Consider the following 57,671-nt stretch of genomic DNA (forward strand, 5'->3'; position numbering starts at 1 on the left):
ACTATTATTAAAGAATTTATAAGTTTAGGGTTTAAAGCTATTACTGTAGCTGTAAATGCAAATTTGTTAGACAAGAGTTTTGTTGGTAGAATTGTTGACGAAAGTTTTATTAATGATTTACCACAAAATGTAGATGTTTGTGGTGAAAACGGTGAGTTCCATACCTTTGTTTTTGATGGTCCAATTTTTAAAAATCCAATACCTTTTAAAATAGGAGAGAAGGTGTTAAAAACATATCCTTCAGATAAATCAGCTACTTGGGATTCTAAATTTTGGTATTGTAATTTAATTTCTAAATAAAATGAATTTAACCCTCTAAAATTTAGTTATTTCTTTAACCTATTTTTAACGTTTATGGGTGATTTAGGTTACAATTGTTGTGGCTTTTATGTTTTAAATTTACGCTATAAAAAAATAATAAATATTTAAAACATACATAAATGGAAGAAGAAAAAGAATACACAGGAATGCCAAGAATTGGAGATAAAGCTCCAGAATTTAAAGCTGTAACTACACAAGGAGATATTAATTTTCCAAACGATTATAAAGGAGAATGGGTAATTTTATTTAGCCACCCTGCAGATTTTACACCAGTTTGTACTTCAGAATTTATAACGTTTGCTAGTTTAGAAGAAAAGTTTGCAAATGCTAATTGTAAACTAGTTGGGTTATCTATAGATGGTCTATACAGTCATATAGCTTGGTTGCGTTCAATTAAAGATAAAATTGAATACAAAGGAATGAAAAATGTTGAGGTTAAATTCCCTTTAATTGAAGACATTACTATGGAAGTTGCAAAAAAATATGGAATGGTACAGCCAAATGAAGCTGCAACGCAAGCTGTAAGGGCCGTATTTGTAATTGATCCTGAAGGTGTTATTAGAACAATTATTTACTATCCTTTAAGCTTAGGTAGAAACTTTGATGAATTGTATAGAGTTGTAGTTGCTTTACAAACAGCAGATGCATTTGGTGTTGCAACACCAGCAGATTGGAGACCAGGTGATGATGTAATTATTGGCCCTGCAGGTTCTTGTGGTGCTGCTGAAGATAGAATGCAAGGAAAAGAAGATATGGATTGTAAAGATTGGTACTTCTGTTCTAAAAAATTAGATAAAGATGTAGTGCTTAAAAAAGTACTAAAAAAATAAGTATAGCACTATTGTCTAATTGTTGACAATAATTATGCTGAAATCAATTACTCATTCTTTCTTATTTTAGAATAAGGAATCTATGAACGTTTGATTTCAGCATTTTTTTGGAAGTGATTCATTTTTTTGTTTAAGTTATAAAAAATTATACTTTAAATCTTTTATTGGTATTCGTTATGCTGAACTTGATTCTGCAGCTCACCTTGTTAAATATCCATTATTATGAGAACTTGAATCAAGTTCAGGTTGACGTGCATTTTTATTTTTTAGACAGTCACTAATAAATTTCACATTTAAAAATAATAGGCTGTAGTGCTGTAAATTTCCTTTAAAACAAAATAACTTTCCAAAACACCAATATTTTCAATTTTAGATAATTTTAAGCGTACAAACTCATGATATTCGTCTAAGTCGCCAAGATTTATTTTTAAGAAAAAATCTACTTTACCCGCCATATGATAACATTCTTGCACTTCTTTTAAAGCTTTAATTTGGCGTTCAAACTTTTCAATAAAACCCTCGTTATGGTATCTTAAAGAGACCATACATATAGCAGTAATTGGTTGGTTAACAAGTCTTTTATCTAAAATAGCTACGTATTTTTTTATATAGCCATTTTTTTCAAGCCTTCTAATCCTTTCATAAACAGGTGATGCGGATAGGTTTAAGAGTTCAGAAACTTCTTTGGTAGTTTTTTTTGAATCCTCTTGTAAAATTCTTAAAATCTTAAGATCTATATCGTCTAATCGTTCCATAAAAAGATAAAATTACTGGTTTGATATTATTTAAAAGTTGTTTTTAGATAAAATTTAATAAAATTTAGTATTTAAAAGATAAAATTACTTATTTTAATTGAATTATAAGTTTATTTAATTGATTATGTTTAAAAATTTGTAATTTTATTCTTATAAAAATACGTTTAAAATGAATCAAGATAAATTATTAATTACCGGAGCAAGTGGTCAATTAGGAACCGTTTTAACTAAAAAATTACAAGAAAAGTATGGTGTTACTAATGTAATAGCGTCAGACTTGAGATTAGATTCAAACTTTAAAGGAATTTTTGAAACATTAGATGCAACGGATTTTGATGCAATACAAGAAATTGTGTCTAAATATAAAATTACGCAAATTTATCATTTAGCAGCTATCTTGTCTGCAAATGGAGAAAAATATCCACTAAATACTTGGGATATTAATATGAAAACATTCTTTAATGTTTTAGAAGTTTCAAGACTTAATGCTATTGATAAGGTGTTTTTTCCGAGTTCTATTGCTGTTTTTGGCGCTAATATAGATAGAATAGATACTGCCCAATATTCTAATTTAACACCTTCAACCGTTTATGGAATGAGTAAAGTTACAGGTGAAAATTGGAGTAAATATTATTTTGAAAAATATGGTCTAGACATTCGTTCTATTCGTTATCCAGGTGTAATTGGATACCAATCGTTGCCAGGTGGAGGTACAACAGATTATGCCGTTGATATTTTTATAAAAGCCATTAAAAATGAAAATTATGAGTGCTTTTTAAATAGCACAACAACATTACCAATGATTTATATGGATGATGTAATTAGAGCTACTATAGAATTAATGGAAGCTCCAAAAGAAGCAATTACAGTTAGAACCTCTTATAATTTAGCGGGTATGAGTTTTGATCCTGCACAATTAACAAAAGCAATTCAGAAAATATATCCAGATTTTAAAGTGACTTACAATCCAGATTTTAGACAAAAAATTGCGGATACTTGGCCAATGAGTATAGATGATTCTTATGCTCGAAAAGATTGGAATTGGAAACCTAAATTTGATATAGATGCTATGACACGCGATATGGTTAAAAATTTGAAAATTAAGTTTTCAGATAAGAGCATGTCTTGTTAGCTGTTTTTAAATAGTTTTAAAGAACCAATTTTTCGCGTCATGCTGAATTCATTTACTCGCTATCCTTTTTTTATTACCTTTTAAAGAGTTTATGAATCTATAATTTTAGTTGCTCTTATTTATTATGACAAACTAAATTAATAGCGTACCGTCATGCTGAACTTGATTACTCACTATCACTTTTTATTACCTTTTTAAGTGTTCATGAATCTTTGATTTCAGCATCTGCATCTAAGGAAACCTTAACGTCATGATATTCCTATAAAAAAGTAGCATACAAATATGTTATATAGCAGGGATTGATAGTTTGTATTTACTGTTTATAACATAGATGATAACCCTCTAATTGAAATTTATTACTTTTGAAAAAACAAATTTTCCATGAGAGTTTTAACACTATTTTTTTTAGTTTTTTTTAGTCAATTTCTTACAGCTCAAAAAGAAATTGATTCATTGCTTCTTGTTTTAGATAAAACAATGGAAAATCGTAATGAATATGATTTACAAAAAGAACTTCACATTAATAATTTAGTAGATTTATTAAAAGATGAAAGTTTAACGCTAGAGCAAATTTATCATATCAATAATAATATTATTTATGAATACGAATCATATTCTTTTGATGAAACACTATCGTATATTGAGCAAAATATTTCGATAGCAAACAATTTAAAGAATCAACTTTTTATTGATGAATCACGATTAAATTTGGCAAAATTGTTGGCTTCTTCTGGTCGTGATAAAGAAGCTTATGACATTTTAAACGATATAGATAGAGTACACCTCGATGATAAATTACTTAACAGTTATTATAACAATTATAAAAAAGTATACTTAGACTTAAGTTTTTATTCTCTAGCGAATGAAAATAAAGAGAAATATTCAAATTATTACAAAGCATATACCGATTCATTATTTAATAGATTAGACCCAAGTACAGAAGAGTATTTGGCAATAGTTGAAACTAAGTTTAGAGACAATAGGCAGTTGTTAGAAAGTTTGAAAGTTAACTCCCGCAGATTGGCAATGACAAATATGGGAACCAGAACATATTCTCTTGTTACTTTTGAAAGATCTCTAAGTTATGAGCTTGAATTAAATACAGTTGAACAAAAAAAACAGTTGATTTTGTCAGCTATTTCTGATATTCAAGCAGCTGTTAAAGACAATGCTTCTTTAACAACATTGGCTTTGTTGCTTTTTGAAGAAAATGACATTGATAGGGCTCATAAATACATTAATTTCTCTTTTGAAGATGCTAATTTTTATAATTCAAGACTTCGCTTTATCATTATTTCAAACATATTACCGGTTATTACAAAGGCTTATCAAGAGCGAAGTGAAATTCAAAGAGCCAAACTTCAGAATTTATTAATAGCTATAAGTATACTTGGTGTTATATTATTATTAACCGTATTTTATATTTTTCAACAAGTAAAACGTTTGTCTAGAGCAAGAAACGAACTTTTACAAGTAAACGAACAACTTAATAAGTTGAATATAAAACTGAATAGCACGAATAAAAAATTAGAAAAATTGAATGAAGATCTTTCTGAATCAAGTTTAGTTAAGGAACATTATATAGGCACATTTTTAAGTATTCAATCTAATTATATTGATAAATTAGATGCCTATAGAAAAATGGTTAAAAGGCATATTACTACAAAAAAAGTAGCAGACCTATTTGAAAAAACAAAATCTAAACAATTAATAGATGATGAATTAAAACTTTTTTACAAAAATTTTGATGATACATTTTTACATATCTACCCTAATTTTGTTGAAAAGTTAAATGAATTATTAATTGATGAAGGTAAAATCACTCCTAAGAATAAAGGCTTTTTAAATACTGAACTCCGCATTTTTGCATTGGTAAGATTAGGAATAACTGATAGTTCTAAAATTGCAAAATTACTTCGTTACTCGGTAAATACAATTTACAATTACCGTGTTAAAGTTAAAAATAATGCAGCGGTTCCAAGAGACAATTTTGAAAATGAAGTAATGAAAATAGGAGCTTCTAAAAAGTAAAAAAAGTTTCACAATTAATTAATTTAACACATATTGCGGTTAAAATACATCCTATTTTAAGTTGTAACTTCCACTTTTTTTTAATCTAATATTTTAATTAAGTAGCTGTATTATAGTATTTTGCTATTTTAGAGCGCTCTTAATAGTCCACTTTTTTACTACATGTGATTGTAGACCTTCCTTATTTCCAATTTCTTTACAATATCAATTGAAATAACTTGTGTAAATAAGTTATGAAAATGATATAGACATTTAGATGGCTTTTAAAGCTAATCAAAAACAAACTCAATTAGTATCATTAAAAAAACCAAACATGAAATTTAATGAAAATTCAAATTTAAAAACAACGTTTAGATACGTAGTTTTAATGTTGTTAATTTCCTTTTCAACCTATGCTCAGCAAGGTTTAATAAAAGGGAATGTAACAGACAAAACAGGTCAACCTATTCCAGGAGCTTCAATTTTATTGAAAGGCACTGAAGTTGGGACTATCTCTGATTTTGATGGAAATTATCAATTATCCGTTGAGAATCCATCTACAGCAGTACTTATATTTAGTTATATAGGAATGAAAACTGTTGAGATTAATGTAATGGGAAAAACAGCAATCAACGCTGTGCTTGAAGAAAACGTAATGGCAATGAATGAAGTTGTTGTTGTTGGTTATGGTTCGCAACAAAAGAAAGACATTACAGGTTCTGTTTCCGTTGTAGGTGCAGATGATTTTGAATCGAGACCAAACACACAAGTTGCTTCCTTAATACAAGGGAAAGCAACAGGGGTTCAAGTACTTTCTAGTTCAGGTAAACCATCGCAAGGATTAAGTATTCGTATTAGAGGAACTAATTCAATCAATGCAGGAAGTGAACCTCTTTATTTAGTAGATGGGGTACCTACTACAGATACTAGATCTATCAATCCCTCTGATATTGAAAGTATTTCAATTCTTAAAGATGCCTCTTCTGCAGCAATTTATGGTTCGCAAGGAGCCAATGGTGTTGTAATTATTACCACTAAAAGAGGAACCTCTTCAAAACCAACAATAACATTTGATACGTACGTGGGTACTTCTCAAGTATGGAAAACATTACCCGTATTAAATGGAGAGCAGTATAGAGATTTAATGACTGAACTTGGTCAAAATACAGACTGGGATAATTACAATAATCATACCGATTGGCAGCAAGAAATTTTTCAATCTGGCTTGTCTCAAAACTATCAACTTTCAATGGGTGGTAAAAGCGAAAATACCAACTATTATCTATCAGGTGGCTACACTGCCCAAGTTGGAGCTGTAAGAAGTTCAGAAATGGATAGAGCAAATTTTAAAATAAATTTAGAGCAAAAAGTCAATGACTGGCTAAAAATTGGGACCCGTGTTGCTTACTCAAAATATTCAGATGTTGATATTAACGACAACTCAAGTGTAAATACAGGAGGTGTGTTGTTAGGAGCTTTAAATACACCAAGTATTATTGGTATTTATAATACCGATGGAACTTTTACGAGTAACCCGTTTCAAAATTGGGAAAACCCAATAGCTAGTACTGATGGTAGCGATAGAGAATATAACAATAGAAGATTTTTAGGGAATATTTACTTGGAAATAAACTTCTTAAAAGACTTTACATTTAGATCTAATTACGGTATTGATGATAGCAATGGTATTTATGATTATTTTTTAGATCCATATAGAACAAGTTATGGTAGAGCGTTAAATGGAATAGGTATTTACAATACAGATAACTCTTTCTTTTACATTTTTGAAAACACTTTAAAATACAATAAGGAAATTAAAAAACATAAACTGGAAGCTTTAGTTGGTTTTGTAAATCAAAAAAACTTTTGGGAAAATAGTTCCATAGAAAGAAGAAATTTTGCCAGTGATGGAATTAAAACAGTAAATGGTGGTTCTGAAATATTTGTAGCAACAGCCTATAAATCAGAAAAGGCAAATACCTCGTTTATAAGTAGAATTAATTATGATTATGATAATAAGTATTTATTAACAGCAAACTTTAGAGCAGATGGTTCAAGTATTTTTGGATCGGAAGATAGATGGGGATATTTTCCTTCATTCTCTTTAGGATGGAGAATATCTGAAGAGAACTTTTTAAAAGAATCTAAAACCGTTAATAATCTTAAATTAAGATTTGGATGGGGTATTGTTGGGAATGATCAAATTAATAATTACGCTTATTTTGGTAGAGTTGGTAGTGGAGCAAATTATCCAATTGGAGGTACAACAATGCCAGGAACTTATCCTGCATCTATTGAGAATTTAGGGTTAAAATGGGAGCAATCTGAACAAACAAATTTAGGTGTTGATGTTGGTTTCTTAGATGGAAACATAACTTTTACTGCTGATGCTTATATTAAAAACACAAGTGACTTACTTTTAAATGCACCACTTCCAAAAAGTACTGGTTTTGATAGTGCCGTTCAAAATATTGGTGAATTACAAAACAAAGGGTTGGAGTTTGCTTTAAGTACCATCAATATTAATAAAGAGGTTGTTTGGACTTCAGCACTAAACCTTTCTTTTAATAAAAGTAAAGTGGTTAACCTAGTTGGGCAAGAACTTTTTCAAGGTGAAATTGCTGGTAGAGGTTATGCTAGTTTAGTTAAAGAAGGTCTTCCTTTAGCAACTTTATACGGTTATGAATATGGTGGTGTTGATAGTACAACAGGAAATGCCTACTATATTAACAATGCAGGTGAAGCTACTTTTTCACCTACAGCAGATGATAGAAAAGTAATAGGAGATCCAAATCCAGATTTTTTATATTCTTTAGATAATACAGTAAGTTATAAAGGGTTTGGGTTAAATGTGTTTTTACAAGGAACACAAGGAAATGATATGCTTAATGCTACTAAAATAGAAGCAGAAGGAATGTTAGATCCAAAAAACCAATCAATTACCGTTTTAGATAGATGGAGATCTCCTGGTGATGAAACCAACATTCCAAGAGCTATTTGGGGAAGTACTGATAATTCAAGAATCTCAACACGTTTTATTGAAGACGCATCATATTTAAGATTTAAAACCATAACATTAAGCTATAATTTTGACGATAAAATATTAGATAATTTAAATATGGGAAGTTTAAAAATGTATGTTACTGGTGAAAACTTATTTACCATTACAGACTATTCAGGTTATGATCCTGAAGTGAATGCTTACGGAGGAAGCAATACTGTTAGAGGAATTGATTACGGAACATATCCGCAAACTAAGAACATCATTTTCGGTATCAATGTTACATTTTAATTTATAAAGATTTAGTATTATGAAAATATATAAAATAATAGTTGCAATCGCAGTAACATGTACTTGTATTTCTTGTGAAGATTACTTGGATTTAAGTCCAATTTCAGAAGAAACATCTGCGAATGCTTACAACAGTGCAAGTCAAATTGAAGCAGCACTCACAGGAACCTATGAATCATTTCAATCATCAGATTATTATATTTGGGACAATGTGCTGTTTCAAGATGTAAGATCTGACAATTATTATGCAGGTGGCGATAACCCTGAAATTTTCTCAATAGATTATTTAACCATTTCACCAACCAATTCAAAAGTATATGGTAGTTGGTCTAATTTGTACAATGCTATTGCAAAAGCAAATACAGTTATTGATAGAATAGATGCTGTTGAAGATGTTAATTTAACGCAAGAACGAAGAGATCAAATTACAGGTGAAGCTTATTTTTTAAGAGCCTACCACTATTACAATTTAGTAAAAACTTGGGGCGGAGTTCCACTAGTATTAGAAGCAGTTACATCAGTAAATCCAGAAGATGTTAATTTACCAAGAGCTTCAGTAGAAGAAGTTTATGAGCAAATTCTCTCTGATTTGGAATTGGCAGCTACACTTTTACCAGATACTTATGGAAATGAGGCAAGCGTAAATAAAGCACGAGCAACTGCTGGTGCAGCAAATGCTTTAGCTGCAAAAGCTTGTATGCAAAAACCAAATCCAAGCTATGAACAAGCGTTGGCATTTATTTCTGAAGTTGAAAAAAGCTCTGCAAACTACATTTTAATAGATTACAATTATTTATTCGATGGAAATCATTACAACAATAGTGAATCTATCCTAGAAGTACAATTTTTGGGCGGTGATGAAGGAAACTGGGGACCTCAAATGTTATTACCTCCTTCAATATCAGGAGATACTTGGAGAAAATTTGTGACTCCATCACACGATTTGGTAAACGCTTTTGATGCAGAAGGAGATGTTGTGCGAAAAAATGCGACTGTTTTGTTTGAAAGCGTACAGTGGATTGATGAATATTGGGGCAATGAAATTGGAACTACAATACCATTTGGTTATAAATGGAAAAGTGCTAGTGGTTGGGCAAGTTCAAATCGTCAATATTTATTGAGATATGGAGATATTGTACTTTTAAAAGCAGAGGCCTTAAATGAAACTGGTCAGTTAGAATTAGCGGCTGTTGAGGTGAATAGAATTAGAAATAGAGCTCTTTTACCCGATTTAACTTCTGCTCAAAAAGCAAATAAAGAAGTTATGAAAGCAACTATTTTAAATGAAAGAAGACTTGAATTGGCACAAGAAGCTCAGCGATGGGATGATTTAGTGAGAAACAATGTAGCTGTTTCAACTATGAATAATTTAGTTACAATTGACCTAAGAACTGGAAGTGCCGTAAATTATAATATGACAGCTGCTAAAATTTTATTGCCTATTCCTCAACAAGAATTAGATAGAAATCCAGCATTGGTACAAAACCCTTTATAAGACTAAAAAAACAATAAAAATGAAACATTTATATATAAAAATAGTTTTCTTATTAGCGGTGATATTTACTATTGGCGCTTGTGAAGAAGAGGATAATTTACAGTCTGAAGGACAATGGGAGCTTTCTACACCTTCAATAGTATCTCCTCAAAATGATGATAAAATTGTATTGGATGAAAACACTACAAATGAATTAATAACATTTACTTGGACACAGGCAACCTCGTCAGCAGGTTACGGAGTTTTTTATTCCGTGGTGATAGTAGATGGAGATAATCCAGACTATAACAATCCTATTATGGAAATTAAAGCTGAAAATGGTGGGAAAGATCTTTCAGCAACGGTATCGTATGGTAATTTAGATACTGCTTTATCTTTAGCGGGGTACGCAGCAAATACCAATGTAAATTTAACTTGGGCTGCTGTAGCACAAAGTTTGAGTAAACAAGAAATGAATACCAGTACTTTAATTGTAACTCGTTTTGAAAACGAAATTATTCCAACACAATTATTTTTATCGGGTACAGCAACAGAAAATGGTGATGATTTATCAAGTGCAATTCCATTGCGAAGATTGAATAATGCAGAAGGAAATTCTTCAAATAATTATGAAATTTACACAAGTTTAACCGCGGGAAATACCTTTATGTTTTACAGTGAACAATCGTTACCTGCTCATAAATATGGAGGCTTTGAAGGAAACCTTGTGAAAAATGGAGATCCAATAAGTGTTGCTGAAGATGGTCAATATAGAATATCTGTAGACTTGGATAACAATACTTATTCTTTATTGAAAATTGATAGATGGAGTGTTGTTGGTAGTCCAATAATTAACAATTGGGGAGGTGATGAGCCCCTAGAGTATATTGGTGGAGGTGTATGGCAAGCTGCAATAGAATTTGTGGATACTGGTGGATTTTTATTTAGAGCAAATGGAGATTGGAGTTACTTATTGAAACGTGTTGTAGGTACTACCAATGAAGTGATTATGGAATCAGAAGCGAGTAGCCAAGGTTTATCTTATGAAGATATTCCTTCCGAAGAAAAAGGGACAATGATTGTAACGTTAGATTTATCATCAAATGCATATACCTATAGTATTGAAAAAGATCCAAATGCCGCAGAGCCAATTGAAACACCAGAAACATTATTCTTGTTTGTTAATAATACCATGATTGAAGAGCTCACTAAAGATGGTGATGTTTTTAAAACAACTAATTATTTAGCATTGCAAACAAGTGATGTTGTAACTTTAAATTCAGCATCTGATGGTTCAGGAAATGGATATACTATTTATTCTAGTATTGGAGCAACAGATACTCCTAATGATACTAAAGTAACTGTAAATGCAAATATAAGTGCTGGTAGTGATGGAATTGCAGTTGAAAGAGATCAAGCTTATGCATTTAGTATTGATTTTTCAAATGCTAAATTATCTTGGAGTTATTACAATATTACATTGTATCAATGGGATGAAATAAATCAAAAATGGGATGATAGAGACGAATATTTAATGACCTATGTTCACCCATATAAATTTACGACTTCAGCAAGCCTAAAAGCTAATTTTGATATGAAATTCTTCTCTCCTTGGGATAATGATTTTGGAGCAGATGACCCAAGTGCATTAAGTGGATCAATGACAAATCACGGTGGTTCTAATTTTAGAAACATAATTACAGATGGTACATACAATGTTTCAATTGAAATTTCAAATGACTATTTGACTGGAACATATAGTTTTGAATAATAATTAACACAAAACCAGCAGTATTCGCTGCTGGTTTAAATTTTAAAATATGAAAAATAAATTTATTAAACTGATAAAAGTTCTCATTATTGTTATTGCTTGTATTGGAATTCAAGTAGGGTGTCAGAGCTGCCAAAAGGAAAATAATGAAACTCATATACCGCCTCCAGTAATAGAGCCTATAAATGTAGAATTTTACCTAACAAAAGCAGATCAATCTATTTTGTTTACAAAACAGTCCTCTGGAATTTCAGCATATAATGAAAATAGTTATGCAACTATTAACGTTACGCCTTCAATTGAATACCAAGAAATAGATGGTTTTGGATATACTTTAACGGGAGGTAGCGCATTGCATATTAATAATATGTCATCATCAACAAGAGCAAATTTATTAAATGAACTCTTTAGATATGATGAAAATAATATTGGTGTAAGTTATTTAAGAATAAGTATTGGTGCTTCAGACTTAGATGCGGCTCCTTTTTCATACAATGATTTACCTGCTGGTGAAACCGATATTGAAATGGCTAAATTTTCTATTAATGAAGATCGAAAAAATTTAATACCTGTTTTAAAGGAAATTTTAACGATTAACCCTACTATTAAAATTATGGGCTCACCTTGGTCTCCTCCAACTTGGATGAAAACCAATCAAAATTCAAAAGGAGGTAGTTTAAAACCTGAATATTATGATGCTTATGCAACTTATTTTGTAAAATATATTCAAGCAATGGCAGCTGAAGGTATTGCCATAGATGCTATAACTGTTCAAAATGAACCTTTACATCCTGGTAATAATCCAAGCCTTTTAATGGAGGCTGTTGATCAAGCAGATTTTATAAAAAATCACTTAGGACCTACTTTTGAAACAGCAGGGATTACCACTAAAATAATAATTTACGATCATAATGCTGATAGAACCGATTATCCTATTTCTATTTTAAATGATATAGATGCTAAAAAATATATTGATGGTTCAGCTTTTCATTTATACGGAGGAAATATTAGCGATTTAAGTAAAGTTCAAACTGCACACCCTGATAAAAACCTATATTTTACAGAACAATGGGTAGGCGCAAATGAGAATTTTGAAGACAATTTAAAATGGCACACTAGAGAACTAATTATTGGTGCTACACGAAATTGGTGTAAAACAGTGTTAGAGTGGAATTTGGCAGCTGACTCAAATTTAGAGCCGCATACCGATGGAGGATGTACAGAGTGTTTAGGAGCTTTAACCATAGATGGAAATACAGTGACTAAAAATGTGGCATACTATATTATTGCGCACGCATCTAAATTTGTTAGACCTGGATCTATTAGAATAAATTCAAACTACATTTCTGAATTGCCAAATGTAGCTTTTAAAACACCTAATGGAGAAATTGTTGTAATTGTATTAAACAATACAGGTGTACAAAAAACTTTTAATATAAATGCGGAAGATGAAGCCATAACAACCACATTAGACGCCGGTTCAGTTGGAACCTATATCTGGTAATAATTTATAAAACTAAATAAAATGACCTATAAATATTTAATACTCTTTTTCGCAGTAGTTACAATTGCTTCTTGTTCAAAAAAAACCGTAAAAGAAACAGCAGTAAATAATGCGCCTATAATAGAAGAAACCCCTTTATTAAAAGATGAAGTTGAAGTATTTTCAACAGTTAAAGATAGTGACTTAAAGCTAACTTTAACAGGGAACTATAAATTTGAAGCTGCTATTCAACCTTTAGAAACTGAAGTTGCAATTTTTGTAAATCCAGAAAAAACCTTTCAAACAATGTTAGGTATAGGAGGGGCAATTACAGATGCTTCAGCGGTTGTTTTTTCAAAATTAGCAAAAGATAAACAAGAGGAATTTATTCAAGCATATTATAGTGATGAAGGAATTGGATATACTATTATAAGAACCAGCATTCATAGCTCTGATTTTAGTCCTGAAAGCTTTACTTATATTGAAGAAGGAGATGCTGAATTAATAACTTTTTCAATTGAAAGAGATAAACAATTTAGAATTCCTTTGATAAAAAAAGCAATTAATGTTATAGGTAATGATGTTGTTTTTTACGCTTCACCTTGGAGTCCTCCTCCTTTTATGAAAGGGCGAAAAGATATGTTACAAGGAGGTAAATTACTTCCTGAATTTCAACAATCTTGGGCAAATTATTATACAAAATTCATAAAAGCATATGAAGCTGAAGGAATCCCAGTTTGGGGTGTAACTATTCAAAATGAACCAATGGCTGTTCAACGTTGGGAATCTTGTATTTACACCGCAGAAGAAGAACGTGATTTTTTAAAAAATTATTTAGGACCTACTTTTGAAAGAGAGGGTTATGGAGATAAAAACATTGTAGTTTGGGATCATAATCGCGATTTAATTTCTCATAGAGCTAATGTTATTTTTGATGATCCAGAAGCTGCTAAATATGCTTGGGGAATTGGGTTTCATTGGTATGAAACTTGGACTGGAGCGGAACCAAATTACAAGAATTTGCAAAACATTAATGATTCTTTTCCTACTAAAAATTTATTGTTTACAGAAGGGTGTCAAGAAGCTTTTGATGCTAATGATTACCAACGTTGGTCTAATGCAGAACGCTATGGAAATTCTATGATTAACGATTTTAATAATGGAACTGTAGGTTGGACAGATTGGAATGTTTTATTAGATGAAACTGGAGGTCCAAATCACGTTCAAAATTTTTGTTTTGCACCAATTCACGCCGATACACAAACAGGGGAATTAATTTATACACCTTCATATTATTATATTGGTCATTTTTCAAAATTTATTAAACCTGGGGCAAAAAGAGTGAGTACAACTTCAAGTAGAAGTACTTTAGAAAGTACTACTTTTTTAAATGAAAATGGAACAATGGCAACAGTAGTTATGAATAGAACAGCAAATGAAATTTTATATAAATTAATTGTTAATGAAAAGGAAGTTTCTTTAAAAATTCCAGCTCATGCGATGCAAACAATTACTTATTAAATAACATAAGTCTATGATAATACATCTCTAGTTCTAGGATTACCTCATTTTATAGTTTATGCAGTATTAATATAAGGCATAGACTTATGGGGTTCTCAATATAAAAAAGGTTATGAGAAAAATGTTGAAGATTATTTTTTGGTAAGTAAAAGTTTACATTGGGATAGGATTTAATAATATTATCAACAATTAAAAAGAATAAAACCCAATAACAATAGTAACCATTACATAAAGTACTAAAAACCCCTTTTTAAGGGGGGGTGTTTTTATAAAATTAATTATTTTTTACAACTAATTAAATGACAAACTAAATTAATAGCGTACCGTCATTGCGGGATGGAGCGTAAAGAAAATGTTCAGTGAACATTTTCTTAACCCTCCATCCTCTTTGGCTTTCTCCCGTTGCTTCACTTCTTTAGATTGCTACTTAAATTCTCATAGGACGTTTTTAAATTCGTCATTGCGAGTGAAATGCAATGGAACGCGGCAATCTGTTGTTATTTATCTAAATTTTGTTTAATTGTTCAACACGTTGCTTCTGAAAAACTACAAAGTTGATTAAAAACTTCATCAAAATTATAACTATTATTCAAAAGATTGTCGCGGTTGTACCTTCCTCGCAATGACGTTAGTCTTTAAACTTTTCAACTAATTCCTAGGTTGCTTCATAAGATCCTGAAATCGAGTTCAGGATAACGTTGCGTTCAAACTTTCAACTTTCCAACTCTAAAAAAGCTTCGACTTTGCTTAGTAGCTGTTAGGAATGACATTACAGCGTAAAAAAACCTAACAGGTTTCTAAAACCTGTTAGGTTTAGCACCTATTTTAATTTTGAAGTATTGTAATTCTAAATTAAATATAAAATATTAAGTTCTAATAACACCCTCTAAAACAGCCCAAACATTTTTTGCTAATATTTTATGTCCCTCAACGGTTGGATGAATACCGTCTGCTTGGTTTAATTCAGGAATGCCACCAACATCTTTCAATAAAAAAGGAATTAAATCCAAGTTGTTTTTTTGAGCCAATTCAGGAAATATGGTTTTGAATTCGTTTGTATATGCTTCACCCATATTTGGAGGCAATTGCATACCTGCTAAAATAATTTTAGTTGCTGTATTTTTCTCTAAAACAGCATCTATTATTGCTTGTAAATTTGCTCTTGTTTCATTTAAAGGAACACCTCTTAATCCGTCATTTGCCCCTAATTCCAACACAAAAACATCAATTTTCTGATTTAAAACCCAATTTATTCTACCTTTTCCACCAGCGGTAGTTTCGCCACTAACACCAGAATTAATAACGGTATAGCCCAAAGAAAGTGAATCTATAGTTGTTTGAATTAGCGCAGGGTAGGCATCATTTACATCATCCAAACCATAACCAGCAGTTAAGCTATCTCCAAAAATTAAAATAGTTTTTGAAGTGGATTTTTCTGTTGTACTAGCTTCCGTTTTAGCAGGTGTTGTTTCAACCGATGTTTCTTTTTTAGAAGTTTCAGATTCACAAGAAAGCAATAGTATAAAAAATAAAAAATAACAAAACTTTAAGAAAATCTTATCGCTACTAGCACTTAAATTAAATCTCAATTGAGTATTTTTCCGTTTCATCATTTTTTTTAGAAGTATAAATATTATGACAAAGATATTAAAGATTAACGAACTAGAGAAAACATATATAAGTGGTTCAAAAAAATTAACAGTATTAAAAGATATTTCTTTTGAAGTTGAAGCGGGAAGTATTTTTTCTATAGTTGGTCCTTCGGGAAGCGGCAAAACCACTTTATTAGGTCTATGTGCTGGTTTAGATCATCCAAGTTCTGGTATTATTGAATTGTGTGGACAAAATCTACAAGATTTAGATGAAGATGATCGTGCAAAATTACGCAATAAAGAAGTGGGATTTATATTTCAAAATTTTCAACTATTACCAACACTTACAGCATTAGAAAATGTAATTGTTCCGTTAGAATTACAAGGTGAAAAAAATGCCACCAGGGTAGGAAAGGAGCTGTTGCAAAAAGTGGGGTTAGAAAATAGACTTCATCATTATCCATCGCAATTGTCTGGTGGAGAGCAACAACGTGTAGCATTGGCGAGAGCTTTTTCAAACAAACCTTCTATTTTATTTGCTGATGAACCTACGGGGAATTTAGATGAAGAAACAGGCGAAAAAGTTATTCAATTATTGTTTCAATTAAATAAAGAAGCAGGTACAACCTTGGTTATTATAACTCACGATTTAGACTTAGCAAATAGAACGCAACAAATAGTACGTTTAAAAGGAGGGAAAATAATGTCGAACGAAAAAACAATGGCAGTTTAATGACGAATTCTTCTTCAAAAGCAGCGGTACAATGGCTGTTTAAAATGGCTTGGCGCGATGGAAAAGCGAGTATTTCTAGGTTGCTATTATTTATGGCGTCTATTATTTTAGGAATTGCAGCTGTAGTTTCCATTCAATTATTTAGCGAAAATTTAAAACAAAACATTAAAAATCAGTCGAAAGCTTTAATGGGTGCTGATTTTATTATTGATAGCAGGCAACTTCCATCAAGTAAGGTACAAGCAATTATAGATTCTTTAAATGTAGCAGCTTCCGAAGTAAATTTTGTTTCAATGGCGGCATTTCCAAAAAATGAAGGCACAAAATTAGTAAAAGTGCGTGCTATAGAAGGTAATTTCCCTTTTTATGGAGTCTTAGATACTGAACCTGTAAGTGCTGCTCAAAATTATCAAGAATTGGGTGGCGCATTGGTTGATGCCACATTAATGTTGCAATTTAATTTAAAACCTGGGGATTCTATTAAATTAGGAAAGCTAACGTTTCCAATATTAGGCGCGTTAAAATCTGTTCCAGGAAGTACAGCTGTTTCAGCGTCTGTAGCGCCACCTGTTTTAATTCCTTTTCGTTTTATTGATAAAACAGAACTACTACAGTTAGGAAGTAGAAAAGAGTACCAATATTTTTTTGTAGCTCCAGAAACAATGGATCTAGAAGCCTTAGATAAAAAAATAGATCCTATTTTAGATGATGAAAACGCAGATTTAGACACACATACAAGTACCAGTCAACGCTTAGGAAGAAGGTACGATAACGTAGGTAAGTTTTTAAATTTAGCAGCTTTTATAGCACTTTTATTGGGTTGCGTTGGTATTGCTAGTTCCGTACATATTTATATTAAAGAAAAATTAAAAAATGTAGCAGTACTAAAATGTATTGGTGCTACTAGAAAACAATCGTTTTTTATCTACTTAATTCAAATTGCAGGAATTGGACTTGTAGGTGGAATTCTAGGTTCAGTCATTGGAACTGGCTTGCAATACGCTTTTCCATATATTTTACAAGGGTTTTTACCTTTTGATGTGCAAATTTCAATTTCAGCACAGCCATTAATTATGGGAATTACCTTGGGTATTTTAATGTCCGTTTTATTTGCCTTGTTACCATTATTAGGTACATGGTATGTTTCTCCGTTGGAAGTATTAAGAGGTACTGATGAAGATTTAGTAAAACCTAGAAAAGCACGATTATTTACATTGGCTGCAATTCTATTGTTTGTCTTTTTATTTTCATTTTGGTTGTTAAAAAATGCGCTATTTGGATTGTTTTTTACGGTCGGAATTTTAGTCACATTTTCTATAATGGCGGGTGTTGCAAGTGTATGTATGCAATTAATAAAAAAGTACTTTCCTAGTAATTGGGGTTTTACAGAGCGTCAGAGTTTGTTAAATTTATTTCGACCAAATAACCAAACAATGGTATTGATTTTAGCCATTGGTTTAGGAACTTTTTTAATAAGCACCTTGTATTTTACAAAAGATATTTTGTTGGCAAAAACATCTATAGAAAACAATGCTGAAAGCGCAAATATTATTTTGATGGACGTACAAACGGAGCAAAAAGAAGCTGTTGTAAATACTGTAGTTCCGAAGGGTTTAGAAATTATAGATAATATTCCAATTGTAACTATGCGCATGCATAAAATTAAAGATAAATTGGTAAATGATATTCGCAAGGATACAACTTTAAGAATGAATCGTTGGATTTTAAATCACGAGTTTAGGGTAACGTACAGAGATTCTTTATTAGATTCAGAAGAATTGATAGCAGGTACTTGGACGGAATCAATAGTACAAGGAGAACCGATTAAAATTTCAATCTCAGATAATATTGCTGAAGATGCCAACTTAGCTATAGGAGATTCAGTGGTTTTTAATGTGCAAGGCGTTCTAATGGAAACGATTATTGGAAGTATTCGGAAAGTAGATTGGGGGCGTATGCAACTTAATTTTTCAGTGGTTTTTCCAACGGGTGTTTTAGAAAATGCGCCACAGTTTAACGTGTTAACTACTCATGTGCCTAATGAAGCTGTTTCAGCAGATTTACAACGCGATTTAGTCCAAAAATTTCCAAATATTTCGGTGTTAGATTTACGTCAGGTTTATTCTATTATTGAAGACATTCTATCTAAAATATCATGGATTATTAATTTTATGGCATTTTTTAGCATTCTTACAGGAATTATTGTTTTAATTGGTTCGGTTAGAAATAGTAAATACCAGCGTATTAAAGAAAGTGTATTGCTTAGAACTCTAGGGGCAAAAAGTAAGCAAATAGTACGTATTACAGCTTTAGAATATGTGTATTTAGGATTGTTGGGAAGTCTTGTTGGAATTGTCTTATCCTTAATTAGCAGTCAATTATTGGCAACATTATTATTTAAAGAATCCTTTATGCCTTCAGTCATTCCTTTTTTAATATTTCTTCCAGGAATTACAGTGTTGGTTTTAATAATTGGCTTGAGTAATATTAGAACAGTTTTAAAAAGTCCTCCCTTAGAAGTATTGAGAAAAGAAGTGTAAAGTAGTAGGTTTAATTGTTAGGTTGTTGAGCTAAGTCCTTCTTTTTAAGATTGGTTTATTTCGGTTTTTCATCTTGTTTGTAATTTTAGAAAATCTGATTAAATATGCTTATGTTTGCGTGTATGAAAACACATACATTTGCCATTGCAGGCTGCGGAAAATTGGCCCACATTGTTGTGGATGCCTTATTAAAAGATTTATTACCAAACTATAAATTAATTGCTAGTTACTCAAGAACTTATGAGAAAGCTAAAGAGATTTCTAGTAAGATAGATGCTTCAAAAACTGGGTATTCTTGTAAAGCATGTAGTAGTTTTAAAGAATTGCTAGCGCTTAAACCAGATTATATTGTTGAAACTGCATCGCCATCAGCATTTAAAGAGTGGGTGTTACCTGCTTTAAAAAATGGTTCGTCCATTATAACACTGTCTATTGGTGGACTTGCAGATGCAACATTTTATAAAAAAGTAGCGCAAACAGCTTTAGAAAATAATACACGTGTACATTTAGCTTCGGGTGCTATTGGAGGTTTTGATATGTTAAGAACTGTATCTCTAATGGAAGAAAGTGAAGTTACTTTTACTACTAAAAAAGGTCCAAACTCTTTAAAAAACACTGAAGTGTACGATGCTAGTTTACAAACCGAAACGCGCGAAGTTTTTAAAGGAGATGCTAAAGAAGCAATTGCGCTTTTTCCAACACGAGTTAATGTATCCGTTGCTGCTGCATTAGCCTCTGTAGGTCCTGAAAATTTAAAGGTTTCTATAAATTCAATTCCAAATTTTATGGGCGATGATCATCGTATTGAAATAAAAAGCCAGCAAATTCATGCAGTTGTTGATGTGTATAGCAAAACTGCACAAATTGCTGGTTGGAGTGTAGTAAATACAATGCGAAATATAGTTTCGCCTATTGTTTTTTAAAATAGTTAGTGATATTTGCCAACACTTTTTCGCTTAAACGTACAAAAGCTTGTTGGGTTCTACCAGTTGAAACTTGTAAACAATTTACGTTGGGGTGTTTTAAAATGGATGCATTTCCTAACGCCCCAAGCGTATCACAATAAACAGCGTTATCACCTTTGTACCATTTTTCAAAAGGTGCAGCATCCCAAGCAGGAGACAAGCCTGTATTGAATAAAATTTTACGATTTCCTAAATGTTCAAATTCTTCCTCATGTAATAAAATTGTATTTTTATTTAAGCAACATATAATTACTTCATTTTCAGAAAGTAATTGTTTTAAAGGTAAAAAACGATAACCTTTTGCTGTTGCAGCTTCTTTTTCGCTACGAGCAAAATAACTGATTTCTGCACCTAAAAAACGCAAAGCATCAGCAATCATACCTCCTGATTTACCAAGTCCAACAATACCAACTTTAAGTCCCGTAATTTCACGAGGAATAGTACTCCAAGGTTTTCTTATACTACCATCGGATTTATGACCAATGCCATGTAAGCAGCGTACTAACTCACTTATTACATATTCTACAACACCCTCATCACCATAATCTCGTACTCCTTTTACTATAATACCTTTAGAATTGGCATACAAAATATCTACATTGGCGCTTTCAGGTGAATATAAAGAGCAACACATACCAATGTATTTTATATTTGGACATTGTTCTAAAATATCGCGACCTAAATTTGATCGGTGACTTAATAAAACACCATCTGCATCTCCAATGCGTTTTACAATTTCTGCTGCACTAGAAGGTTGATCTTCATGTAAAATAAGTGTTTCTGTAAAAGATTCTAATTTTTTATTTGCCGAAGAAATTAATTCTAATGGCTCTATTCCTACAAGTTTTTTAAACATAGTTTATTTTTTTAATTTTTAAAAATATTATTCCTGCCATAAGTTTTCATGAACTGAAAACTCAGGCAAAATTCATTTTGTAACGTATAATTTAGTTGAATTGGTGTTATTTAATAAGAGAAATTTTTAATGTAGATTTTTTTAAAAATAATGTTTTAATTAAAAGTTAAAGGTACTTAATTTTATAGTCATTTAAAAGTTTAGAAGTTGGTTTTTTGGCAACCGTCATCCCGAACTTGTTTAGCTACGCTGAATCTTCGATTTCAGGATCTCATGAACTTAACTAAATGATGATTGGGGTTCTTTAGTGGCAGCTACTGAAACCGTAGGTTCACGAACTCTTTAGTATAAAATAAAAAGGAATAGTGAGTAACTAAATTCAGCATGACGGTTATATTTTGATTGAGGATTTTAAGCAACAGATTGCCGCAGTTGTGTTTTCATTGCATTACAACACGCCCTCGCAATGACGGGTTTTAAAGAACGTCATCCTAAACCTCTCGTCATCCCGAACTTGGTTACTCACTATTCATTATTATTTTATAAAAAAGTGTTCGTGAATCTTCGATTTCGGGATCTTATGATTATAGTTAAAATGCTTAAACATTTTTTATTTTATCTTATTTTTCATTTTTTCCATCGATGAAAAAACGAAACAAAAAAATCTAGTCTGATGATAATTTAATTGAATCTTACGGAAGTTACGCAGTCGACGCCAGACCGCTGCGCTATTTGGCTTACTCTCGTTGCTCCACTTCCTTAGATTGCTACTTAAATTCTCATAGGACGTTTTACAATATAATTAGCTTTTGACTTTTATTGTAACAGATGCTGAACTAAATTCAGCATGACGTGTTATAGTATAATCGTTAATCAAAACGTCATTGCGAGGGAGGTACAACCGCGGCAATCTCATAATATTTAGTTAGTATGTTAGTTAATAGCAAGTCGTCATCCTGAACTTGATTCAGGATCTCATGAACTTAACTAAATGATGATTGGGGTTCTTTAGTGGTAGATGCTGAAACGAGTTCAGCATGACGGTTATATATTGATTGAGGTCTTAAGCAACAGATTGCCGCGGTTGTGTTTTCATTGCATTACAACACGCCCTCGCAATGACGGGTTTTAAAGAACGTCATCCTGAACTTGATTCAGGATCTCATGAACTTAACTAAATGATGATTGGGGTTCTTTAGGGGCAGATGCTGAAACGAGTTCAGCATGACGGTTATATATTGATTGAGGTCTTAAGCAACAGATTGCCGCAGTTGTGTTTTCATTGCATTACAACACGCCCTCGCAATGACGGAATACACTTTACTTCGTCATTGCGGGATGGAACGTGAAGAAAATGTTCACTGAACATTTTTAGTAATCAGGTCAGCCGGCGCCAGGGAAAAGCGACCGCGGTAATTTCTTGAACTTAACTAAATGATTATTGGTATGATATTCCTACAAAAAAGATTACATTTTTAAGCGGCTCGTTTAGTTTTGATATTTTTTAATATTATTTCCATTTCTAGAGGAGTTAAATAGTCTAAAGACTGATGTATTCTTTTAGTATTATACCAATGAATATAACTATCTATTTGACTATATGCCTGGATAAAGGTTTTGAATGATCTTCTGTAAATTAATTCGCATTTAATTGTTTTAAAAAATGATTCAGCTACTGCATTATCCCAACAATTACCTTTTCTACTCATACTTTGATTTATCTTTTTATTATGCCTAAAAATAGCAGTCATTTTACCTGACGCATATTGAACCCCTCTATCAGAATGAAAAATAAAATCATCTGAAATGGGTCTGTTTTTTCTAGCTCTTGCCCAGGCTTTATAAACTGTATTTTCTACAGTCATATCATTGCTTAAAGACCATCCAACAATCTTTCTATCAGCTAAATCTATCATAGTAGTTAAATAAATCCATTTGTCTTTACATCGAATGTAGGTAATATCAGAAACCCAAACCTTACCAAGTTCTTTTATGTTGAAATTCCTATTCAATATATTAGGACTGATGTTATAATTATGATTAGAATTCGTTGTAACTACATATTTTCTTTTAGATTGGCTTCTAATTCCCATTTGCTGCATAAGTCTTGAAATATACGATGGATGATAATGATATCCCGCTCTAGCTAAGGTTTTAGTGATTTTATAACTACCATATACTTTACGATTTGTTTTCCATATTTGATAAATTTTCGCTTTAAGTATTCTTGTTTTAGAGACTCTGATAATACTACTATTTCTTAGCCATTGATAATAAGAATTTCTACTAATTTTTAAAAGTTTACACATCTTCTCAACAGGATAGTTGGTACTGTGTTTATTTATAAACCTGTACTTTACCTGTCGTTCTTGGAGAAGATGCTCACCGCCTTTTTTAAGATATCCCTCTCCATCTCAGCATCTCTAAGACGCCTTTTCAATTCTCGAATCTCTTTTTCTTCTGGTGTTAAGCTCGGAGTTCCTGAACCTGTAAAAGATTCTCGGTTTGATAAATAGGATCTTTTCCAACTGCGTATACTTGCAGAATGGACACCATATTCTTTCCCCAAATCTTCTGCACTCTGACCTGAGAGCATTAATTCTACTAACATAATCTTAAATTCCTTGTCGTACCTTTTTGTTTTACTCATAATTCAAATATATTAATTTATGAGCCGTTTTAACTGTAACTATAAATGTAGGTATTCCAGTATTTCATTTCACTTGTTCATTTTTACTCATTCCTTAATTATTTGTTATTGTATTCGTGATGTACTACGCAGTTCCATTGATGAAAAACGAAATCGACGATAGGAGATTCACGAACTCCAAATAAATAATAAGGCAGGCGTGAGCTAACCAAAAAATCTAGTCTGATGATAATTTAATTGAATCTTACGGAAGTTACGCAGTCGACGCCAGACTCCGGGCGCCAGCTGGCCCATTCTCTAAAAATGTTTACTAAACATTTTTTTAACGCTCTGTCCTCTTTGGCTTACTCTCGTTGCTCCACTTCCTTAGATTGCTACTTAAATTCTCATAGGACGTTTTACAATATAATTAGCTTTTGACTTTTATTGTAACAGATGCTGAACTAAATTCAGCATGACGTGTTATAGTATAATCGTTAATCAAAACGTCATTGCGAGGAAGGTACGACCGCGGCAATCTCTTAATATTTAGTTAGTATGTTAGTTAATAGCAAGTCGTCATCCCGAACTTGGTTCGGGATCTCATGAACTTAACTAAATGATGATTGGGGTTCTTTAGAAACAGATGCTGAAACCGTAGGTTCACGAACTCTTTAGTATAAAATAAAAAGGAATAGTGAGTAACTAAATTCAGCATGACGGGGTTATTTTGATTGAGGTCTTAAGCAACAGATTGCAGCAGTTGTGTTTTCATTGCATTACAACACGCCCTCGCAATGACGGAATACACTTTACTTCGTCATTGCGAGGGAGGTACGACCGCGGCAATCTTTTGAACTTAACTAAATGATGATTGAGGTTTCTAGATACAGATTGCCGCAGTTGTGTTTTCATTGCATTACAACACGCCCTCGCAATGACGGGTTTTAAAGTAACGTCATCCCGAACTTAGCTAAATGATGCTTGAGTTTTTTAAGTAACAGATATCTTGATTGCTATGCTAGGAGTAATAACAAGTTAGATTAAAATTGATTATTAAAAGTTGTTTAAAAAGGAGTATTTTTTTTTAGTTATCTTTGTTAAAAGCTAAACAAAACAATATAATGAGATTAAAACGTGTCGTATTTTTAATAATTATACTTTCTTTTTTACAAAGTACTGGTCAAGAAATTGAACCAGCTATTGCTTTTTGGAATACATTAAAATCGCATTGTGGTAATGCATATGAAGGAACTCTTATAAGTCCAGAAAAAGATGAGAATTTTGGAGGGAAAAGATTGGTAATGCACGTAAAGTCTTGTACAGAAAATAAAATAAAAATCCCTTTTTATGTAGGAGAAAATAAATCCAGAACTTGGATTTTAACTATAAATGATGGTGTTATTACCTTAAAACACGATCATCGTCATAAAGATGGAACTATGGAAACAGTTAATTTTTATGGAGGTACTTCAACAAATAAAGGAAAAGCAGACATTCAATTTTTTCCAGCAGATGCGCATACGCAAGCACAGCTACCTGAAGCAGCAACTAATATCTGGTGGATTACCTTAAACGATAAAACTTTTACGTATAATTTACGTCGTTTAGGAACAGATCGTGTTTTTAAAATTGCTATGGACCTTACAAAACCTATTGAAACCCCAGAAGCACCTTGGGGCTGGAAGGATTAAATACTGTAAAGTATGATATTTATTATGTGTTAAATCATCCATTTATTTTAAATTCGAAAAATGATCCAATGCAAATTTAGACCCCATTTTTTTGTTATTATTAGCTGTTTAGTACTCGCTTCTTGTACTTCAAAAGAAGCATTAAAACCCTCAGAAAATAGTACACAAGATTCTATTCATATTTTTATGCAAGACATTAGAAATAATGATTTAGATTTTAAAACTAGGTTAAGTATAGCCAATAAAGCTTTTCAAAAATTAAAAAATAAAGAAGAAGATGGTAAAGATGCTCGTATTGAAGAAATTCTAGCCTATAAAATATATTTTTTTGATAATTTAAAACAGCTAGATAGTGTATTTAGTATAAATAAAACATTATTGCAATTAAATATAGAAAATAAAGATTCTTTAGCTATTGCAAGTAATTATTATAGATTGGCTTATTATTATTTTCAAACTGATAAAAAAGATAGTGCATTTATTGCGTATAAATTATCCAGTGACATTTATTTAAAATTGGGGGATAGTCTAAAAATTGGTGAGAATTTAATGCAAATGGCCATTATACAATCAGATCTTGGTGATTTTATCGGTAGTGATAAGACCGCAATACAAGCATTAAAATACCTTGATGATACGAATTTAGTTTATAAATCTGCTATTTATAATTGCATTGGAATTTCAGCAAAAAATCGAAAAAACTATAAAGAGGCAATCTATTGGTATAAAAAAGCTATTGAGAATTCCACTATAAGTAGTTTTAAAGCGGTAAGAAAGAGTAATTTAGCGGTTACATATCGGGTTTTAAAAGAATATGATAAGTCAATTGCTATATTTGAGGAGTTGCTAAAAGATGGTGACTTAGACAACGATACCAAAGCTAAATCTAGAGTTTTAGACAATCTTGCTTATACCAAATGGTTAGCTAATGAAAACGAAAATGTTATTGATGATTTACTTGCTGTTTTAAATACCCGTTTGGCAGAAAAAGATCTATTTGGACTTATTGCAAGTTATGATCATCTTACAGATTATTATACAAATAAAAATCCCGATATAGCACTTAGTTATGCAAATAAAATGTACAAGCAAGCGGTTATTTTAAATAGCGCTAGAGATAAGTTAAGTGCTATGCAAAAACTTATAGACTTAGAAACTTCTACTAGCAAGGCGAAAGAATATTATAATAACTATATTAAGTTGAGCGATAGTATAGTTGATGCGGAAAGGGCTATTTTAAATAAATTTGAAAAATTAAAATACGATAGCGAGAAAAACCGTGAAGACAATTTACAATTAAAAATTTTAATTTCAAAAAGGGAGTTAGAATTAGAAAAAGAAAAAACCAGAAATATAATTGGAGCAACTTTAAGTGGTTCAGTAGTTTTTGGCTTATTAGTATTTTTATATTATCGTAAACAAAAATACCTGCAAGAAAAAAGGACAGAAGTATATAAAACCGAAACACGTATTGCTAAAAAAATACATGATGAAGTAGCAAATAACTTGGTCAATATTATGAATAAAGTGCAATATACAGAAGAACCAAAAGAGTTACTTTTAGATGATTTAGAGAAAGTTTACTTACTTACAAGAGATATTTCACACCAAAATAATACTGTAGAAACAGGAGAGGAGTTTGAAAATTCTTTAAAAAAACTTACTTACAAGTTTTAATACAAATACTACAATTGTTATTCTTAAAGATATTCATAAAGTAGCATTAAATTTATTAAAGGAAGATAAGCAAATAGAAATTTATAGAGTATTACAAGAGCTTATGGTTAATATGCAAAAGCATAGTAAAGCAACATTGGTTGCCATTGCTTTTAAAAAAAATATGAATGAATACATTATAAATTATTCAGATAACGGAAAAGGAGTTGATTTAACAGGCCTAAAATTGCGTAATGGACTTAAAAATGTGGAAACCCGTATAAAATCTATTCAGGGAATTATTAATTTTGAATCATCTTTAAATAAAGGTTTTAAAGTCTTTATAAGTTTTAAAAAATAAAAGCTATGTTTCAAAAAGTATTAATTGCAGAAGATATGGACTTTATTAATAGTGGAATAAAGTCGCAATTGGCAGAATTAAATATTGCTCAAATTGAGTATGTGCAATATTGTGATGAAGCCTTACTTAAATTAAAAAGTGCTAAATTAAATAATGCCCCTTTTGATTTATTAATAAGTGATTTGTCATTCGAAGAGGATTATGTTGAGCAAAAAATAAAATCTGGAGATGAATTAATAAAAAAAGTAAGAGAAGAATTTTCGTTATTAAAAATAGTGGTATTTTCTGTTGAAGATAAAGAGTATAGAGTACAAAAGCTGTTTAATGAATATAAAATCAATGCTTATGTATGGAAAAGTAGGGAAGGATTAAGAGAGCTTAAAAAGGCGCTACTACAACTATTTAATTCAGACAAAATTTACATTTCTCCGCATATTTCCGGAGCAGTATCAAAACAAAAAACAATTGAAATATCAGAATATGATATTTTTTTAATAGAATGCCTTTCTAAAGGTTACCAACAAGAAGAAATTAGTACTATTTTAAAAGATAAAAATTGGTCGCCTACAAGTGTAAGTTCTATTGAAAAAAGATTGAAAATTCTAAGAGAACATTTTAATGCTAGCAACCCTACACATTTAGTTGCAATAGCTAAAGATTTAGGATTGATTTAAAAAGTTTCATTAAATTTAAGATGCTTACGGAAATCCGTACATTTATTATGGACTTTCAATTTAAATTTGTACAAGATTAAAGGAAGATTGTAAATTGAAAAAAGATTTAATAAACAAAGCCTTACAAATTTATGTAAGGCTTTGTTTTATTTAGGCATATTTTAAAGAATATATAAATATTAAAGAACAAGAGTTTTTAAAATTAAGTGTAGCGTTTTATATTTATAATTCGTATAGATGGTAATCAGTTTGTAAATAAACGGTTAGATTTGTATAATAAAATATATTTTTAATAAAATAAATGGGTTAAGCCATAAAGTTTTGTGAAATTTATTATATTTGTAATTGTAAAAAATAAGATTGCTAAATCTACGATATTACTTATTGTCGTTGTTAATTCATTTTAGAATTACAATAAAGGCTATTTTTAGAAATACGTCCATAAAATGGGAGTGTTTTTGGCGAAGCCATACCATAAAGTATAGTCTTAGTTATAATCTTTTTTTTGAAAAAAATAATAATTAATTCAATTACGGAAATCCGTAAGTTTTTATTGTTTTTTATGTTGAATTTTGTATTCGAAGTCATATTTAATTGTTGAAATAGATGTGAGTTTATGTGGCGAAGCCATGCCTAGACATTAAAATTATGAAACAAATAAGTAATCACTTTTCTTAGTTAAAACACACAGAGATGTATTGGTTTGTATTAAATGTTAAACGCAAAAACGAGATAAAAGTTGCAAGCCTTCTAGAAGCTGCAGGTTTTAAAGTTTATTGCCCTACTTATACTACTGTAAAAAAATGGTCAGATCGTAAAAAAAAGGTTACAAAACCTTTAATTGCCACTTATATTTTTATTAAAATTAAAGAGAAACATCGTGCAAAAGTTTTTGAAATTCCAGGGATTATAAGATACTTATTTTATTTAGGTGAGCCTGCCAAAGTCTTAAATAAAGAAATTAAGATTCTTAAAGATTTTTTAAAAGAAGGTGCTTCTGTACCAAAAATAGAAAATATAAAACCTGGAGACAATCATTTAATTACAAATGGACCTTTTAAAGGTAAAAATGGAGTAGTTCAAGAAGTTGGAAACAATAGGCTTCAAGTTGTTTTAAAAGAGTTAGGGATAAAAGTAACCCTTCAAAAAAAGAATCTTTAATTATTTTATAAATGAGATTTTAAAAATCCATGAACCAAGATTTACAACATATTAATACTGCACTTTTTTCAGATAAAATTAAAGTTTTTATAGATGAAAATATTCAAGATTTTATTGAATTAGACACTAATGGTTTTGTTCAAAGTATAAATCCATCATTGTGTGAGTTGGTTGGTATAAATGAAAATGAGGCTATTGGAACCCATATTAAACATATTCAGTTTTCAAAAGCTAAAGAAGGTTCAAAAGAACACAAAAATAAAAGAATTGAAAAAAATATTGAGTTATTACTTTCAAAACTAAGAACGCAATCTAAATTAAGTAGTAGTAAAGATGAGAAGATTGCAATTTTAACACACGATTTATTCAATCATTTTAATTCAATGTTAGGTTTTTTAACATTGTTAAAAGATAATATAAGAACCTATGAACTGGAAAAAATTGAAAAGTTTATACATATTATAAATAATTCAGCAACAAATGCAGCCGACCTTTTAAAAGATTCCTTAAAATGGGTGCGTTCAGAATCTGGTTTACTAAGTTTTAATTTAAAGCCGTATGTTTTCTGGAATATAGTGGATAATGAATTGTTAAAATTAAACGATTTAATAGCAGATAAAAACATTAAAATTGTAAATAAGGTTGATGTAAATGAGCTGGTAATTTGCGATAAGTATATGATTAAAACGGTTGTTAGAAATTTAATTACTAACGCCATAAAGTTTAGTTACAGCAACGGAGAGGTTTGTATAGATTTAAAAGAAACTAAAACGCATCAAATTATTATAATTAAAGATAATGGGGTGGGTATGCATAAAGAACAACTAGGAATTATTTTTGAAGTAACAGAAAATAAATCTACATCGGGAACAGAAGGTGAAAAAGGTACAGGTTTAGGTTTAATAATATGTAAAGCGTTTGTTGAAAAACATAATGGAACTATAAAAGTAACATCTGAACTAGGAAAAGGAACTCAATTTCAAGTTTTATTGCCTAAAGAAGTAGTATAAGAGAGGGATTAAAGCATAGCTGAGATGTTTGTTAAAAACAACACAAATGCGCATTCAGAAGCAGTATAAAGATGTTTTAAAAGTTTTATAATTACTAAAAAGAGCGGCAGTTCTTTAAGCGTTGAAAAAACAAATTTATGTGATTTTCGTGGCGGAGCCATGAAAAAATAAATAAACTAACAAATTTTTACAAAAATCGCTATTATGAAAAAAAATCAAATTGTTTTATTAGTATTACTTATTGTAATAACAATTACCTGGTCTTTTGCAGTTATTAATTTAATTTAAATCAGTTTAAACTAGAAAAAGAAAAGAACGTTTTAGAATGCCATGAGTAAATTATTATTTGAAGAAGAAAGCTTTAAAATTATAGGTGCTTGTATAGAAGTACATAAAAAATTAGGAGCAGGTTTTCTTGAAGAAATATATTATGAAGCTATAGAAAAGGAGTTTACAAATAAAAGTATTCCTTTTGAAAAAAATAAAAAATTAGACATCAGTTACGACGGTGTTCCATTAAAAAAACAATTTACAGCAGATTTTTTATGTTATAATAAAATTTTGGTTGTTGTAATGGTAGATAGTGTTATAAAAGAAGAATACATACATAAAACACTTAATTATTTAAAAGTTACCAATTTAAAATTAGCATTGCTCATTAATTTTGGAGCATCTAATTTAAAATGGAAAAGGCTTATTCATACTAATGTTAACCATTAGTAATATCTGTGAAATTTAGTTAATAGTATCCGTGAAAGTTAAATTAAAAGTTGACTTAGTTCAACCCTCCATGTGTAAAAACAATACTACACATGAATTATTCAAAATTTTATACAAAAAATCCAATTTACAAAGGGTTTTTAATGATTTTTTAGAAATACAAAGTCGTGTAAAACATTGTTGTAAATTATACTTTATAAAGCCATTATTAGTATTTTCTAATAATGGCTTTGCTATGTCCAAAAATTAGAGTTTTAAATACTTGAACAATTAAACAACATTTAGATAAATAACAACAGATTGCCACGTTCCATTGCATTTCACTCGCAATGACGGTTTCTATAATATTTCGTCATCCTGAATTTATTTCAGGATCTCATGAAGCCAAACTAAGAGTATAATTAGTATTTCATTAGAGAAAGATGCTGAATCAAGTTCAGCATGACGGTTTTATTTTGATTTAGTTATTAAGTAACAGATTGCCGCGTTCCATTGCATTTCACTCGCAATGACGGTTTAAAAAAAATTAAATTATTGAAAACTCAAAAATTCAAAAAATACATTCAATAAAAATGAGTAAAAAACCCAAAGCTATAATCGTTAGCGGTTATTTTAACCCAATACATAAAGGCCATTTAGAATATTTTATACAAGCAAAAGCATTGGCAGATGTATTGTTTGTAATTGTAAATAACGACTACCAACGCAGTTTAAAAGGAGCTAAAGAGTTTCAATTAGAAGATGAGCGTATGTTTATTGTAGATCATATAAAACCTGTAGATAAAACAATATTATCTATTGACAAAGACAGAACCGTATGCGCTACAATAGAAAAAATAGCAAAAGAATATGGAGATCGTTATACGCTGACATTTGCAAATGGAGGCGATCAAAATAACAATTCAATTCCAGAACGTCCTATTTGTGAAGCATTAGGGATTGAGTTATTAGATGGTTTGGGCGAAAAAATACAATCGTCTTCGTGGTTATTAAAAAAATCTTAATTAAACAAAACAACTATATAAAATCCGTTAATTTTAAAGGAATATTAAACAATGAAAAAGATTGCATTTATTACAGGAGTAACAGGGCAAGATGGCGCTTATTTAAGTGAGTTTTTGCTAAAAAAAGGCTATGAAGTACACGGTTTAAAACGTCGTTCTTCGCAATTTAATACAGATAGAATAGATCATTTATATCAAGATCCTCATTTAGATAATAAAAGTTTTATACTTCATTATGGAGATATGACCGATAGTACCAATTTAATACGATTGATACAAGAAATTCAACCAGATGAAATCTATAATCTTGCAGCTATGAGTCATGTTGCTGTTTCTTTTGAAACACCTGAATATACTGGAAATGCGGACGGTTTGGGAACTCTACGTCTTTTAGATGCTGTACGTTTATTAGGATTGGAAAAAAAGACTAAAATTTATCAGGCATCAACTTCAGAATTGTATGGGAAAGTACAAGAAGTACCACAATCTGAAACCACACCTTTTTACCCGCGTTCTCCGTATGCAGTTGCTAAAATGTATGCCTATTGGATTACCGTAAATTATAGAGAAGCATATAATATGTTTGCGTGTAATGGTATTTTATTCAATCACGAATCACCTATTAGAGGAGAAACCTTTGTAACTAGAAAAATTACCAGAGCTACAGCGCGTATAGCATTGGGCTTACAAGATAAAATGTATTTAGGAAATTTAGATGCAAAACGAGACTGGGGGCACGCCAAAGATTATGTACGTATGATGTGGATGATTTTACAAGCAGAAACTCCAGAAGACTGGGTAATTGCAACTGGTAAAACTACTTCGGTACGCGAATTTGTTCGCTTAAGTTTTGCTGAAGTTGGTATAGAATTAGAGTTTAAAGGAACGGGTGTAAACGAAAGAGCTGTAATAAAAGCTTGTAACAATAAAGACTATCAAGTAGCTATTGGAAAAGAAGTATTGGCTGTAGATCCTACCTATTTTAGACCAACAGAAGTAGATTTACTAATTGGAGATCCTACCAAAGCAAATACAAAATTAGGATGGACTCCAAAGTATAATTTACAAGAACTTGTAAAGGATATGATGCAAAGCGATTTAAAGCTAATGCAAAAAGATCAATATTTAAAAGATGGTGGTTATACTACTTTAAATTATTTTGAATAAAAAAATACGGTAAAAATGAAAAAGAAAGTATTTGTATCGGGGTGTTATGATTTATTGCACTCTGGCCACGTAGCATTTTTTAAGGAAGCCTCTTCCTATGGAGACTTGCATGTTGGTATAGGATCTGATAAAACCGTAGAAGAGTTAAAAGGACGCCTTACCATTAATAGTGAGCTAGAGCGTTTGTATATGGTAAAAGCAATCCGCTATGTTACCGATGCATTTATAAATTCTGGAAACGGAATTATGGATTTTGAGGAACAGTTAAAAGTATTACAACCAGATTATTTTGTTGTAAATGAAGATGGTTATTCACCCAAAAAGAAAGAGCTGTGTAAAGAATTAGGTATAGAATTGGTGGTTTTAAACAGAATTCCGAGTTCTGGCCTTCCAGAGCGTTCTACCACTTCTTTACGCAATGGAAATAAATCTCAATTACCGTATCGTATTGATTTGGCAGGTACTTGGATAGATCAGGTGTATGTTTCTAAATATGCACCAGGATGGGCAATTACACTTTCGTTAGAACCTGTTATAGAATATAACGAACGTTGTGGAATGAGTACTTCAACCAGAAATGCAGCAAAAAAAATATGGCCTTATACGTTACCTTTAGAAAAGCCAGAAAAATTAGCTGAAATTTTGTTCCGTTATGAAAATAAACCAGGGAATGAATTTGTTTCAGGAGCACAAGATGCTATTGGAATTTGTATGCCGGGTCTGGTAAGACATTATTACGATAATGATTATTGGCCAAAAAAAATAGAATCCATTCATACGGAAGAAATATTATGTTGGTTAGAAGAACATTTATATATGGTATTATTGTGGCCTCGCAAACAAGGCTTGGAGTTAATGCACAATACAGAAATTAATAAAACCAATGTAACACAATTAGCAATGGCATCGGAAGCGGTTTGGAACGCTATTTTAGCAAAGGATTTACAAGCATTTGCTAGCGCATTTTTAAAATCGTTTAAAGCACAAACAACCATGTTTCCTGCAATGCTAAATAATGAAATAAACGAAGTAATAGCTTCGTATAAAAATGAAGCCTTAGCTTGGAAATTAGCAGGAGCTGGTGGAGGTGGTTATCTTATATTAGTTTCAGAAAAACCGATTAAAGATGCCATAAAAATAAAAATTAGAAGAAAAAACACTGGAATTTAATACATTCACTTCGCAATTTTTTAAATTATAAACAGCATGAAGAAAGCATCAAAAATATACATAGCCGGACATAAAGGAATGGTAGGTTCTGCTATTTGGCGCGCTTTAACAGCAGCAGGTTACACCAATTTAATAGGTAAAACCAGCAAGGAATTAGACCTTCGTAACCAAGCGCAGGTTTATAAATTTATAACTGAAGAACAACCAGAAGCTATTATAGATGCGGCAGCTAAAGTTGGAGGGATTTTAGCAAATAGTAAAAATCAATACGAGTTTTTACTAGAAAATATGCAAATACAAAACAATTTAATACAAGCAGCACATACAAATAATGTGAACAAATTTATATTTTTAGGCAGTTCTTGTATTTATCCTAAATTGGCAGCACAACCTTTAAAAGAAGACTATTTATTAACAGACAGTTTAGAACCAACAAATGAAGGTTATGCCATCGCTAAAATTTCTGGAGTAAAATTGTGTCAATTTATACGCAATCAATATCAAAAAGATTTTGTGAGTTTAATGCCAACTAATTTATATGGCCCGTTCGATAATTTTGATTTAACAGCTTCGCACGTACTACCAGCAATGCTCCGTAAATTTTATGAAGCCAAAAATAATAACAATGCCACTGTAAATTTATGGGGAAATGGTACTCCAATGCGCGAATTTTTACACGTAGATGATTTGGCAAAAGCAGTACTTTTTACCCTAGAACATAAATTACCAGAACATGTTTACAATGTAGGTACAGGCACCGATGTTACTATAAAACAATTGGCTACAACCATTCAAAAAATAACCGGACATACCGGAACTATTGATTGGGATAGCAGTAAGCCAAATGGTACACCACGTAAATTATTAGACGTTTCAAAATTAAATAAGCTAGGTTGGCAGGCCTCTATAGAATTAGAAGAAGGTATAGCAACAACTTTTAAATGGTTTTTAGAAAATCAAGAAAATCTTAAAAAGAAAAATTAAAAGCACCAACGTCGTGCTGAATAAATTCGGTCACAATGACGGTTTCTATAATATTTCGTCATGCTGAATTTATTTAGCTCCGCTGAATCTTCGATTTCAGCATCTTATGAAGTAAACTAGGAATTAGTTGAAAGGTTTAAATATTAACGTCATTGCAAGAAAGGTACGACCGCGGCAATCTTTTGAATAATAGTTATAATTTTAAAAATCTTTTATTTTCATTTTTTCCATTGATGAAAAAACGAAACAAAAAAATCTAGTCTGATGATAATTTAATTGAATCTTACGGAAGTTACGCAGTCGACGCCAGACCGCTGCGCTATTTGGCTTACTCTTTCTGCTTCACTTCCTCAGATTACTACTTAAATTCTCATAGGACGGTTTCTATAATATTTCGTCATGCTGAACTTGATTAGCTCCGCTGAATCTTCGATTTCAGCATCTTATGAAGTAAACTAGGAATTAGTTGAAAGGTTGAATCACCGTCCGTCATTACGAGGAGCTTTTCGCGACGAAGTAATCTGTATCTAATGAAATAGAAATTAGCATTTAAGTTAACCACATGAGATCCCGAAATCAATTCTGCCTATCGGCAGGTTCGGGATGACGGTATAGAAAAGATTAAACAAAATTTAGATAAATAACAACAGATTGCCGCGTTCCATTGCATTTCACTCGCAATGACGGTTTAAAATCAATATTTATACGGCATATCGAAGGTTTATCGTAAAATGTGAAGTGAAATCGCAGATTCACGAACACAAATAATAAAATAAAAAGGGATAGTGAGTAAGACATCGTAAAATTTTAGGCTGTTTGAGCTAACAATAAATTTGATAGCTAGCTAAAAATATTAAAAGCGAGTTCCTAAAATTTAGATGTTGAACAAAACATTTAGATAAAGTTTCGTAAGCCTAGATTTTTTTGGTTCGTTTTTTTATCAATGAAAAAAATGAACAGAGCAAATGAAAAAAGTTAGAATATTAAACAAAATTTAGATTACCACATGAGATCCCGAAACCGTAGGTTCACGAACACCAATAATAAAATAATAAGGAATAGTGAGTAATCGAGTTCGGGATGACGGTTTTATTTTGATTTAGTTTTTAAGTAACAGATTGCCGCGTTCCATTGCATTTCACTCGCAATGACGAATTTAAAAACGTCCTATGAGAATTTAAGTAGCAATCTAAAGAAGTGAAGCAACGGGAGAAAGCCAAAGAGTGCAGCGGTCTGGCGTCGACTGCGTAACTTCTGTAAGATTCAATTAAATTATCATCAGACTAGATTTTTTTGGTTCGTTTTTTTATCAATGAAAAAAATGAACAGAGCAAATGAAAAAAGTTAGAATATTAAACAAAATTTAGATTACCACATGAGATCCCGAAACCGTAGGTTCACGAACACCAATAATAAAATAATAAGGAATAGTGAGTAATCGAGTTCGGGATGACGGTATAGAAAAGATTAAACAACATTTAGATAACATAACAACAGATTGCCGCGTTCCATTGCATTTCACTCGCAATGACGAATTGAAAGGCAGGAATGACATTTAGATATAGATAAAGTTTAAAAGAAACGTCATGCTGAATCAATTAGGTTCGCAATGACGGTCGTCAAAAACCTAAAACCAACAACCAACAACCAAAACCAGTAACTAAATTACCAAAAACAATGAAAATAGGAATTACTTTTAGCGCATTTGACTTATTACATGCCGGACATATAAAAATGTTAGAAGAAGCCAAAAGTCAATGCGATTATTTAATCTGCGGTTTACAAACCGATCCAACTATAGACAGACCAGAAAAAAATAAACCCGTACAAACGGTAGTGGAACGTTATATACAATTAAAAGGCTGTAAATTTGTAGACGAAATTGTGCCGTATACCACAGAACAAGATTTAGAAGATATATTACATTCCTTTAAAATTGATGTACGTATTGTTGGTGATGAGTACCAAAACAAAGATTTTACCGGTAGAACCTATTGCGAAGAAAATAACATAACTCTGTATTTTAACCATAGAGATCATCGTTTTTCTAGTACTAGTTTAAGAAATGAAGTACACCAACGCGAACAAAAATCATAAAAAGTTGTTTTTAAAAACAAGTAAGTACGTTATAATAAAAATTAAATAAATTATATGAAATTAGTAATTGTAGGAAGTGGATATGTAGGTTTGGTATCTGGAACCTGTTTTTCAGAAATGGGAAATAAGGTAATTTGTGTAGATACAGACAGCGCTAAAATTGAAAAACTTAAAGCAGGCATTATTCCTATTTACGAACCTGGTTTAGCACCTATGGTTTTAAAAAATTCCGAACAAGGAAATCTTTCTTTTACAACTAATCTAGCAACAGCACTTGTAGATGCAGCTATTGTATTTATAGCGGTAGGAACACCTATGGGCGACGATGGTTCGGCAGATTTACAATATGTATTGGCAGTTGCAAAAGAAATAGGAGCAACTATGCAAAACGAATTGATAGTAGTAGATAAATCTACAGTGCCAATTGGTACAGCAGATAAGGTAAAAGCAACCATACAAGCAGCATTGGATAAACGACAAGTAAACATACCGTTTCATGTAGTTTCCAATCCAGAATTTTTAAAAGAAGGTGCTGCAATTAACGATTTTATGAAACCAGACAGAGTTGTTATTGGTTCGGATACTAAAGTTGCAACCGAAAAAATGAAACAGTTGTACGCTCCATTTTGTATGTCGCACGACAGGTTTATAGCTATGGACATACGTTCTGCTGAAATGACAAAATACGCTGCAAATGCTATGCTAGCAACAAAAATTTCATTTATGAATGAAATTGCCAATATATGTGAGCACGTAGGAGCAGATGCCAATATGGTACGTACAGGTATTGGCTCCGATAAAAGAATAGGGTATAGCTTTATTTATCCAGGGGCAGGCTATGGAGGTTCTTGTTTTCCTAAAGATGTAAAAGCATTAAAAAAAATTGCTGCAGCACATAAGTACAATGCAAAAATAATAACAGCTGTAGAAGAGGTAAACAATGCACAAAAATTGGTAATAGCACAAAAAGTAGTACAGCGTTTTGGCAAAGATTTAACAGGACTCACGTTTGGTATTTGGGGCTTAGCCTTTAAGCCTGGAACTGATGATATGCGCGAAGCTCCTGCTATTTATGTAATTAAAGAATTGGTAAAAAGAGGCGCTACAATTAAGGCCTACGATCCTAAAGCTGTAGAAGAAGCCAAACTCATGTATTTAAAAGATGTACAACATATTAGCTATGTAAACTCTAAATACACCGCTATTGAAAATGCAGCCGCTTTAATTTTATTAACCGAATGGAAAGAATTCCGTTCTCCAGATTTTGAAGAAATTAAAAAACAATTAAAAACGCCTGTTATTTTTGATGGTAGAAACCAATACAATAGTTACAATTTAGAAGAAAAGGGTTTTGAATATTTTCAAATTGGGAAAAGATAAAATACGTTAAAAGAAGTTACCTTATTTTGAATTCATTAGAGAACACCTTATTAAAAATTTATTACAATATTTATTTACATTAAATGTCAACAGCTAATAGAGTAATAAAAAATACTGGATTTTTATATGCTAAAATGGGAATAACAATGTTTATTTCCTTGTATACTACCCGTTTAATATTAAATGCATTAGGTGCTTCAGATTTTGGTATTTATGCAGTAGTGGGTGGAGCAATTAGTATGTTGGGGTTTTTACATGCTGCAATGTCATCTGCTACGCAACGTTTTATGTCTTTTTATGAAGGGAAAGGCATAGTAAGCAAGCAAAAACAGATATTTAATGTAAGTTTAGTCTTACATTTTGGTATCGCATTATTTTTAGGAATTGTACTGTTGGTAGCTGGTTATTTCTTTTTTAATGGAATTTTAAACATACCACCAGATAGAATTTATGCAGCAAAGGTTGTATATGCTTCTTTAATTATAAGTACTATGTTTACTGTAATGTCTGTACCGTATGAAGCAGTGTTGAATGCGCACGAAAATATGCTCTATTATTCTGTTGTAGGAGTAATTGAATCGGTGTTAAAATTAACCGTAGCCTTTATAATTGTATATTATATGGGAGATAAGTTAGAGTTGTATGGTATGCTTATGGCATGTATCCCTTTATTGGTGTTAACTATTATGCGTATTTATTGTCATAAAACATATAAAGAATGTGTAATAGCTCCAAAACGTTATTGGGACAAAAGTTTACTAAAAGAAATGACATCTTTTGCTGGATGGAATTTAGTTGGTATTGGAAGTGGGATGATGGGTAATTATGGAAATGCAATTGTTGTAAATCATTTTTTTGGAACAGTGGTGAATGCAGCTTTAGGAGTTGCAAACCAATTAAATGGACAATTGATGGCTTTTTCCAATAATATGATGAAAGCTTTAAACCCCGTGATTGTAAAAAAACAAGGGGCAGGAGATGAGCAAACTATGATTTATTTTTCTTTGTTAGGAAGTAAATTATCGTTCCTTATATTGGCAATTTTTGCCATTCCTGTTATTATAGAAACACCTTATATTTTAAAATTATGGTTGAAGGAAATACCAGAATGGACTGTTCTTTTTTTAAGACTAGCATTAATACGTAGATTATTAGAACAACTTACTATAACCCTAGGTACATCGTTAAATGCTAAAGGTAATATAAAGGGGATAAATATATCGAGTTTAGTTTCTAATCTATTGCCTTTATTAGTGTTGTATCTTTTATTTTTAAATGGATTTCCAGTTTATTGGTTATATATTGTAACTATTTTTTTTATGGTTGGTTTAGGGACAGGATTTAAAGTTTATTTTAATGTAAAACTGTGTTCTCTTAAAATTTCAGATTTAATAAAAATAGTATTAATTCCTTGTACTTTTATTTTTACAGTTGCAATGTTATCTGGATTTTCAACTAATTTATGGTTAGATGAAGGATTTCTTCGTTTTGTCTTGTCAATTTTATTTTCATCATTCATGTTTATGTTTGCAGCTTATTTGGTCCTAGATAAAAAAGAGAAAACCATAGTTGAAGGATTAATACAAACAGTAAAGGGTAAAGTGTTTAAATTTAGGCATAAGTAATTTTTCAGAGCTAATTGCACTAGGAAATCCTTGTAAAGTAATAAAAGAAATAGATTTTAAAAAATAAAATAGAATGAAAGAATATTCAATCTTAGTAAATACCTGTGATAAATTTGAAGATTGCTGGAACCCTTTTTTTAAATTATGGACTGTTTATTGGCCAGACTGTAAAGGAAAATTATATTTAAATACAGAACATAAAAATTATGAATTTAAAGGTTTAGATATTGTTCCTTTAAAAGTTTGTAAAAATAATAATTTTCCAAAAAGTGAACGCGCTACTTGGAGTCAATGTCTTAAATGGGCTTTAGAAGCAATGGACACAGATATTGTGTTATATATGCAAGAAGATTATTTTTTAAAAGATTCGGTAAAAAATAAAGAGGTTGAGTATTATGTAAACTTAATGCAAAACAATACAGTTATTAAATGTATTCATTTAACAGATCAATCTGTAATAGCTGAAGGTAGATCTAACTATAAAAATTTAGATACTGTAAAATATAAGCAAAGATACAGAGTTTCTTGTCAAGCTGCTTTATGGAGAAAATCAGAATTATTAGAGTTGATAAGAGTAAATGAGGATGCTTGGGAGTTTGAAGAATTTGGCTCTATGAGGTCAGCTGTCCTACAAAATGATTATTATGTGGTAGATAGAAATTATGTAAAGCTAAATGAGTATGAAATTATACCGTATATTTTTACTGGGATTATACAAGGTAGATGGTACGAAGAGGTAATTCCTTTATTTAAAGAACATAAAATTAAAGTAGATTTTTCAAAACGAGGATTTGTAAAAGATGCTCCGAAAAAGCCTTTTTTTAAGAGAGTTAAATATAGATTAAACAAGATACCTAAAGTTATTAGAAATTATAAGGAATTGAAGCGACTTAAAAATGAATAAATTATCAATTATAACTCTAAAAGTACTCCGTAAAATTTATCAAAAAATAGAGAAACAACCTTTTAAAATTATTCGGGGGATTCAAGATCCAGAGCAAGCTTTTAGTGCTATATACAATAACTTGTTAAGTAAGGAGCCTTGTATGATTGCTAGGTTAGGGTCAACAGAATTAACATGTTTGTTGAATTATTTAAGCATAAAAGAAAATAAAGAAAATTATATAAAATATATAAAAGGTACATGTGAAGCTTTTTGGTGGAATAAAAACATTATGCAACAGATGCAAAATTGGAGCGGTTTTTTTCCTGCTGATCAAGAACATATTTCTCAATTTTGTGAACTGATGTTAGAAGATCTTGCTGAAGTTGATATCTTAGGCTCTTGGTTATATGCAGAGAAAAATGTTGATTTATATAGATCAAAGGAATCTTTAAATATGCATTTAATGTTATTAGAACCATTTTGGGCTGAAATTCCTTGGACAAAAGCATTGGAAGGAAAAAAAGTAGTAGTAGTACATCCTTTTTCAGAAACTATAGAAGTACAGTATAAAAAACGAACGCTTTTATTTGAAAAAGAAGTATTACCAGCATTTGAATTAAGGACTGTAAAAGCTGTACAAAGTTTAGGGGGGGAAAGTACTTTTAAAACTTGGTTTGAAGCATTAGACTTTATGAAAGCCGAAATAGACAAACAAGATTATGATATTTGTTTGATTGGAGCAGGGGCCTATGGTTTTCCGTTAGCGGCACATGTTAAAAGACAAGGTAAAAAAGCAGTGCATTTAGGAGGTGCTTTGCAATTATTGTTTGGAATTAGGGGGAAACGTTGGGAGAATCCAGATTATGGAGTAATTACTTGGGGTATTCCAAAAGGGAGCTATAGTAATTTAATGAATAAATATTGGGTAAGGCCTGGAGAAATAGATAAGCCTAAAAACGCACAACAGGTTGAGGGCGCTTGTTATTGGTAACAATAAATTATTATGAAAAGATATATAAGATTTTTAGTTAATCTTTGTAGAACTATAATTTTTAATTATAGATTACTGAGTTTTAAAGATGCTATAAAATTGCCTTTTTGGTTAAATCAAAAGGTTATTATACATGGGAACAGCGGAAGTATTAAATTTACAGTTCCTATTAAAAGGAAGATGTTTGTATTTACAACTATTCACAGTGAAATTTTAGGAGAGAAGCCTTCGCATTGGAATAATCATGGGAAAATAGTAATTCAAGGTTATAATATTAGAATTGGAAGTGGAACTTGTATTAGTTGTTTTAAAAATGGTGAAATTCAATTTGGAAACAATATAACTTTTGGAGGTAACAATAAAGTAATAGCACAACAAAAAATTGAGGTAGGGGCAAATTTAAGAACAGCTTGGGAAGTTCAAATTATTGATACAAATTTTCATTATACAATAAACAGTATAACTAAGGAAATTAGTGCTAAACAAAACCCGATAATTATAGGTGAAGATTGTTGGTTGGCTAATAGAGCTAGCTTAATGAAAGGTGTAAATTTACCAGACAAAACTATTGTAGCGAGTAATTCAATAGTAAATAAACAATATTTAGTACCTCAAGAAGAGGATAGTTTGGTTGTTGGAGGTTGTCCTGCTAAAGTGATTGGTTATAATATTTCAAGATTGAGATTAACTGGAGATCAAGAAATGGATTTGACTTTAAAACTTAAACAATTGAATTTGGACAAAATACAAATAGAGGATGTTAATACACTTAAATTTGATTATTAAAAATGAAAGTAGTACACATTTTACATGAATTAAAGTATTCTGGAGCAGAGATTATGTATGTAGATGCAGCGTCTGTTTTTCAATCTTTAGGTTGCGAATTGTCAGTTGTGGCAACTGCTCCTAATTTAGGTGAGTTTGCTTCAAAATTTAAAAATGCTAGATATACTGTATTTCACAAAAAAATACCTAAGCGAATTGCTATTATAAAAAGAATGGTTTATTATTATAGTTTTATAAAGTTTTTAAAACTTAATCAATTTGAAGTAGTGCACAATCATTCTAGTGGCACGTATTGGGGAATGGCATTGTGTGCTAAGTTAGCAAGTATTAGAAGTGTACATACTTTTCACAATGTTTTTCCAACATCATGGTATAGCAGATGGTATCATATTTGGTTACGTTGGTCTGCTAAAAATTTATTAAATTGTAGGTTTCAAACTATTAGTGATTCGGTCTATCAAAACGAACGTACTACTTTTTTTAATAATACCACACTTATTAATAATTGGTACGGGAATAATCGTTTTTATCCTGCTAAAGTTGGTGAAAAGAATCTTGTAAGAAAAAAGTTAGGAATTGCAGAAGATACATTGGTACTTATTTCAGTAGGAGGCTGTAGCCATATAAAGCGGCACTCAGATATTATTAGAGCATTACCACAAATAATAGAAAAATATCCAAATACAGTTTATTTACATTTAGGAGAAGGTGAAGACTTATGTGAAGAGGAAATCTTGGCAAAAGAATTGAATGTAACTCAATATATAAGGTTTGTAGGAAATCAAAATAACGTTCGAAATTTCTTAATAGCTTCAGATATCTACATAATGCCTAGTAAATTTGAAGGAATTTCTTTAACCACCATAGAAGCAATGGCGTGTAATATTCCTACAATTTTATATGATGTGCCGGGTTTAAGAGATTTTAATATAAAACAAAAAAATGCTTTACTCATAAAAGAAGATGTTGATGCGTTGACTTATAGTGTAGATAAACTATACAAAAACAATTTGCTTAAAGAAGAGATTGCAAATAAGGCAAAAACTTTTGTAGATGAAAAATACAATATGGAGGCAAATGCAAAGTGTATAAATAAACTTTATAATAAGAAATAGTGAAGCAAAAAAAAAATTGGTTAATCTGGCTTATCCTATTAATAACTCTAATTCGTGTAGGGACTTATACTTCTTTAGTAATTGGTAATACAACATTTTGGTGGGTAGTAGAATTTATTATTATTGCTTTATGTGCGAATATAAGTTATACTTTGATAAAAAAAAATAAGATAAAGAGTGTAACTCCGTTAAAATATCTATTGATTTGGAATTCTATTTGTATAGTTCGTGGTTTTTTTGTCGCGGATAATTATTGGGAATGGAAAAATCTTGTAAGTACAAGTTTGATGTTATTTATACCCTTGGTAATTTATCTTTCTAATGATACTGTTTTTTTAAGAAATTTACTGCGTAAATGGTTAAAATATATGCCATTTTTATTTTTATTTTTTATACCTTTTACTATTGGTAAGTCTCATGGTGCAGATTTATACGGTAAATATTTTATACCAATTCTGTTTTTATTGCCTTTTGTATCCTTATTATCAAATAAATATCGATATGTTATTTTATTTATTTCAATAATTATTGTGTTATTTAGTTTGGATGCGAGGAGTAATATTATTCGGTTTTTATTTGCAGGTGTTTTGGGTGCTGTGTTTTATTTTAGGCGTATTATAAGTCCAAAATTATTACAAATAGCTAGTTTAGGAATGTTCATTTTACCTGTTATCTTGTTAATATTGGGAATATCAGGTAAATTTAATATTTTTAAAATGGATGAATATATTAAAGGTAATTATTCTACACAAATTGTTATAGATGGAGAGGTAAAAGAACATTCACTCACGGGTGATACACGAACTTTTCTATATGTAGAAGTAATACAATCTGCATTTAGACATGGTTATGTGTTATTTGGGCGGACTCCAGCACGTGGTTATGATTCACAATATTTTGGAGATTATTTGGCAGAGGAACTAGGAACAGGTAAGCAAGAGCGTTTTGCATCTGAGGTTGCAATACATAATATTTTTACGTGGAATGGAATAATAGGAGTATGCTTATATTTTTTAGTATTTTTTAGGGCTTCCTTTTTGGCACTTTATAAGTCTAAAAGTTATTTAATAAAATTGTTAGGTGTTTTTGTCGCTTTTAGGTGGGTATATGCTTTTGTAGAAGATTTTACAACATTTGAATTACAATATATTTTTCTCTGGTTTACTATTGGTATATGTTATTCTGTAAAATTTAGAGCAATGAATGATACTGAGATAAAACATTGGGTACGTGGTATTTTTGACAAACGCTATAGAAAACTTGAATATTTAAAGCATAAAAGAAAAAAAGAATGGGCTTTAACAAAATAGCAGTATTATTAACCTGCCACAACCGTAAAGAAAAAACAGTACAATGTTTAAAAACCTTGTATTTAAATAAAATACCAGAAGGCTATGCGTTTGAGGTGTTTTTAGTAGATGATGGCTCTATAGATGGTACAAGTGTAGCTATTAAAGAGCATTTTCCTCAAGTAACCATTATAAAAGGAAATGGTACTTTATTTTGGAATCAAGGGATGCGTTTGGCTTGGGAAACTGCCGCTAAAACCAAGGATTTTGATTTTTATTTGTGGTTGAATGATGATACGATGTTAGAAAATACTAGTTTAAATCATATTTTAGAATGTAATAATGAAATAATATCTGTAACTGATAAACCTGCAATAATAACTGGAGCTTGTAAAGCTTCTTTAAAAAGCAACACCTTTTCTTATGGTGGTAGAACTGAAAAAGGAGCAGTAATACCAAATGGGACATTACAAAAGTGCACCTATATAAATGGCAACTTTGTTTTAGTTCCAAAAATAATATTTAAAGTGTTGGGTAATTTAGCTTCAGAATATACACATGGTATGGGAGATTATGATTATGGTTTAAGAGCTATTAAACAAGGTTTTAATTGTTATACAACTAAAGAGTATATTGCAGTTTGTGCACCTAATTTAGGTGTCCCAGGTTGGTGTAATCCTAAAAATTCTTTAAAGAAAAGATGGGCTTTATTACATTCACCATTAGGCTTAAATATTAAGGAATATACTATATTTCGTAGAAAATTTTGGGGAGCTAAATGGGTTGTCTTTGCCTTAAAAGCATATGTAAAGTCAATAGTTCCTACTTTTTATGCTAAAATTTCAAATAATTAAAAAATGAAGCTAGCACCCATTTGTCTTTTTACTTACAACCGTTTAAATGAAACTAAACAAACAGTAGCCGCATTACAGTGTAATTTTTTAGCAAAAGAAAGTGATTTATTTATTTTTTCTGATGGAGGTAAAGATGACATTTCAAAAGAAAAAGTAGCAGAAGTACGTAAGTATATAAAAAATATTACAGGTTTTAAATCTATTAAAATAATAGCATCGCCCACAAATAAAGGATTGGCAAATTCAATTATTTCTGGTGTTTCACAAATAATAGAAGAGTATGAAAAAGTAATAGTATTAGAAGATGATTTAATAACTGCTCCAAATTTTTTAGATTTTATGAATCAAGCCTTGGATTTTTACGAAAAGGAAGCATCTGTTTTTTCTATTTCTGGATATACAATGGATTTACCGTCATTAAAAACACTGACTAAAGATTATTATTTAGGTGTTAGAGCTTCGTCTTGGGGTTGGGGAACATGGAAAAATAGATGGCAAGATGTAGATTGGGAAGTTAGTGACTCTAAAATGAGTTTAAAAAAACGTTTTAAATTTATGCAAGGTGGTAGTGACCTGCCTAGAATGTTAAAAAAACAACTAAAAGGTAAAATTGATTCTTGGGCAATACGTTGGTGTTACCATCAATTTAATAAGAATTTATATACTATTTTTCCAAAAGAATCAAAACTAATAAGTGTAGGTTTTAATGATGAAGCTACACATACAAAAAAAACAAAACGCTTTATAACAAAATTAGATATAACTAATGCGACCAATTTTAAATTTCATAAAAATCCAGTGGTTGAAAAGGTTTTAATAAAAGAATTTAAAGCTAAATTTTCAGTATTAAATAGATTAATGGATAGGTTTTAAATGAAAATACTAATCATACATAATAAATACAGTAATTATAGTGGAGAAGAAGCTGTTGTAGAAGCTCAAATTAATTTGCTAAAAAGTAAAGGCCATAAAGTAATTACTTATTTTAGAAGTAGCGCAGAAATACCTACTATAAGATTTGGTAAATTAAAGTCTTTTTTTACAGCACTTTACAATAAAAGAACTATAAGAGAAGTAAAGGAATTAATTAAAAAAGAACAGCCTACTATTGTACATATTCATAATTTATATCCACTAATTTCTCCTGCTATTTTACCTGTTATTAAAAAAATGGGGATACCTATTGCTATGACAGTGCATAATTACCGTTTGTTATGTCCAAATGGCTTATTTTTTTCAAAAGGAGAAATTTGTGAAAAGTGTACAGGGAAAAATAAGGAATTAAATTGTATTTCTAATAATTGTGAAAACAGTATTTTTAAAAGTGTAGGCTATGCTTTACGGAATTATTGGGCTAGGAAAAACGGGTATTATAGAAATAATGTAGCTAAATATCTTTGTATTTCAACAATTCAAAAGAATAAATTGATTGAAAATGATTTTGAACCTGGAAGATGTGAATTAATACCTAATATGTATAGAGGTGTTTTAAAAGAAAATTTTAAATACAATCAAGGTGACTATATTGGATATGTCGGCCGTATAAGTGAAGAAAAAGGTTCGGAAATAATTTTAAAATTAGCAGAACGACTTCCAAATATAAATTTTAAAATAGCAGGTTCAAATGATAAAATAACAACGGATTTAAAAAATGTTGAATTTGTTGGTTTTTTAAGTAAAGCAGTATTATCTGATTTTTATAAAAACTGTGTATTTACATTATTCACAAGTGTCTGGAATGAAACTTTTGGTTTATCAATAATTGAAGCTTTTGCACATAAAAAACCTGTTATTGCGAGTGATTTAGGAGCTTCGCCTGAAATAATTAAAAATAATAAAACTGGCTTAATTTATAAAAGCAATAACTTAGATGATTTAGTTTTAAAAGTATCCACATTATATTTAGATAAAATAAAAATGAGGGAAATGGGTGAACAAGCATTTCTATCATTAAAAGAAAAGTATACATCAGAAATATATTATCAAAATTTGATAAAAAATTACAATCAAATTCTTAAATAAACAACCATATTTTTAATGAATTTAACCCAAACAATTAAAAACAGTGTTTTTAGTGCATCACTTGCTACAATAAATACAGAAACTAAGTGTATAATCAACACCATTAATGCGTATTCGTATTGCGTAGCAAAACAAGATCCGCATTTTGCAGAGGTATTAACTAATGGAGATGTTTTATTGCCAGATGGTACAAGTATTGTATTGGCAGCAAAACTATTGGCCAATAAAAAAATTACAAAAATTGCAGGTTGGGATATCCACCAATATTTATTAGAACAAGCAAATAAAAAAGAACAAAAAGTTTTTTACCTAGGTGCTTCTAATAACACCTTGGAAATTATAAAAAAGAAGCTTTCACAAGAATTTCCAAATATAAAAGTAGCTGCATATTCTCCACCTTATAAAACAGTATTTACCCAACAAGACAATAACGAAATGCTTGCCCAAGTAAATGCATTTTCTCCAGATATTTTATTTGTTGGTATGACAGCCCCAAAACAAGAAAAATGGGTGTATAAACATAAAAACACTGTAAACGCTAATGTTATATGCTCTATAGGTGCAGTATTCGATTTTTATGCTGGGAATGTACAACGCGCACCAAAATGGATGCTTAATTTGGGTTTAGAGTGGTTGTTTAGATTGTTAAAAGAACCAAAACGTATGTGGCGCAGGTATTTAATAGGAAATACCCAATTTATCTACTATGTATTTAAAGAAAAATTACACGCATTATTTAAATAATTATTAATTTAAAACAAAAAGCTATGCCAAAAGGAAAAATGAAATACTTGCCTATTCCTGCATTTTTAATGGATGTATTGTTGCTGTTTAATGCTTATTTTACAGCAGCATATCTTATTTTTGATGGGGCTTTTCCAAATAAAGAACTGTATGTTTTATTGTTTTTTGGAAGTGTAGCGGTTTGGGGCTTTTTAACTATTTATTTAAAAATGTATGATATGCCTAGAGTTATATATTTAGATAAACTAGTTGCAAAAGATTTTAAAGCCCTTGTGTTATTTGTTGTGTTAGGAGCCGCATTTTTATTTGTTATTAAAGGCTATGGCATTTCACGCGTGTTTTACTTTAGCTATATGGCATTGTTTGCAGTGGCGCATATTTGTTGGCATACTATGTTAAGTATCATGCTTAAATCGTACAGGCGAGGTGGAAAAAATTATAGAACTGTAGCAATTTTAGGGTTTAATGCCAAAGTTGAACAGTTGATACAAAAAGTTTTACTACCTCCTGAAAATGGGTATAAAATAAAAAGTATTTTTTCTGATGAAGCACCTTCAAAAGAATTTTTAGCTTATCATAAAGGAAACGATGAAGCTTTATTTTCGTATTTAGAAACTGAAGAGATAGATGAATTATTTATATCCTTACCAACAACCAAATCGTATTTATTAAATAAGTACGTTGCTTATGCAGATAATAATTTAATGAGAGTTCATATAATGCCGAATTTTTCGGGCTATTTATTTCAAAAGTTTTATATAAGTTATATTAATAATATTGCAACATTACGTTTACGAGACGAGCCTTTAGAAAGTTTATCGAACAGAATTATAAAACGATTATTTGATATAGTATTTTCCTTGTTTGTTTTAATTTTTATAGGAATATGGTTGTTTCCATTATTAGCATTACTTATTAAATTAAACAGTAAAGGTCCTGTGTTTTTTAGTCAAATGCGTTCGGGAAAAGATGGAGAAGCCTTTAAATGTTATAAGTTTAGGAGTATGACTGTAAATGCTGAAGCCGATGCAAAACAAGCCACAAGAAATGATGCGCGAGTTACATCAATAGGGAGAATTTTACGTAAAACAAGTTTAGACGAGTTGCCACAATTTTATAATGTATTGTTGGGTAATATGTCTGTTGTAGGTCCTAGACCACATATGTTAAAACATACAGAATCGTATAGAAAAGTAGTACATAAATTTATGGTGCGTCATTTTGCAAAACCAGGAATTACAGGTTGGGCACAAGTTACAGGTTATAGAGGTGAAACCAAAAAAGTACAAGATATGGCAAATAGAGCCGAAGCCGATATCTGGTATATAGAAAATTGGACCTTGTTTTTAGATATTAAAATAATATTTTTAACAGTATGGCAAATGCTATTTAAAAGGGATGAAAATGCGTTTTAGAGAATCCCGCAATGACGAATTGAAAAACGTCCTATGAGAATTTAAGTAGCAATCTGAAGAAGTGAAGCAACGGGAGAAAGCCAAAAAGGATGGAGGGTTAAGAAAATGTTCAGTGAACATTTTTACCGAACAGGCCAGCTGGCGCTTGGAGTCTGGCGTCGACTGCGGAACTTCTGTAAGATTCAATTAAATTATCATCAGACTAGATTTTTTTGGTTAGCTCACGCCTGCCTTATTATTTATTTGGAGTTCGTGAATCTCCTATCGTCGATTTCGTTTTTTTATCAATGAAAAAAATGAACAGAGCAAATGAAAAAAGTTAGAATATTAAACAAAATTTAGATTACCACATAAGATCCCGAAATCGAAGATTCACGAACACCTTTTTATAAAATAAAACAGTATAGTGAGTAAAGGACTTCGGGATGACGGTTTTATTTTGATTTAGTTTTTAAGTAACAGATTGCCGCGTTCCATTGCATTTCACTCGCAATGACGAATTGAAAAACGTCCTATGAGAATTTAAGTAGCAATCTGAGGAAGTGAAGCAACGGGAGAAAGCCAAAAAGGATGGAGGGTTAAGAAAATGTTCAGTGAACATTTTTACCGAACAGGCCAGCTGGCGCTTGGAGTCTGGTGTCGACTGCGTAACTTCTGTAAGATTCAATTAAATTATCATCAGACTAGATTTTTTTGGTTAGCTCACGCCTGCCTTATTATTTATTTGGAGTTCGTGAATCTCCTATCGTCGATTTCGTTTTTTTATCAATGAAAAAAATGAACAGAGAAGATGAAAAAAGTTAGAATATTAAACAAAATTTAGATTACCACATAAGATCCCGAAATCGAAGATTCACGAACACCTTTTTATAAAATAAAACAGTATAGTGAGTAAAGGACTTCGGGATGACGGTTTTATTTTGATTTAGTTTTTAAGTAACAGATTGCCGCGTTCCATTGCATTTCACTCGCAATGACAGTTTTTATAATATTTCGTCATCCTGAATTTATTTAGCTCCGCTGAATCTTCGATTTCAGGATCTCATGATATTAACTAGGAACATGATTTAAGTTTGATTGAAGCAGATGCTGAAACCCTAGGTTCACGAACACCAATAATAAAATAATAAAGAATAGTGAGTAAACGAGTTCAGCATGACGGCTTTATTTTGATATAGTTTTTAAGTAACAGATTGCCGCGTTCCATTGCATTTCACTCGCAATGACGGTTTTATTTTGATTTAGTTTTTAAGTAACAGATTGCCGCGTTCCATTGCATTTCACTCGCAATGACGGTTTAAAATCTATATTTATACGGCATATCGAAAGTTTATCGTAAAATGTGACGTAAAAACATCGTAAAATTTTAGGCTGTTTGAGCTAACAATAAATTTGATAGCTAGCTAAAAATATTAAAAGCGAGTTCCTAAAATTTAGATGTTGAACAAAACATTTAGATAAAGTTTCGTAAGCCTAGATTTTTTTGGTTCGTTTTTTTATCAATGAAAAAAATGAACAGAGCAAATGAAAAAAGTTAGAATATTAAACAAAATTTAGATTACCACATAAGATCCCGAAATCGAAGATTCACGAACACCTTTTTATAAAATAAAACAGTATAGTGAGTAAAGGACTTTGGGATGACGGTTTTATTTTGATTTAGTTTTTAAGTAACAGATTGCCGCGTTCCATTGCATTTCACTCGCAATGACCGTCGCCAACAGCCAAAAACCAACAGCCAACAATTTTACAAACAACACATAACTTTGTAATATTGCATTTTTTAAAAAAACAAACACAAATAATAATATAATAGATAAGTAAATAAATAGATAATAATGAAAAAACGATGTTTTAAATTTTTTATAACAGCAAGTGTATTGTTGTTTTTAACTTCTTGTGTGTCAACCGACAAGATGGTTTATTTTAACAAGGGTGAAAACACACCAAACCTTAAAACGCTTCAAAATTACGAACCAGTTTTAGAACCTGGAGATTTATTAACCATTCATATTTCAACTATAAATCAAGAAGCAGCTATGCCTTTTAATTTATATGAAACAGCTCAAAATTATGGAACACCAAAACAGTTGCCTTATTTGGTAAATGCAAAAGGCGAAATTAATTTTCCGGTATTGGGAACTTTAAAGGTTACGGGTTATACCACCACGCAATTATCGGAACATATTAAAACCTTATTAGTAGATCATTTAGTGAATCCTACAGTAAATGTTAGACTTACCAATTTTAAAATATCTGTTTTAGGAGATGTAAAAAGTCCTGGAGTTTATACTGTACCAACAGAGCGAATTACCATTTTAGAAGCATTGGGCTTGGCAGGTGATTTGCAAATTCAAGGGAAACGACAAACAGTTACACTTGTACGTGAACATAAAGGAGAACGTACTATAGCCACTATAGATTTAACAGATAAAAATTTATTTGAGTCGCCTTATTATTATTTAGTACAAAATGATGCTTTGTATGTAGAGCCAAATAAAACAAAAATAAACTCTTCGGCAGTAGGATCTAATACAGGGATATTTCTGTCAACAATTTCAACATTAATTTCATTAATAGCAATTTTTACACGCTAAAAACGTACCGATTATGCAAGATAAAAAGAATTTTGACTTCGTTTATTTAGATGAAGACGATGATATTATTAATTTTCGTGAAGTGTTTGAAAAGTACTTGGCTTACTATAAATGGTTTATAGTAGGAATAGTAGCAGCGCTTTTTGTTGCCTTTATTTATTTACGATATACCCCAAAACAATATGAAGTTTCTTCAACAATTTTAATTGATGATGAAAATAATGGAGGGATGTCTTCAGAACTTTCAGCCTTTGAAGATTTAGGCGTTTTTGGAGGTTCAAAATCTAATTTAGACAATGAAATTGGGATTTTAAAATCCAGAAGTTTAATGGAACGTGTGGTAAAAGATTTAAAATTAAATATCTCTTACCGCTATAAAGGAAGTGTACGTGATGTAGAATTGTATGGAGATGCTGTTCCCTTTAAAATAAACTTTTTTATAAAAGATTCTGTTTTATACCAATTAGATACCGTTTTTAATATTAAAAAACTGTCTACTACTACTTTTGAATTGATTAGTGCAGAAGGGCAAGAAAGTAAAACTCATAATTTTGGAGAACGTGTTACTACCGATTTTGGAGCATTTACCATAACTCCTAAAAATACTACAAATGCTTATTTAGATGAAGAAATTATTGTTGCAATTGCACCTTTAGAAAATGTGGTTGATAGTTATAGAAAACGTGTAAATATTGCTGCCAACGATAAAAAATCGAGCTTGGTAAATTTAACCATGCAAGATGGTATTAATAAAAAAGCACGCGAAATTATAGATTATTTAGTAGAACAGTACAATAAAGCAGCTATAGAAGATAAAAGCGCTGTAGCTAAAAATACCGATGTTTTTATAAATGATCGTTTGGAAGTGATTTCAAAAGATTTATCGTTGGTAGATAAAGGTGTAGAAGATTTTAAAACAGACAATAAGCTTACTGATATTACAGCAGAATCTGGCTTAATTTTAAATACCAATAATAGTATTGAGCAAAAAATTGTAGAGTTAAATACGCAATTAAAATTAGTAGATTACGTAGCAACCTATGTAAATAGCAACGAAAAAGAATTGATACCAGCAAATTTAGGATTGGCAGATGAAAATACCAACCAAAATACCATGCAGTATAATGAGTTGTTATTAGAGTACAACCGTATTTTAAACAGTTCGGGTAAATTAAATCCTATTTTATTAAACTTAGAAGAACAATTATCGCAATTACGGGCAAGTATTCAGCAAAGTTTGGTGAATTTAAAATCTTCTTTAGGTATTTCTTTAAAAGAAGCACAACGACAAGAATACCGTTTAAATTCTAAGATTACCTCTGTTCCAAAACAAGAACGAGAATACAGAGACATACAACGTCAACAACAAATTATAGAAACCTTGTACCTGTATTTATTAGAAAAGAGAGAAGAAAATGCCATTAGTTTAGCGGTAACTACACCAAATGCTAAAATTATAGACAAAGCATATGGAAGTAAAATACCAGTGTCGCCAAAAACTAAAATTGTGTATTTGGCAGCCTTACTATTAGGGCTTTTAATTCCATTTGTAATTATTTATCTAATATTTTTATTTGATAATAAGGTACATACTTTTGAAGATGTTGAAGCTGTGTTTAAAGCACCTATTTTAGGAGAAATACCAAATAGTAAACCAGGGGAAGCACCAGTAGTACAAGAAACACAAAGAGATGGAAAGGCTGAAGCGTTTCGTTTATTGCGTACCAATGTTAATTTTATGCTTGCTGATACAAAAGAGGCTTCAAAAGTAATTTTTGTTACATCTACTATTGCTGGAGAGGGTAAAACAACCGTTGCCATAAATTTAGCCGAAGTATTGGCATTGTCTAAGAAAAAAGTATTGGTAATTGGTGCAGATATTAGAAAACCAAAATTGGCAGAATATTTAAACATACCAAATAAAATGGGTTTAAGTCATTTTTTAATCTTGAGTTCACTAAAAGTAACAGATATTATTTACAAAGTTGAAACAACTAATTTCGACTTGATACATTCTGGAATTATAGCACCTAATCCTGCAGAATTATTAATGAATGGCCGTTTTGAAGAAGTTTTAGAGTATGCAAAGGCACATTACGATTATGTTATAGTGGATACAGCTCCGGTTGGTGTGGTTACAGATACTTTATTATTAAGTAAAAACAATGCAGATTTATTTATTTATGTGGTACGTGCAAATTACCTTGATAAACGTTTGTTAAAAATACCAAAGAAATTAAATAGCGAAAAACGTTTGCCTAATATGGCACTTGTAATGAATGGCGCCGATCAAAAACAAGGTTACGGCTACGGTTATGGTTATGGCTATGGTGAAGATGATTCTGAAAAATCTATATGGAAAGAAATTTTTAAAAAATAAGTGATTGTGAAGTATAAACTATTTTTAGTGCTTGTAGCATTGGTGTTTTGTGTAAAAATAAATGCACAAAACACAGGTATTGAATATGAGTTAGCATTAAATTCAGGTGTTGCAACTGCTGAAAGTATGCCTTTTTGGATGGTAGCAAATAGGTTTGGAACCATTCCAAATGTTGTTAGCTATGGATTGGTAGATGCAAGTATTGCTTCTAATAACAATAGATTAACAAATGCGTTAACATTTAATTATAAAGCGTCTGTAATAGGCGGTTCGGAGGTTTCTAAAAACAACCTGTTTATAAATGAATTGTATGGCGGCTTGCAGTATAAAAACTGGGAATTAACAGTAGGTGTAAAGCATAATGAGTTGCGTTGGGAAGGTTTATCTTCTTCAAATGGTTCAATTACAATGGCAACAAATGCGCGTTCGTATCCTGGATACAATTTAAGATTAACAAAATTTGTAACATTACCTTTTGCACGTACGTGGTTATCGGTAAAAGGAAATTATGGCGATTATTTTTTAAATGATAAGCGTATGGTATCAGATGCACGCTTGCATATTAAAAGTTTGTATTTAAAATCAAAATTATCGTCTAAGTTAGCAATGATTACAGGGTTAAGTCATTATGCACAATGGGCTGGGACATCTTCAAAATATGGCAAACAACCTTCAGGATTTAAAAATTACCTACGAGTAATCTCTGGAAGTTCCGGAGGAAGTGATGCTACAGGAGGCGATCAAATTAATGTTATAGGAAATCAATTAGGTTCTTATTTATTACAATTTAATTATGAAGGAGACAAACACAATTGGAACTTCTATTGGTCGCATCCATTTGAAGATAGATCAGGTCGTGAATTAATGAATTATCCAGATGCTTTGTATGGAGTTTTTGTAGATCTTAAAAAACCGGAAGCTTTTATTTCTCATGTATTAGCGGAGGTAACGTACACTAAACACGCTAGTGGAGACGATCCACATTACAGCGATGAATTTGGTTTTCATGCAGCAAGCGGAATGGATAATTATTTTAATAATGGCGTGTACCAATCTGGTTGGACTTACTTTGGAAATACCATTGGTTCACCTTATTTTACTACAAAACCCGAAAATGAAGATGGTATTACCCAAGGAATTATTGATGGCGATAACCGTTTTTTAGCTTTTAATATTGGAATTAAAGGAATGGTGAAAAACACTGCTTATAAGGCATTGCTTAGCAGTACCACCTATTATGGTTGGTTTGGAAGCGAGTATGTTGATAAGCCCCATCAAATTTCAGGATTGTTAGAAGCTACGATTCCTACACTAAAAAATATACCTGTAGAAATTACTTTAGGTGCCGCTTTTGATACCGGAACGTATAGGCCTGTAAATTTTGGCGGGTTTTTAAAACTGGCCAAGCGCGGTATTTTTTAACGTTTTTTTTTAGAGCTATAGTTGTATTCTTATTTTATGATAAGAGTAAATTAAATATAAAACCAAGCATTCGCTTGGTTTTTTTTATGAGTTTTTACCACTTTTTAAAAGATGTTCTATGAGAATTTAAGTAGGAATATCATAGCCTAAAATTTTACGATGTTTTACTCACTATCCCTTTTTATTTTATTATTTGTGTTCGTGAATCTGCGGTTTCACTTCATATTTTACGATACACTTTCGATAGGCCGGGTTAAACTTTATTCCGTCATTGCAAAGGTGTGTTGTAATGCAATGAAAACACAACTGCGGCAATCTGTTACTTAAAACCTAAATCAAAATAAAACCGTTGTTGCGAGAGAAATGAAATGGAACTTATTGCATAAAAAATAAAATCAGTTTACAATATAAGTAACAATTCTAAATACTTTCAATACAGATTGAACCACAACATAAAAGCCTCTTAAAAAGAAGCTTTTTTATTTTTTAAGTGATTGTTTTTATTTGTAAATTACGTGCTTAATTACAAAATGAATGCTATCTAAAAAAATGATTAAGTAGTG

General features: G+C 30.9%; 43 protein-coding genes (1 of these 43 cut by a window edge). 39 read left to right on the forward strand and 4 right to left on the reverse strand.

Going from position 1 to position 57,671, the window contains the following annotated elements; genetic code table 11:
- Both MKD41_RS02345 and MKD41_RS02350 read left to right on the forward strand, forming a co-directional pair.
- Positions 1 to 300, forward strand: the final stretch of a protein-coding gene (locus tag MKD41_RS02345) for a diphthine--ammonia ligase (protein WP_240243845.1). The gene continues 399 nt to the left of window position 1, outside the view; 300 of the gene's 699 nt are visible here — the last part of the coding sequence; the start codon falls outside the window, past its left edge; its stop codon occupies positions 298 to 300.
- 140 nt (positions 301 to 440) lie between these two features.
- Positions 441 to 1,151, forward strand: a complete 711-nt coding sequence (locus MKD41_RS02350) for a peroxiredoxin (RefSeq protein ID WP_240243846.1) — start codon at positions 441 to 443, stop codon at positions 1,149 to 1,151.
- 293 nt (positions 1,152 to 1,444) lie between these two features.
- On the opposite strand, the gene MKD41_RS02355 is transcribed toward MKD41_RS02350, so the two are convergent.
- A complete protein-coding gene (locus MKD41_RS02355) occupies positions 1,445 to 1,906 on the reverse strand; it encodes an Lrp/AsnC family transcriptional regulator (protein ID WP_240243847.1) in 462 nt (153 codons plus the stop codon).
- A gap of 169 nt (positions 1,907 to 2,075) precedes the next feature.
- Between MKD41_RS02355 and MKD41_RS02360 the strand changes: the two genes are divergently transcribed.
- The 7 genes from MKD41_RS02360 (at position 2,076) to MKD41_RS02390 (ending at position 14,589) form a co-directional block, all read left to right on the forward strand.
- The gene (locus tag MKD41_RS02360; protein WP_240243848.1) at positions 2,076 to 3,038 is read left to right on the forward strand and encodes an NAD-dependent epimerase/dehydratase family protein; all 963 of its coding nucleotides are present in this window, start codon (positions 2,076 to 2,078) and stop codon (positions 3,036 to 3,038) included.
- 381 nt (positions 3,039 to 3,419) lie between these two features.
- Positions 3,420 to 5,069 carry a DUF6377 domain-containing protein gene (locus tag MKD41_RS02365; RefSeq protein ID WP_240243849.1) on the forward strand — a complete coding sequence of 550 codons (1,650 nt, stop codon included), beginning with the start codon at positions 3,420 to 3,422 and terminating at the stop codon, positions 5,067 to 5,069.
- A gap of 313 nt (positions 5,070 to 5,382) precedes the next feature.
- On the forward strand, positions 5,383 to 8,340 hold the full coding sequence (locus tag MKD41_RS02370; protein WP_240243850.1) for a SusC/RagA family TonB-linked outer membrane protein: 2,958 nt from the start codon (positions 5,383 to 5,385) through the stop codon (positions 8,338 to 8,340).
- A 19-nt stretch (positions 8,341 to 8,359) separates the two neighbouring features.
- Positions 8,360 to 9,835 carry a RagB/SusD family nutrient uptake outer membrane protein gene (locus MKD41_RS02375; protein ID WP_240243851.1) on the forward strand — a complete coding sequence of 492 codons (1,476 nt, stop codon included), beginning with the start codon at positions 8,360 to 8,362 and terminating at the stop codon, positions 9,833 to 9,835.
- Between the two features lie 19 nt (positions 9,836 to 9,854).
- Positions 9,855 to 11,585, forward strand: coding sequence for a SusE domain-containing protein (locus MKD41_RS02380; RefSeq protein WP_240243852.1), 1,731 nt, complete (start codon positions 9,855 to 9,857; stop codon positions 11,583 to 11,585).
- Between the two features lie 49 nt (positions 11,586 to 11,634).
- The gene (locus MKD41_RS02385) at positions 11,635 to 13,089 is read left to right on the forward strand and encodes a glycoside hydrolase family 30 protein (RefSeq protein ID WP_240243853.1); all 1,455 of its coding nucleotides are present in this window, start codon (positions 11,635 to 11,637) and stop codon (positions 13,087 to 13,089) included.
- 21 nt (positions 13,090 to 13,110) lie between these two features.
- A complete protein-coding gene (locus MKD41_RS02390; RefSeq protein WP_240243854.1) occupies positions 13,111 to 14,589 on the forward strand; it encodes a glycoside hydrolase family 30 protein in 1,479 nt (492 codons plus the stop codon).
- A gap of 866 nt (positions 14,590 to 15,455) precedes the next feature.
- Here the strand turns inward: MKD41_RS02390 and MKD41_RS02395 are convergent.
- Entirely contained in the window at positions 15,456 to 16,202 is a 747-nt protein-coding gene (locus MKD41_RS02395; protein ID WP_240243855.1) for an arylesterase, read from the reverse strand.
- A gap of 22 nt (positions 16,203 to 16,224) precedes the next feature.
- On the opposite strand from MKD41_RS02395, the gene MKD41_RS02400 reads away from it, so the two are divergent.
- From MKD41_RS02400 to MKD41_RS02410, 3 genes are all read left to right on the forward strand, one after another.
- Positions 16,225 to 16,914: an ABC transporter ATP-binding protein gene (locus MKD41_RS02400; protein ID WP_240243856.1), complete on the forward strand. Its 690-nt coding sequence runs from the start codon at positions 16,225 to 16,227 to the stop codon at positions 16,912 to 16,914.
- Positions 16,915 to 16,958: 44 nt separating this feature from the next.
- Entirely contained in the window at positions 16,959 to 19,454 is a 2,496-nt protein-coding gene (locus tag MKD41_RS02405) for an ABC transporter permease (RefSeq protein WP_240244992.1), read from the forward strand.
- Between the two features lie 122 nt (positions 19,455 to 19,576).
- Positions 19,577 to 20,377, forward strand: coding sequence for an aspartate dehydrogenase domain-containing protein (locus MKD41_RS02410; RefSeq protein ID WP_240243857.1), 801 nt, complete (start codon positions 19,577 to 19,579; stop codon positions 20,375 to 20,377).
- Here the strand turns inward: MKD41_RS02410 and MKD41_RS02415 are convergent.
- Both MKD41_RS02415 and MKD41_RS02420 read right to left on the reverse strand, forming a co-directional pair.
- Positions 20,364 to 21,275, reverse strand: coding sequence for an NAD(P)-dependent oxidoreductase (locus MKD41_RS02415; protein WP_240243858.1), 912 nt, complete (start codon positions 21,273 to 21,275; stop codon positions 20,364 to 20,366). The two genes, MKD41_RS02410 and MKD41_RS02415, sit on opposite strands and share 14 nt — an antisense overlap.
- A gap of 1,475 nt (positions 21,276 to 22,750) precedes the next feature.
- Positions 22,751 to 23,925 (reverse strand): IS3 family transposase gene (locus MKD41_RS02420; protein WP_240241930.1). Its coding sequence is split into 2 segments (ribosomal slippage): positions 22,751 to 23,676 and positions 23,676 to 23,925, totalling 1,176 coding nucleotides; the frame shifts between segments, so codons are not numbered across the junction.
- A 1,103-nt stretch (positions 23,926 to 25,028) separates the two neighbouring features.
- Here MKD41_RS02420 and MKD41_RS02425 point away from each other — a divergent pair.
- The 27 genes from MKD41_RS02425 (at position 25,029) to MKD41_RS02555 (ending at position 57,108) form a co-directional block, all read left to right on the forward strand.
- Positions 25,029 to 25,598, forward strand: a complete 570-nt coding sequence (locus tag MKD41_RS02425; RefSeq protein ID WP_240243859.1) for a hypothetical protein — start codon at positions 25,029 to 25,031, stop codon at positions 25,596 to 25,598.
- 60 nt (positions 25,599 to 25,658) lie between these two features.
- The gene (locus tag MKD41_RS02430) at positions 25,659 to 27,275 is read left to right on the forward strand and encodes a hypothetical protein (RefSeq protein ID WP_240243860.1); all 1,617 of its coding nucleotides are present in this window, start codon (positions 25,659 to 25,661) and stop codon (positions 27,273 to 27,275) included.
- Positions 27,276 to 27,354: 79 nt separating this feature from the next.
- Entirely contained in the window at positions 27,355 to 27,615 is a 261-nt protein-coding gene (locus MKD41_RS02435) for a sensor histidine kinase (RefSeq protein WP_371824293.1), read from the forward strand.
- Between the two features lie 5 nt (positions 27,616 to 27,620).
- Positions 27,621 to 28,289, forward strand: coding sequence for a response regulator (locus MKD41_RS02440; RefSeq protein ID WP_240243862.1), 669 nt, complete (start codon positions 27,621 to 27,623; stop codon positions 28,287 to 28,289).
- Between the two features lie 693 nt (positions 28,290 to 28,982).
- The gene (gene nusG / locus MKD41_RS02445; RefSeq protein ID WP_240243863.1) at positions 28,983 to 29,450 is read left to right on the forward strand and encodes a transcription termination/antitermination protein NusG; all 468 of its coding nucleotides are present in this window, start codon (positions 28,983 to 28,985) and stop codon (positions 29,448 to 29,450) included.
- Positions 29,451 to 29,479: 29 nt separating this feature from the next.
- Positions 29,480 to 30,460 carry a sensor histidine kinase gene (locus MKD41_RS02450; RefSeq protein ID WP_240243864.1) on the forward strand — a complete coding sequence of 327 codons (981 nt, stop codon included), beginning with the start codon at positions 29,480 to 29,482 and terminating at the stop codon, positions 30,458 to 30,460.
- Between the two features lie 330 nt (positions 30,461 to 30,790).
- Positions 30,791 to 31,180, forward strand: a complete 390-nt coding sequence (locus tag MKD41_RS02455; RefSeq protein ID WP_240243865.1) for a GxxExxY protein — start codon at positions 30,791 to 30,793, stop codon at positions 31,178 to 31,180.
- Between the two features lie 572 nt (positions 31,181 to 31,752).
- A complete protein-coding gene (locus MKD41_RS02460; RefSeq protein ID WP_240243866.1) occupies positions 31,753 to 32,184 on the forward strand; it encodes an adenylyltransferase/cytidyltransferase family protein in 432 nt (143 codons plus the stop codon).
- Between the two features lie 51 nt (positions 32,185 to 32,235).
- On the forward strand, positions 32,236 to 33,351 hold the full coding sequence (gmd, locus tag MKD41_RS02465; protein WP_240243867.1) for a GDP-mannose 4,6-dehydratase: 1,116 nt from the start codon (positions 32,236 to 32,238) through the stop codon (positions 33,349 to 33,351).
- Positions 33,352 to 33,366: 15 nt separating this feature from the next.
- The gene (locus MKD41_RS02470; RefSeq protein WP_240243868.1) at positions 33,367 to 34,521 is read left to right on the forward strand and encodes an adenylyltransferase/cytidyltransferase family protein; all 1,155 of its coding nucleotides are present in this window, start codon (positions 33,367 to 33,369) and stop codon (positions 34,519 to 34,521) included.
- 36 nt (positions 34,522 to 34,557) lie between these two features.
- On the forward strand, positions 34,558 to 35,505 hold the full coding sequence (locus MKD41_RS02475; RefSeq protein ID WP_240243869.1) for a GDP-L-fucose synthase family protein: 948 nt from the start codon (positions 34,558 to 34,560) through the stop codon (positions 35,503 to 35,505).
- Positions 35,506 to 37,182: 1,677 nt separating this feature from the next.
- Positions 37,183 to 37,602 (forward strand): adenylyltransferase/cytidyltransferase family protein, encoded by a 420-nt coding sequence (locus tag MKD41_RS02480; protein WP_240243870.1) that lies wholly within the window; start codon positions 37,183 to 37,185, stop codon positions 37,600 to 37,602.
- Positions 37,603 to 37,656: 54 nt separating this feature from the next.
- The gene (locus tag MKD41_RS02485; RefSeq protein WP_240243871.1) at positions 37,657 to 38,982 is read left to right on the forward strand and encodes a UDP-glucose dehydrogenase family protein; all 1,326 of its coding nucleotides are present in this window, start codon (positions 37,657 to 37,659) and stop codon (positions 38,980 to 38,982) included.
- Positions 38,983 to 39,065: 83 nt separating this feature from the next.
- Positions 39,066 to 40,607 carry a hypothetical protein gene (locus MKD41_RS02490; RefSeq protein WP_240243872.1) on the forward strand — a complete coding sequence of 514 codons (1,542 nt, stop codon included), beginning with the start codon at positions 39,066 to 39,068 and terminating at the stop codon, positions 40,605 to 40,607.
- Between the two features lie 73 nt (positions 40,608 to 40,680).
- On the forward strand, positions 40,681 to 41,511 hold the full coding sequence (locus MKD41_RS02495; RefSeq protein WP_240243873.1) for a hypothetical protein: 831 nt from the start codon (positions 40,681 to 40,683) through the stop codon (positions 41,509 to 41,511).
- Positions 41,504 to 42,484: a hypothetical protein gene (locus MKD41_RS02500; protein WP_240243874.1), complete on the forward strand. Its 981-nt coding sequence runs from the start codon at positions 41,504 to 41,506 to the stop codon at positions 42,482 to 42,484. Before MKD41_RS02495 ends, MKD41_RS02500 begins: the two co-directional genes overlap by 8 nt.
- Positions 42,485 to 42,496: 12 nt before the next feature.
- Entirely contained in the window at positions 42,497 to 43,270 is a 774-nt protein-coding gene (locus MKD41_RS02505; RefSeq protein ID WP_240243875.1) for an acyltransferase, read from the forward strand.
- Between the two features lie 2 nt (positions 43,271 to 43,272).
- On the forward strand, positions 43,273 to 44,385 hold the full coding sequence (locus MKD41_RS02510; protein ID WP_240243876.1) for a glycosyltransferase family 4 protein: 1,113 nt from the start codon (positions 43,273 to 43,275) through the stop codon (positions 44,383 to 44,385).
- Positions 44,385 to 45,695 (forward strand): hypothetical protein, encoded by a 1,311-nt coding sequence (locus tag MKD41_RS02515; RefSeq protein WP_240243877.1) that lies wholly within the window; start codon positions 44,385 to 44,387, stop codon positions 45,693 to 45,695. Before MKD41_RS02510 ends, MKD41_RS02515 begins: the two co-directional genes overlap by 1 nt.
- Positions 45,677 to 46,528 (forward strand): glycosyltransferase family 2 protein, encoded by an 852-nt coding sequence (locus tag MKD41_RS02520; protein ID WP_240243878.1) that lies wholly within the window; start codon positions 45,677 to 45,679, stop codon positions 46,526 to 46,528. The genes MKD41_RS02515 and MKD41_RS02520 overlap by 19 nt, the downstream gene beginning before the upstream one ends.
- 3 nt (positions 46,529 to 46,531) lie before the next feature.
- On the forward strand, positions 46,532 to 47,401 hold the full coding sequence (locus tag MKD41_RS02525) for a glycosyltransferase (protein WP_240243879.1): 870 nt from the start codon (positions 46,532 to 46,534) through the stop codon (positions 47,399 to 47,401).
- Entirely contained in the window at positions 47,402 to 48,550 is a 1,149-nt protein-coding gene (locus tag MKD41_RS02530) for a glycosyltransferase family 4 protein (RefSeq protein WP_240243880.1), read from the forward strand.
- Between the two features lie 15 nt (positions 48,551 to 48,565).
- Entirely contained in the window at positions 48,566 to 49,294 is a 729-nt protein-coding gene (locus MKD41_RS02535) for a WecB/TagA/CpsF family glycosyltransferase (protein ID WP_240243881.1), read from the forward strand.
- A 23-nt stretch (positions 49,295 to 49,317) separates the two neighbouring features.
- Complete coding sequence (locus MKD41_RS02540; protein WP_240243882.1) at positions 49,318 to 50,709, forward strand: undecaprenyl-phosphate glucose phosphotransferase; 1,392 nt, start codon at positions 49,318 to 49,320, stop codon at positions 50,707 to 50,709.
- A gap of 1,838 nt (positions 50,710 to 52,547) precedes the next feature.
- Positions 52,548 to 53,306 (forward strand): polysaccharide biosynthesis/export family protein, encoded by a 759-nt coding sequence (locus MKD41_RS02545; RefSeq protein WP_240243883.1) that lies wholly within the window; start codon positions 52,548 to 52,550, stop codon positions 53,304 to 53,306.
- Positions 53,307 to 53,319: 13 nt separating this feature from the next.
- Complete coding sequence (locus tag MKD41_RS02550; protein WP_240243884.1) at positions 53,320 to 55,686, forward strand: GumC family protein; 2,367 nt, start codon at positions 53,320 to 53,322, stop codon at positions 55,684 to 55,686.
- A 6-nt stretch (positions 55,687 to 55,692) separates the two neighbouring features.
- Positions 55,693 to 57,108 carry a capsule assembly Wzi family protein gene (locus tag MKD41_RS02555; protein ID WP_240243885.1) on the forward strand — a complete coding sequence of 472 codons (1,416 nt, stop codon included), beginning with the start codon at positions 55,693 to 55,695 and terminating at the stop codon, positions 57,106 to 57,108.
- Positions 57,109 to 57,671 lie beyond the last annotated feature (563 nt).

Origin of the sequence: Lutibacter sp. A64, assembly GCF_022429565.1 — a bacterium.
In the GTDB taxonomy this organism is placed as follows: domain Bacteria; phylum Bacteroidota; class Bacteroidia; order Flavobacteriales; family Flavobacteriaceae; genus Lutibacter.

Excerpts from the sequence above, each read along its gene's own strand:
- MKD41_RS02470 (WP_240243868.1), top strand. The coding sequence starts at position 33,367 with ATGAAAAAGAAAGTATTTGTATCGGGGTGTTATGATTTATTGCACTCT.
- MKD41_RS02505 (WP_240243875.1), top strand. The coding sequence starts at position 42,497 with ATGAAAAGATATATAAGATTTTTAGTTAATCTTTGTAGAACTATAATT.
- MKD41_RS02355 (WP_240243847.1), bottom strand. The coding sequence starts at position 1,906 with ATGGAACGATTAGACGATATAGATCTTAAGATTTTAAGAATTTTACAA.
- MKD41_RS02520 (WP_240243878.1), top strand. The coding sequence starts at position 45,677 with ATGGGCTTTAACAAAATAGCAGTATTATTAACCTGCCACAACCGTAAA.
- MKD41_RS02535 (WP_240243881.1), top strand. The coding sequence starts at position 48,566 with ATGAATTTAACCCAAACAATTAAAAACAGTGTTTTTAGTGCATCACTT.
- MKD41_RS02400 (WP_240243856.1), top strand. The coding sequence starts at position 16,225 with ATGACAAAGATATTAAAGATTAACGAACTAGAGAAAACATATATAAGT.
- MKD41_RS02395 (WP_240243855.1), bottom strand. The coding sequence starts at position 16,202 with ATGATGAAACGGAAAAATACTCAATTGAGATTTAATTTAAGTGCTAGT.
- MKD41_RS02415 (WP_240243858.1), bottom strand. The coding sequence starts at position 21,275 with ATGTTTAAAAAACTTGTAGGAATAGAGCCATTAGAATTAATTTCTTCG.
- nusG (WP_240243863.1), top strand. The coding sequence starts at position 28,983 with ATGTATTGGTTTGTATTAAATGTTAAACGCAAAAACGAGATAAAAGTT.
- MKD41_RS02410 (WP_240243857.1), top strand. The coding sequence starts at position 19,577 with ATGAAAACACATACATTTGCCATTGCAGGCTGCGGAAAATTGGCCCAC.
- MKD41_RS02495 (WP_240243873.1), top strand. The coding sequence starts at position 40,681 with ATGAAAGAATATTCAATCTTAGTAAATACCTGTGATAAATTTGAAGAT.
- MKD41_RS02490 (WP_240243872.1), top strand. The coding sequence starts at position 39,066 with ATGTCAACAGCTAATAGAGTAATAAAAAATACTGGATTTTTATATGCT.
- MKD41_RS02530 (WP_240243880.1), top strand. The coding sequence starts at position 47,402 with ATGAAAATACTAATCATACATAATAAATACAGTAATTATAGTGGAGAA.
- MKD41_RS02440 (WP_240243862.1), top strand. The coding sequence starts at position 27,621 with ATGTTTCAAAAAGTATTAATTGCAGAAGATATGGACTTTATTAATAGT.
- MKD41_RS02375 (WP_240243851.1), top strand. The coding sequence starts at position 8,360 with ATGAAAATATATAAAATAATAGTTGCAATCGCAGTAACATGTACTTGT.
- MKD41_RS02370 (WP_240243850.1), top strand. The coding sequence starts at position 5,383 with ATGAAATTTAATGAAAATTCAAATTTAAAAACAACGTTTAGATACGTA.
- MKD41_RS02550 (WP_240243884.1), top strand. The coding sequence starts at position 53,320 with ATGCAAGATAAAAAGAATTTTGACTTCGTTTATTTAGATGAAGACGAT.
- MKD41_RS02480 (WP_240243870.1), top strand. The coding sequence starts at position 37,183 with ATGAAAATAGGAATTACTTTTAGCGCATTTGACTTATTACATGCCGGA.
- MKD41_RS02365 (WP_240243849.1), top strand. The coding sequence starts at position 3,420 with ATGAGAGTTTTAACACTATTTTTTTTAGTTTTTTTTAGTCAATTTCTT.
- MKD41_RS02545 (WP_240243883.1), top strand. The coding sequence starts at position 52,548 with ATGAAAAAACGATGTTTTAAATTTTTTATAACAGCAAGTGTATTGTTG.
- MKD41_RS02390 (WP_240243854.1), top strand. The coding sequence starts at position 13,111 with ATGACCTATAAATATTTAATACTCTTTTTCGCAGTAGTTACAATTGCT.
- gmd (WP_240243867.1), top strand. The coding sequence starts at position 32,236 with ATGAAAAAGATTGCATTTATTACAGGAGTAACAGGGCAAGATGGCGCT.
- MKD41_RS02350 (WP_240243846.1), top strand. The coding sequence starts at position 441 with ATGGAAGAAGAAAAAGAATACACAGGAATGCCAAGAATTGGAGATAAA.
- MKD41_RS02380 (WP_240243852.1), top strand. The coding sequence starts at position 9,855 with ATGAAACATTTATATATAAAAATAGTTTTCTTATTAGCGGTGATATTT.
- MKD41_RS02425 (WP_240243859.1), top strand. The coding sequence starts at position 25,029 with ATGAGATTAAAACGTGTCGTATTTTTAATAATTATACTTTCTTTTTTA.
- MKD41_RS02405 (WP_240244992.1), top strand. The coding sequence starts at position 16,959 with ATGGCTTGGCGCGATGGAAAAGCGAGTATTTCTAGGTTGCTATTATTT.
- MKD41_RS02540 (WP_240243882.1), top strand. The coding sequence starts at position 49,318 with ATGCCAAAAGGAAAAATGAAATACTTGCCTATTCCTGCATTTTTAATG.
- MKD41_RS02450 (WP_240243864.1), top strand. The coding sequence starts at position 29,480 with ATGAACCAAGATTTACAACATATTAATACTGCACTTTTTTCAGATAAA.
- MKD41_RS02485 (WP_240243871.1), top strand. The coding sequence starts at position 37,657 with ATGAAATTAGTAATTGTAGGAAGTGGATATGTAGGTTTGGTATCTGGA.
- MKD41_RS02460 (WP_240243866.1), top strand. The coding sequence starts at position 31,753 with ATGAGTAAAAAACCCAAAGCTATAATCGTTAGCGGTTATTTTAACCCA.
- MKD41_RS02475 (WP_240243869.1), top strand. The coding sequence starts at position 34,558 with ATGAAGAAAGCATCAAAAATATACATAGCCGGACATAAAGGAATGGTA.
- MKD41_RS02385 (WP_240243853.1), top strand. The coding sequence starts at position 11,635 with ATGAAAAATAAATTTATTAAACTGATAAAAGTTCTCATTATTGTTATT.
- MKD41_RS02430 (WP_240243860.1), top strand. The coding sequence starts at position 25,659 with ATGATCCAATGCAAATTTAGACCCCATTTTTTTGTTATTATTAGCTGT.
- MKD41_RS02510 (WP_240243876.1), top strand. The coding sequence starts at position 43,273 with ATGAAAGTAGTACACATTTTACATGAATTAAAGTATTCTGGAGCAGAG.
- MKD41_RS02360 (WP_240243848.1), top strand. The coding sequence starts at position 2,076 with ATGAATCAAGATAAATTATTAATTACCGGAGCAAGTGGTCAATTAGGA.
- MKD41_RS02455 (WP_240243865.1), top strand. The coding sequence starts at position 30,791 with ATGAGTAAATTATTATTTGAAGAAGAAAGCTTTAAAATTATAGGTGCT.
- MKD41_RS02500 (WP_240243874.1), top strand. The coding sequence starts at position 41,504 with ATGAATAAATTATCAATTATAACTCTAAAAGTACTCCGTAAAATTTAT.
- MKD41_RS02525 (WP_240243879.1), top strand. The coding sequence starts at position 46,532 with ATGAAGCTAGCACCCATTTGTCTTTTTACTTACAACCGTTTAAATGAA.